At 49.7% G+C, this 57,671-nt stretch carries 52 protein-coding genes and 1 riboswitch (2 of these 53 cut by a window edge); all 52 genes read right to left on the bottom strand.

Annotated elements, in window-relative coordinates; translation table 11 throughout:
- Positions 1–822: the 5' portion of a methyl-accepting chemotaxis protein gene (locus O9H85_RS21295; RefSeq protein ID WP_269883436.1), read on the bottom strand. The gene continues 1,182 nt to the left of window position 1, outside the view; 822 of the gene's 2,004 nt are visible here — the first part of the coding sequence; it begins with the start codon at positions 820–822; its stop codon lies beyond the left edge, outside the window.
- A 42-nt stretch (positions 823–864) separates the two neighbouring features.
- Positions 865–2,067 (bottom strand): MFS transporter, encoded by a 1,203-nt coding sequence (locus O9H85_RS21290; RefSeq protein ID WP_269883435.1) that lies wholly within the window; start codon positions 2,065–2,067, stop codon positions 865–867.
- A 33-nt stretch (positions 2,068–2,100) separates the two neighbouring features.
- Positions 2,101–3,192, bottom strand: a complete 1,092-nt coding sequence (locus O9H85_RS21285; RefSeq protein WP_269883434.1) for a citrate synthase/methylcitrate synthase — start codon at positions 3,190–3,192, stop codon at positions 2,101–2,103.
- A 55-nt stretch (positions 3,193–3,247) separates the two neighbouring features.
- Positions 3,248–4,438 (bottom strand): acyl-CoA dehydrogenase family protein, encoded by a 1,191-nt coding sequence (locus tag O9H85_RS21280; RefSeq protein ID WP_269883433.1) that lies wholly within the window; start codon positions 4,436–4,438, stop codon positions 3,248–3,250.
- A 142-nt stretch (positions 4,439–4,580) separates the two neighbouring features.
- Positions 4,581–4,665, bottom strand: a riboswitch (cyclic di-GMP riboswitch).
- A 360-nt stretch (positions 4,666–5,025) separates the two neighbouring features.
- Positions 5,026–6,441, bottom strand: coding sequence for an argininosuccinate lyase (gene argH / locus O9H85_RS21275; protein WP_269883432.1), 1,416 nt, complete (start codon positions 6,439–6,441; stop codon positions 5,026–5,028).
- A gap of 121 nt (positions 6,442–6,562) precedes the next feature.
- Positions 6,563–7,801, bottom strand: coding sequence for an argininosuccinate synthase (locus O9H85_RS21270; protein ID WP_269883431.1), 1,239 nt, complete (start codon positions 7,799–7,801; stop codon positions 6,563–6,565).
- A gap of 57 nt (positions 7,802–7,858) precedes the next feature.
- A complete protein-coding gene (argF, locus tag O9H85_RS21265; protein WP_269883430.1) occupies positions 7,859–8,815 on the bottom strand; it encodes an ornithine carbamoyltransferase in 957 nt (318 codons plus the stop codon).
- A gap of 79 nt (positions 8,816–8,894) precedes the next feature.
- On the bottom strand, positions 8,895–10,085 hold the full coding sequence (locus O9H85_RS21260) for an acetylornithine transaminase (protein WP_269883512.1): 1,191 nt from the start codon (positions 10,083–10,085) through the stop codon (positions 8,895–8,897).
- 57 nt (positions 10,086–10,142) lie between these two features.
- Positions 10,143–10,931 (bottom strand): acetylglutamate kinase, encoded by a 789-nt coding sequence (gene argB, locus O9H85_RS21255; protein WP_269883429.1) that lies wholly within the window; start codon positions 10,929–10,931, stop codon positions 10,143–10,145.
- A gap of 277 nt (positions 10,932–11,208) precedes the next feature.
- Positions 11,209–12,438: a bifunctional glutamate N-acetyltransferase/amino-acid acetyltransferase ArgJ gene (gene argJ / locus O9H85_RS21250; RefSeq protein ID WP_269883428.1), complete on the bottom strand. Its 1,230-nt coding sequence runs from the start codon at positions 12,436–12,438 to the stop codon at positions 11,209–11,211.
- A gap of 27 nt (positions 12,439–12,465) precedes the next feature.
- Positions 12,466–13,515, bottom strand: a complete 1,050-nt coding sequence (gene argC / locus O9H85_RS21245) for an N-acetyl-gamma-glutamyl-phosphate reductase (protein ID WP_269883427.1) — start codon at positions 13,513–13,515, stop codon at positions 12,466–12,468.
- 185 nt (positions 13,516–13,700) lie between these two features.
- A complete protein-coding gene (locus O9H85_RS21240; protein WP_269883426.1) occupies positions 13,701–14,666 on the bottom strand; it encodes a YitT family protein in 966 nt (321 codons plus the stop codon).
- Positions 14,667–14,908: 242 nt separating this feature from the next.
- A protein-coding gene (gene prfB, locus O9H85_RS21235; RefSeq protein WP_269883425.1) for a peptide chain release factor 2 occupies positions 14,909–16,028 on the bottom strand; the annotation gives its coding sequence in 2 pieces (ribosomal slippage) (positions 14,909–15,955 and positions 15,957–16,028; 1,119 coding nt in all).
- A 112-nt stretch (positions 16,029–16,140) separates the two neighbouring features.
- A complete protein-coding gene (gene secA, locus O9H85_RS21230; RefSeq protein WP_269883424.1) occupies positions 16,141–18,645 on the bottom strand; it encodes a preprotein translocase subunit SecA in 2,505 nt (834 codons plus the stop codon).
- A gap of 208 nt (positions 18,646–18,853) precedes the next feature.
- Complete coding sequence (gene hpf, locus O9H85_RS21225; RefSeq protein ID WP_269883423.1) at positions 18,854–19,402, bottom strand: ribosome hibernation-promoting factor, HPF/YfiA family; 549 nt, start codon at positions 19,400–19,402, stop codon at positions 18,854–18,856.
- A 230-nt stretch (positions 19,403–19,632) separates the two neighbouring features.
- Positions 19,633–19,830, bottom strand: coding sequence for a cold shock domain-containing protein (locus O9H85_RS21220; protein ID WP_144847735.1), 198 nt, complete (start codon positions 19,828–19,830; stop codon positions 19,633–19,635).
- 344 nt (positions 19,831–20,174) lie between these two features.
- Positions 20,175–21,383, bottom strand: coding sequence for a UDP-4-amino-4,6-dideoxy-N-acetyl-beta-L-altrosamine transaminase (gene pseC, locus O9H85_RS21215; protein ID WP_269883422.1), 1,209 nt, complete (start codon positions 21,381–21,383; stop codon positions 20,175–20,177).
- Positions 21,384–21,451: 68 nt separating this feature from the next.
- Positions 21,452–22,390, bottom strand: coding sequence for an NAD-dependent epimerase/dehydratase family protein (locus O9H85_RS21210; protein WP_269883421.1), 939 nt, complete (start codon positions 22,388–22,390; stop codon positions 21,452–21,454).
- A gap of 31 nt (positions 22,391–22,421) precedes the next feature.
- Positions 22,422–23,483 (bottom strand): pseudaminic acid synthase, encoded by a 1,062-nt coding sequence (gene pseI, locus O9H85_RS21205; RefSeq protein ID WP_269883420.1) that lies wholly within the window; start codon positions 23,481–23,483, stop codon positions 22,422–22,424.
- A gap of 16 nt (positions 23,484–23,499) precedes the next feature.
- Positions 23,500–24,048, bottom strand: coding sequence for a UDP-4-amino-4,6-dideoxy-N-acetyl-beta-L-altrosamine N-acetyltransferase (gene pseH, locus O9H85_RS21200; RefSeq protein ID WP_269883419.1), 549 nt, complete (start codon positions 24,046–24,048; stop codon positions 23,500–23,502).
- 33 nt (positions 24,049–24,081) lie between these two features.
- Positions 24,082–25,194 carry a UDP-2,4-diacetamido-2,4,6-trideoxy-beta-L-altropyranose hydrolase gene (gene pseG, locus O9H85_RS21195; protein ID WP_269883417.1) on the bottom strand — a complete coding sequence of 371 codons (1,113 nt, stop codon included), beginning with the start codon at positions 25,192–25,194 and terminating at the stop codon, positions 24,082–24,084.
- A 57-nt stretch (positions 25,195–25,251) separates the two neighbouring features.
- Positions 25,252–25,590, bottom strand: coding sequence for a flagellar protein FlaG (locus tag O9H85_RS21190; RefSeq protein WP_269883416.1), 339 nt, complete (start codon positions 25,588–25,590; stop codon positions 25,252–25,254).
- 29 nt (positions 25,591–25,619) lie between these two features.
- Positions 25,620–25,979: a hypothetical protein gene (locus tag O9H85_RS21185; RefSeq protein ID WP_269883415.1), complete on the bottom strand. Its 360-nt coding sequence runs from the start codon at positions 25,977–25,979 to the stop codon at positions 25,620–25,622.
- A 9-nt stretch (positions 25,980–25,988) separates the two neighbouring features.
- Positions 25,989–26,369, bottom strand: a complete 381-nt coding sequence (fliS, locus tag O9H85_RS21180; RefSeq protein ID WP_269883414.1) for a flagellar export chaperone FliS — start codon at positions 26,367–26,369, stop codon at positions 25,989–25,991.
- Positions 26,370–26,381: 12 nt separating this feature from the next.
- Entirely contained in the window at positions 26,382–27,938 is a 1,557-nt protein-coding gene (gene fliD, locus O9H85_RS21175; protein WP_269883413.1) for a flagellar filament capping protein FliD, read from the bottom strand.
- A gap of 109 nt (positions 27,939–28,047) precedes the next feature.
- Positions 28,048–29,289, bottom strand: coding sequence for a flagellin lysine-N-methylase (gene fliB / locus O9H85_RS21170; protein WP_269883412.1), 1,242 nt, complete (start codon positions 29,287–29,289; stop codon positions 28,048–28,050).
- Positions 29,290–29,397: 108 nt separating this feature from the next.
- The gene (locus tag O9H85_RS21165; RefSeq protein WP_269883411.1) at positions 29,398–30,123 is read right to left on the bottom strand and encodes a glycosyltransferase family protein; all 726 of its coding nucleotides are present in this window, start codon (positions 30,121–30,123) and stop codon (positions 29,398–29,400) included.
- Between the two features lie 11 nt (positions 30,124–30,134).
- Positions 30,135–31,145 carry an SDR family NAD(P)-dependent oxidoreductase gene (locus tag O9H85_RS21160; protein WP_269883410.1) on the bottom strand — a complete coding sequence of 337 codons (1,011 nt, stop codon included), beginning with the start codon at positions 31,143–31,145 and terminating at the stop codon, positions 30,135–30,137.
- Between the two features lie 18 nt (positions 31,146–31,163).
- On the bottom strand, positions 31,164–32,546 hold the full coding sequence (locus O9H85_RS21155; RefSeq protein ID WP_269883409.1) for a motility associated factor glycosyltransferase family protein: 1,383 nt from the start codon (positions 32,544–32,546) through the stop codon (positions 31,164–31,166).
- Complete coding sequence (locus tag O9H85_RS21150; protein ID WP_269883408.1) at positions 32,543–32,899, bottom strand: hypothetical protein; 357 nt, start codon at positions 32,897–32,899, stop codon at positions 32,543–32,545. The genes O9H85_RS21155 and O9H85_RS21150 overlap by 4 nt, the downstream gene beginning before the upstream one ends.
- Positions 32,896–34,902 carry a motility associated factor glycosyltransferase family protein gene (locus O9H85_RS21145; RefSeq protein ID WP_269883407.1) on the bottom strand — a complete coding sequence of 669 codons (2,007 nt, stop codon included), beginning with the start codon at positions 34,900–34,902 and terminating at the stop codon, positions 32,896–32,898. The genes O9H85_RS21150 and O9H85_RS21145 overlap by 4 nt, the downstream gene beginning before the upstream one ends.
- Positions 34,903–34,913: 11 nt before the next feature.
- Positions 34,914–35,198 (bottom strand): hypothetical protein, encoded by a 285-nt coding sequence (locus tag O9H85_RS21140; protein WP_269883406.1) that lies wholly within the window; start codon positions 35,196–35,198, stop codon positions 34,914–34,916.
- An 82-nt stretch (positions 35,199–35,280) separates the two neighbouring features.
- A complete protein-coding gene (locus O9H85_RS21135; RefSeq protein WP_269883405.1) occupies positions 35,281–36,096 on the bottom strand; it encodes a flagellin N-terminal helical domain-containing protein in 816 nt (271 codons plus the stop codon).
- Positions 36,097–36,216: 120 nt separating this feature from the next.
- On the bottom strand, positions 36,217–36,447 hold the full coding sequence (csrA, locus tag O9H85_RS21130) for a carbon storage regulator CsrA (RefSeq protein WP_269883404.1): 231 nt from the start codon (positions 36,445–36,447) through the stop codon (positions 36,217–36,219).
- A gap of 2 nt (positions 36,448–36,449) precedes the next feature.
- Positions 36,450–36,872, bottom strand: a complete 423-nt coding sequence (gene fliW, locus O9H85_RS21125; RefSeq protein ID WP_269883403.1) for a flagellar assembly protein FliW — start codon at positions 36,870–36,872, stop codon at positions 36,450–36,452.
- Positions 36,873–36,965: 93 nt separating this feature from the next.
- Positions 36,966–37,532: a DUF6470 family protein gene (locus O9H85_RS21120; RefSeq protein ID WP_269883402.1), complete on the bottom strand. Its 567-nt coding sequence runs from the start codon at positions 37,530–37,532 to the stop codon at positions 36,966–36,968.
- A 12-nt stretch (positions 37,533–37,544) separates the two neighbouring features.
- Positions 37,545–38,441 carry a flagellar hook-associated protein FlgL gene (gene flgL / locus O9H85_RS21115; protein ID WP_269883401.1) on the bottom strand — a complete coding sequence of 299 codons (897 nt, stop codon included), beginning with the start codon at positions 38,439–38,441 and terminating at the stop codon, positions 37,545–37,547.
- Positions 38,442–38,476: 35 nt separating this feature from the next.
- On the bottom strand, positions 38,477–40,084 hold the full coding sequence (flgK, locus tag O9H85_RS21110) for a flagellar hook-associated protein FlgK (RefSeq protein WP_269883400.1): 1,608 nt from the start codon (positions 40,082–40,084) through the stop codon (positions 38,477–38,479).
- Positions 40,085–40,116: 32 nt separating this feature from the next.
- Entirely contained in the window at positions 40,117–40,617 is a 501-nt protein-coding gene (locus O9H85_RS21105; protein WP_269883399.1) for a flagellar protein FlgN, read from the bottom strand.
- Positions 40,618–40,638: 21 nt separating this feature from the next.
- Positions 40,639–40,896 (bottom strand): flagellar biosynthesis anti-sigma factor FlgM, encoded by a 258-nt coding sequence (flgM, locus tag O9H85_RS21100; protein WP_269883398.1) that lies wholly within the window; start codon positions 40,894–40,896, stop codon positions 40,639–40,641.
- Positions 40,897–40,997: 101 nt separating this feature from the next.
- The gene (locus O9H85_RS21095; RefSeq protein ID WP_269883397.1) at positions 40,998–41,423 is read right to left on the bottom strand and encodes a flagellar protein; all 426 of its coding nucleotides are present in this window, start codon (positions 41,421–41,423) and stop codon (positions 40,998–41,000) included.
- Between the two features lie 114 nt (positions 41,424–41,537).
- On the bottom strand, positions 41,538–42,302 hold the full coding sequence (locus O9H85_RS21090) for a ComF family protein (RefSeq protein WP_269883396.1): 765 nt from the start codon (positions 42,300–42,302) through the stop codon (positions 41,538–41,540).
- Positions 42,299–44,185: a DEAD/DEAH box helicase gene (locus tag O9H85_RS21085; protein WP_269883395.1), complete on the bottom strand. Its 1,887-nt coding sequence runs from the start codon at positions 44,183–44,185 to the stop codon at positions 42,299–42,301. The genes O9H85_RS21090 and O9H85_RS21085 overlap by 4 nt, the downstream gene beginning before the upstream one ends.
- A gap of 21 nt (positions 44,186–44,206) precedes the next feature.
- Positions 44,207–44,605: a hypothetical protein gene (locus tag O9H85_RS21080; RefSeq protein WP_269883394.1), complete on the bottom strand. Its 399-nt coding sequence runs from the start codon at positions 44,603–44,605 to the stop codon at positions 44,207–44,209.
- Positions 44,606–44,706: 101 nt separating this feature from the next.
- On the bottom strand, positions 44,707–45,432 hold the full coding sequence (locus O9H85_RS21075; protein ID WP_269883393.1) for a response regulator: 726 nt from the start codon (positions 45,430–45,432) through the stop codon (positions 44,707–44,709).
- Positions 45,433–45,435: 3 nt separating this feature from the next.
- Complete coding sequence (locus O9H85_RS21070; RefSeq protein WP_269883392.1) at positions 45,436–46,590, bottom strand: sensor histidine kinase; 1,155 nt, start codon at positions 46,588–46,590, stop codon at positions 45,436–45,438.
- 88 nt (positions 46,591–46,678) lie between these two features.
- Complete coding sequence (locus tag O9H85_RS21065; RefSeq protein ID WP_269883391.1) at positions 46,679–49,303, bottom strand: stalk domain-containing protein; 2,625 nt, start codon at positions 49,301–49,303, stop codon at positions 46,679–46,681.
- 175 nt (positions 49,304–49,478) lie between these two features.
- Positions 49,479–50,684 (bottom strand): methionine adenosyltransferase, encoded by a 1,206-nt coding sequence (gene metK / locus O9H85_RS21060; protein ID WP_269883390.1) that lies wholly within the window; start codon positions 50,682–50,684, stop codon positions 49,479–49,481.
- 181 nt (positions 50,685–50,865) lie between these two features.
- A complete protein-coding gene (locus O9H85_RS21055) occupies positions 50,866–51,138 on the bottom strand; it encodes an alpha/beta-type small acid-soluble spore protein (RefSeq protein ID WP_269883389.1) in 273 nt (90 codons plus the stop codon).
- A gap of 89 nt (positions 51,139–51,227) precedes the next feature.
- Positions 51,228–51,848: a hypothetical protein gene (locus O9H85_RS21050; protein WP_269883388.1), complete on the bottom strand. Its 621-nt coding sequence runs from the start codon at positions 51,846–51,848 to the stop codon at positions 51,228–51,230.
- Between the two features lie 191 nt (positions 51,849–52,039).
- Positions 52,040–55,525 carry an S-layer homology domain-containing protein gene (locus O9H85_RS21045; RefSeq protein ID WP_269883387.1) on the bottom strand — a complete coding sequence of 1,162 codons (3,486 nt, stop codon included), beginning with the start codon at positions 55,523–55,525 and terminating at the stop codon, positions 52,040–52,042.
- A gap of 470 nt (positions 55,526–55,995) precedes the next feature.
- On the bottom strand, positions 55,996–57,671 hold the 3' portion of the coding sequence (locus O9H85_RS21040) for an S-layer homology domain-containing protein (protein ID WP_269883386.1). Its footprint extends 2,161 nt past the window's final position; only the last 1,676 of its 3,837 coding nucleotides appear in the window; its start codon lies beyond the right edge, outside the window; it ends in the stop codon at positions 55,996–55,998.

The following is a 57,671-nucleotide window of genomic DNA, read 5'->3' as shown; positions in this document are numbered from 1 at the left end:
CATATTCCCTGCAATTTTCCAACCCGTGGCGGGATTTGTCGTATAAATCATTTTTTTCGGTTCGCCCTTAAAGATGTAATCGTACGAGCCCTTCTCTTGAACATACATCACTTCGTTATGCGGCTGGGTCGTCGTACCGATTTTAGTCGTAGGGTGCAGCAGAAACTGTTTATTCTTGGAATAAACGACAATGTACCCGGCCTGGCCGATATGGACGTCCTTAATCAGCCCCCTTAGCTCCTGCAAGTTCATATGAATCCCGACGACGCCTGAATGATCCGGGAGCGCCCTCGCCAGTGTTACCGTCATGTCCTTCAACATGGCATCTTGATACGGATCCGTCAAGATTATGGCGTCCTTACCCATCGCTTCCTTATACCATGGCGTTTCCTTCGGTTTATAGTCCTGCGGCGCTTTCAAATCGGACGAAGCCGTGAGAAACCGCCCGTTCTCCAGCGCCAGAAAGGGAGGATTCGTACCGGGATGCTCTTTCAAGAAATCGCTGAGCAGCTCCTCGTATCGGGGAGCCGTCTTGCCTGCCGACTTCGCCTCAGCGTCCAGCAGCTGCGCCAGAACGTTCAGCTCTTTTTCCTTGCCGATCACGAGATTATTGATATAGGTATTCGTTAAAGCCACATTCTCGGAAGCGCTGCTCATCAGCAGCTCTTCAATTTGCGATTTCGATTTGTTGAAGGTGATCCATCCGATCAAGAGTCCGGGAACAAGCAGAATCAGAAGGGAGGAGATGAACAGCCTTGCCTTCACGCTTCGGAAGATGAACCGGATTTGCTTTACTTTGCTCCATGAAATTTTTTTTAGCATTGTTTCGTTACCTGCCTATCCTCATTACTAAGATTAATGATGTTATAGTTTAAGCGCCCCTGGCCCTGGCCCTGGCCCTGCCCCTGCCCCTGATCCTGATCCTGCTTCTGCCCTTGCCTGCCCCGCCCCAGCGAGAACATAGTTGCTAATCAGCGCGAACACGATCGTAAGCACTGTCAGCGAGACGAGTCCGTGCCATGCGAACCGGCTCCACAGCAGCCCCGGAAGATAAGCGCCCAAGCTGCCTCCGACGTAGAAAAAGACAAGGTACAGGGACGAGGCCGCCCCCCTGGCACGGGTAGCGATATCGGCCACGTACGCCGTCGTTGCCGATTGGGAAGCGAAATTCCCGAGCGCGAGGACGGACGCGCCGGTGAGCAGCCCGGGCAGCGTAGGCCACAAGGTGAGCAGAATGCCCGCTGCGCCGATCAAATGGCCCATAGCCATGGTCGATCTCCGGCCGATGCGGTCCGATAAATACCCTGCCATGGGAGCGGACAAGATGCCGAATATGTAGGACACATAAAGAAAAGAGATTTGAGTCACGCTGAGCCGGAACGGTTCTCCCGCCGCATAAAAAGGCAAGTAGGTGAAGAAGCCGATAAATGCAAAAAATTGGGAGAAGCCGATCAAGAACGTGCCGATTAGTGCCCGGTTATGAAAAAGCTCCCTGAATCCGTTCCGATCCGTACGCTTCCGGGCTCGGGAAACCGGCAGCTGCCACCGGACAAGCAGGCAGACGAACAAGGAGTAGGCGGCGATGATGCCGAATACAGCGTGCCAGGACAAGTGCTCCGCGATCGGACCGGCCATCACCCTGCCTGCCAGTCCGCCGGCCACCGTGGCGCTCACGTACATGCCGAGCACCCGTCCTCTCTGCCGCTCGGGAAATTCCTCGGATGCATAAGCGACCAGCATCGCCGTGACGCCGGGAATACAGAGCCCGTGCATAACTCTCCAGAACAGAATCCAGGCAAAGGAATCCGTTACCGTCAGCATCACGCTGGGAATCACCAGCAGAAGACTTGATATCCATATCACGTTCTTTCGCTCCCACCGGTCAAAGAACGGAGCGAGGACAAAGGATGCGGCCGCCAGCGCAATAATCGTGAGCGAAACGGTGAGACTGGCCGTCGATATCGAGATGCCGAATTGTTCGGCAAACATCGGAAGCAGCGGCTGCGGCGCATACAATAAAATAAAGACGTTCATCGCAGCCAAAAAAATAACGAGCATGCGAGCCATAACCTTCCCCTTCCGTCTCTGGGCTTGCCGGCGTTACTCGGAGGGCAGCTGCCCGACATAAGCGGAGTCGGGATAAATCAACCGGCCGGCCGCCGCTTCCAAGATGTGCGCGCACCAGCCTACCGACCGCGTCACCACAAAGGTAGGGGTGAAGAGCTCCTCTTCGAAATCGATCGCGTTCATGACGGCTGCGGCATAAAATTCTACATTCGTATACAGCTTCTTCCCGGGCTTGTATTCCTCCAGAAGACGGATCGCCGTCTCCTCCACATGGACGGCAAGCTCCAGGCAAGGATCGCTGTCCGATAACCGGGAGGCAATCAGCCGAAGCGCTTCCGCACGCGGATCCTTGGTTTTATAGACGCGGTGTCCGAAGCCCATAATCCGGCCGTCATTCTCCAGCTTGCTTCGAATCCAGGCTTCCGCCCGGTCTTTGCTGCCGATGTCCCGCAGCATGTTCATGACAAGCGAAGGAGCGCCGCCGTGCAGCGGCCCCTTCAGGGCGCCGATCGCCCCGACGACCGCGGAAATCAAATCCGATCGCGTGGAAGCAATGACCCGTGCCGCGAAGGTCGAGCTATTCATCCCGTGCTCCATCATCAGGTTTAAGTACGCTTCCAGCGCTTGAACGTGAACGGGAGACGCTTCCTCGCCTTTTAACATATACAAATAGTTAGCCGTATGTCTGAGATCGGTCCTCGGCTCTACGGGAGCGAGGCCCTTGAGACGGCGGTAACAGTAGGCAACGATCGTCGGAAGCTTCATCGTAATGGAAGCCGCTTGCTCCAAGGTCGGCGGATAGCCGAACCCTTCCGTCTCCAGAGCGGATACGGCCGTACGCAGTACGCTCATCATGCCGACTTCCCGAGGGATCGCATCGATAACCGCCTTCACACCGGCGGAAATTTCGCGCTCACTCGCCCATTTCGCCGCGATGTCCGCCTTCTCTTCGCCGCTCGGCAGGCTCCCGTACCATAGCAAATGAGCCACCTCTTCGAAGCGGTGCGTATCGGATAAATCTTTGGCCCAGCGGCCGCGGAAGACCAGACGCCCTCTTTCGCCGTCAACGAAGCTGATCTCCGTCTCCGCTACTATCACTTGTTCCAAACCGTTTGCCACCGTCATGTTGTTCTTCCCCTCGTTAGTAATGATGAATTATGAATAACTGCCAAAGCATCCCTTATGTCGCTGCCGCTACCGGATGGCGGGTTTCCGCAGGCCGCCCGAGCATCGCGTCATAAACGTCTTTCCCCAGAATCTCGCGGCCGATCAGCGACTTCAGCGTATCCGTAGCGCCGTCCGCAATCATCAGCCCGCGCACGTCCCGAAGCTTTTGCTCCAAGCCGTATTCCTTGATATACCCGCGTGCGCCGTGAATTTGCAGCATATCGTCGATCGCTTTGTAAGCCGTCGTCGTCGCATACCATTTGGCCATGGAGCCTTCCATCGTGTTCGATTTGCCTTGATCCAGCACATGGAGCGCCTTCAGGCTGAGCAGGCTGGCCGTCTCCAGCGTCGTAGCGCTCTCGGCGATTTTGTGCATCACGGATTGGAAACGGGCGATCGGACCGCCGAAGGCCATCCGCTCCTTTGCATAGGTTACGGCCTGCTCCGTCGCTCTGCGCGCCGCACCGATGCAGATAATGCCCATCAGCACGCGCCAATAGCCGAAGTGCCGGTTAAAGATCTTGAACCCTTCGCCTTCCTCCCCCAGCCGATTGGCTGCCGGAACAACGACGTCGTGCAGCCGGAATCCGCCGTACGACCAGCCCTTCATGCCCATCGGCTCCAGCTCGTACTTTTCCACGCCCGGATCGTCCATGTCCACCAAAAAGGCCGTCAGACCTTTGGCGCCGGAGCCCTTCTTGGTCTGCGCGAACACGACGAAGACCCCCGCTTCTTCCACGCGGCTAACCCATTCCTTGCCTCCCGACAATATATAGTGATTGCCTTCCTTCCTCGCGAACGTTTCCGTCGCCGCCAAATCCGATCCGGTATTCGGTTCCGTCAGGCCGACGCCGACAAGCAAATCGCCGCTAAGCAAATCGGGCAAATATCGCAGTTTTTGTTCATGGGTCCCGAACTTGGCGATCATCCCGCCGTGGCCGGCCCCTACGACCTCCCTAGTATTCACGCCGAATTTCCCGATCTCTTCGTAAAGCAGCCCCATCGTGGCGGCGTTCAGTCCTTGGCCCCCATATGCTTGCGGTACATCAAGACCGATCAGATCATGGCTTCCGGCCGCTTGGCGAATGTGCCAGGGCAGCTGCTCGCTCTCGCTCTTCAACGCGTTCTCCACATCGTGACTCGTCATAAAATCGCGTACCTTTTGAATCCACATCATCTGTTCCTTCGTATGGTTAAAATCCATGTTTTTCCCTCCGTTTACTCGGTTTTATGGTTTCTCTATATATAAATGGATGTGGAACCGGAAAAAACGGAAACAAAAATAGGTTGTTCTTTATAAAGAACAACCGGTTGCCGGAATATCAACAGATGGAATTCCCATAAATTTCGGCAACCCGGCGATCATGGTTATACAACTTTAGACCCGTGGCTTTGCGTCCTTACCTTTCGGCAAGTTTGCTATTATCGATCTATGAACTTGATCTTAAAGACTTATCGTATTTCTGGAACTTTCGTTAGAACGATTGACTCCTAGTTATTTTAACTCATTATTGGGAAATTTTACAGGGGTTTATGAAAATATACTGAAAATTTACATTTCATTTTCAAAAATTAGTGACAAAATTCACACTTTGCTATTAGGCCAACGGACTCACACCCCAGGATAAACGGCTACGCCGTCCTTGTCTTACAAGGACCAGCGCGTTTATCAAGGTTGATGCAAAGCTATAAGCCCACGAAAACTTATATAGTCTTATCAACCAAAAAAAGGCGGAGCGCCTACTGTCGCCAGTCCGCACTCCGCCTCGCTATTCATCTGATGCCGTATTCTTAACGGCTTTTAACGAAATACTCTTCAAACCAGCCGTTCGTCCGGCCCACCGCTTCTTCGGCCCGGCCGATCGCCTCGCTTACCTGGTTGCCTGCCGTGCCGCCGTACACGTTGCGCGCATTGACGACGCGCTCCGGCTGCAGCACGTTATAGATATCCTGATCGAACAGCTTGGAGAATTGATGGAACTCCCCCAGCCCCAGATCGAGCAGGAACTTGCCGTTTTGAATACAGTACAGCACCGTCTTGCCGATGACTTCATGCGCTTGACGGAACGGCATCCCTTTGCCCACGAGGTAATCCGCGATATCCGTCGCATTGGAGAAGTCCTGATTGACCGCCTGACGCATCCGGTCCTTATTCACCTTCATCGTGCTGACCATCGGAGCGAACAGCTGCAGTGCGCCCTGCAGCGTGCGAACCGTGTCGAACATGCCTTCCTTGTCTTCCTGCATGTCTTTGTTATAAGCGAGCGGCAGCGACTTCAGAACGGTCAGCAGGCCGAACAGGTTGCCGTATACGCGCCCGGTCTTGCCGCGAACGAGCTCCGCCACGTCCGGGTTCTTCTTTTGCGGCATGATGCTGCTGCCCGTACAGAACGCATCGTCCAGCTCCACGAAATGAAACTCCGTGCTGGACCACAGCACGAACTCTTCGCACAGGCGAGACAAGTGCATCATGATCATCGACGCGTTGGAGAGGAACTCGAGAATGAAATCGCGGTCGCTTACCGCGTCGAGCGAATTCTCGTATACTGCGTCAAAGCCGAGCTGCTTCGCAACGAAGTGGCGGTCGATCGGGAACGTCGTTCCCGCCAGCGCCCCCGCTCCGAGCGGAAGCACGTTGATGCGCTTGTAGCTGTCCATGAGACGCTCCGCATCGCGCTGGAACATCGAGACGTACGCCATCAGATGATGGGCGAACAGGATCGGCTGCGCCCGCTGCAGATGCGTGTAGCCCGGCACGATCGTATCGAGGTTCGCCTTTGCTTGGCCGATCAGCGCTTTCTGGAGCTTCGCCAGAAGGCCGACGAACTCTATGACGCGCTTGCGCAGCCATAAGTGCATGTCCGTCGCCACCTGATCGTTGCGGCTCCGTCCGGTGTGCAGCTTTCCGCCGACCGGGCCGACCTCGTCGATCAGCGCTTTTTCGATGTTCATATGGATATCTTCATCGCTGATATTGAATTCCAGCTCGCCGCGGCGGATCATGCTCTGCACTTTAAGAAGGCCGTCCTTGATCTTGTCCACGTCGTCCGCAGGCAATATCCCGCATTTGCCGAGCATCGTGACATGCGCCAGACTGCCCTGGATATCCTCCTCGGCCAGCTCTTTATCGAACAGAATGGAAGCCGTATACCCCTCCACCAGCTGGTCCGTTTTCTTCGTAAATCGTCCACCCCAAAGCTTCGACACGTTATGTCTGCCCCCTTCATCCGAATCCAATAAAAACCATAATCCGATTATACACGAGCTTAGGGCTTCCCGCGAGCGGAAAACCCTAAGCGATTAGTCCTAAATTTCTACGCTTCCAGGCTTATTTGCCTGCATTCTCCCGCACGCCGGCCTGCACGCGAAGGCGCAGCGCGTTCAGACGGATAAAGCCGGTGGCATCGCCTTGGTCATACGCTTTGGTCGGGTCGGCCTCCATCGTGGCGATGTGCGGATTATACAAGCTGACCGGGCTCTTCACGCCTGCGGCGATGACATTGCCTTTGTACAGCTTGAGTCGCACCGTACCGGTAACGGTCTTCTGGCTCTCGGTCACGAGGGCCTGCATCGCCAGACGCTCCGGTGCGAACCAGAAGCCGTTGTACACGAGCGACGCGTACTTCGGAATGAGGCCGTCGCGCAGGTGCATCACTTCGCGGTCCATCGTGAGCGATTCGAGCTTGCGGTGCGCGGTGAACAGGATCGCGCCGCCCGGCGTTTCATACACGCCGCGGCTCTTCATGCCGACGAAGCGGTTCTCGACCATGTCGACGCGGCCTACGCCGTGCTTGCCACCGAGCTCGTTCAGCTTCTCCATGATATGCAGCGGGATCATCCGCTCGCCGTTGACGGCGACGCAGTTGCCCTGCTCGAATTCCAGTTCCATGTATTCCGCTTGGTCCGGAGCATCCTCCGGATCTACGCTGAGCAGGTACATGTCCTTGTTCTCCGGTGCGCTGGCATCGAACCAAGGATCCTCCAGCACGCCGCTCTCGTAGCTGATGTGCAGCAGGTTGCGGTCCATCGAGTACGGCTTGGAAGCCGACGCCGTGACAGGAATGCCGTGCTTCTCCGCATATGCGATCATCTCGGCGCGTCCCGGGAACTGCTCGCGGAACGACTCTAGACGCCAAGGCGCAATCACTTCGATATCCGGCGTCAGGGCAGCGGCCGTCAGCTCGAAGCGAATTTGGTCGTTGCCTTTGCCCGTCGCGCCATGAGCGATGGCTGTAGCGCCTTCCGCCCGCGCGATCTCAACCATACGCTTAGCGATCAACGGACGCGCGATGGACGTGCCGAGCAGGTACTGACCTTCATACAAGGCGCCTGCCTGGAACATCGGATAAATGAAATCCTTCGCGAACTCTTCGCGCAGGTCGTCGATGTAAACCTTGGAGGCGCCGGTGTTCAGCGCTTTTTCCTCCAGACCGTCCAGCTCTTCCTTCTGCCCGATGTCCGCCGTGAATGCAATAATCTCCGCGTCGTAGGTTTCCTTCAGCCATTTCAAAATAATCGACGTATCCAAGCCGCCCGAATAGGCCAGGACGATTTTTTGCTTTGCCATCTTGTCGTGCTCCCCTTCTCCTCTTAAGTTCCCTTGCTGGCGGGACGGATGCTGCCGTTACATGATTGCGGCCATGACCGCTTTTTGCGCGTGGAGACGGTTCTCCGCCTGATCGAAAATGACCGAATTCGGTCCGTCGATGACGCTTTCCGACACTTCTTCTCCCCGGTGCGCCGGCAGGCAGTGCATGAACAGATAATCCTTGTTCGCGTATTTCACGAGCTCGTCGTTCACCTGATAGTGCTGGAACGCCGCTTCCCGCTCCTTCTGCTCCGCCTCGAAGCCCATGCTCGCCCAGACGTCCGTGTACACCACGTCCGCGTCCGCGATGGCTTCCTTCGGATCCTTGCCTACATAGATGGACGCTCCGGTTCGGGACGCCACTTCCTTCGACGACTGGACCACGCTTTCGTCCGGATCATAGCCTTCCGGCGTAGCTACGGCGAAATTCACGCCCAACTTCGCCGCGCCCATCATGAGCGAGTGCACCATGTTGTTGCCGTCACCGATGTATGCGACCTTCAGTCCTTGGAGGCGGCCCTTCTTCTCCAGAATGGTCTGGTAGTCCGCCAGCGCCTGGCAAGGATGCGACAGATCGGTCAATCCGTTGATGACCGGCACCGTTGCGCCACGTGCTAAGTCAATCACGGTGCGGTGTGCAAACGTGCGGATCATGATCCCGTCCAAGTAGCGGGACATGGTTTGCGCGGTATCGTAGATCGATTCACCGCGGCCGATTTGCAGATCGTTCTTGCTGAGGAAAAGCGCATGCCCCCCCAGCTGATACATCCCTACCTCGAATGACACCCGCGTCCGCGTCGACGATTTCTCAAAAATCATGCCGAGCGTCTTGCCCTTCAGCGGCTGAAAAACCTCGCCTGCCTTATTCTTATTCTTCAGTTCAATCGCCAGATCGATCAAGTATCGAATTTCGGCCGGTTCATAATCGACCAACCCGATGAAATCGCGCCCTCTAAGCTCCAGCGCCAAATCCTGCTCTGCTGTACCTGCCATAGATGTCTCTCCTTTCAATGCTTGGCTGTTCTTATATCAACATCATACCCATCTTACTTACCCTTCGAGCGATACCCGCTTACACCGCCGCAGCCGCTTTCTGCTCCAGCACCTGAACGACCGCCGCGAGGCCCCGATCCAGATCCGCCTTGTCGATCACAAGGCTCGGAGCCAATCGGATCACGTTCGGCCCTGCGCTCACAACGAGCACGCCCTGCTGCTGGAGCGTGGCGATCAGCTCGGCGGAAGGTCCCGTCAGCTGAATGCCGATCAGCAGTCCCAGTCCGCGCACATCCTTTACCAGCGAATTGCCCGCCAGCTTCGTCTTCAGCTCGCTTACGGCGTAATCGCCGAGCTCAGCCGCCCGGTCGGACAGTTTCTCGCCGAGGATCGTCTCAAGTGTAGCCAGCCCTGCCGCCGCGGACAAAAAGTTGCCGCCGAACGTCGAGCCGTGGCTGCCTGCCGAGAACGCTTCGCGCAGCTTCTCCTTGCCCAGCATCGCGCCGATCGGAATGCCGCTGCCAAGCGCTTTGGCGAGCGTGAAGATGTCTGGCTCAATGCCGTAATGCTCATACGCGAACAGCTTGCCGGTGCGGCCCACGCCGGTTTGAATCTCGTCGACGATGAGCAGAAGACCGTGCTGCTTGCAGAGCTCGGCCGCCTTTTGCACAAAAGCTTTGTCTGCGGGATTCACGCCGCCCTCGCCCTGCACCATCTCGAGCATAATCGCGCATGTCTTCGGACCGATCGTTTGCTCCAGCGCAGCCGCATCGTTATAAGGCGCATAGACGAAGCCTTCCGGCAGCGGGGCGAAGCCTTCTTTGACCTTATCCTGCCCTGTCGCCGTCAGCGTAGCCAGCGTCCGGCCGTGGAACGACATGTGGAAGGTAATGATCTCGTAACGCTCCGGCTGCCCCAGCACCTTCTGATAATATCTCCGCGCCAGCTTGATCGCCGCTTCGTTCGCTTCCGCGCCGCTGTTACAAAAGAACACCGCATCCGCACAGCTGTTGTCCACGAGGAGCTGCGCCAGCTTCTCCTGGTCCGGAATGTGGAACAGGTTGCTCGTGTGCCACAGCGTATCTACCTGCGCCTTCAGGCGCTCCGTCACCTGCTTCGGGGCGTGCCCGAGGTTCGTTACGGCCAGGCCGCACATCAGATCGAGATATTCCTTGCCGTTCTCATCCCACAGCCGGCTGCCCTCCCCCTTCACGAAAGCCAGAGGATACCTTGCGTAGTTCGGAAACAATGCGTTTTGAGCCTCTCCCATGCCGATCACTCCTTTGTTCAAAATAGGTTGTATCCTTGCTTCAAGCGGATATCCGCTTTACTTCACGATGCGTGTACCGATTGTGCCTTCCTTCAGCGCCTTGCTGAGCACGCCCGGCTCCGAGCCGTTCACGATCACGACCTCGCGTACAGCCCCTTGGATGCACTGAACAGCCGCCTTCACCTTCGGGATCATCCCGCCGTAAATCTCGCCGCTGGCAATCATTTCGTCGATTTCATGCACCGTGACGGAAGGCAGCACCTGCTTCTCGCCGTTCACGGTCTTCAAAATACCCGGCACGTCCGTCACCACGATCATTCGTTCGACCCCGAGGTGCGAAGCTACGGCGCCCGCCGCCGTGTCGGCATTGATGTTGTAGCGTTGTCCGCCGTCCGCGTCGATGCCGACCGGAGCGATGACCGGCATGTAGCCCATGGCGACGATGCCTCGGATCAGCTCCGCGTTCACATGCGTCACATCGCCGACAAGGCCGACCTCCTGCGCGTTCGCCACCGGCTGCGCCTGGATGAGGTGGCCGTCCACGCCGGACAGCCCCAAGGCCTTGGCTCCGGACAGCTGGATTTTGCGGACGATCTCTTTGTTGATCTGCCCCGCCAGCACCATCTCGACGACGTCTAATACCGCTTCATTCGTCTTGCGCAGCCCGTTCACGAACTCCGTCTCGATGCCCAGCTTCTCCAGCGTGCCCGAGATCGCGGGCCCGCCGCCGTGCACGATGACAGGAATGATGCCCTCCGCCTGCAGCTGCTTCAGGTCCTCGAAGAACAGCTCCGGCAGCGCAGCAAGCGTGCTGCCGCCGCATTTCATTACAAAACAGTTGCTCATCCGTACGTTTCCCCTTTGTAATCGACGTTCCCTGCCCCAGACGCTCCTCTAGAAGCTGGTGATTAAGACGCCGCTTCGCGAGCGAATCATTCTTCCGATCGCTGCTCCAGATTGATTCCGCCCACTCCGCTGCTAATTCACCTGACTTCTAGGTCCTCTTGCTTCAATGGACCTGCAGAGATCTCGTTCTAGTCCCTTGTCTCTTCTCTATGTTGTTGATGCTTTGCCTGATCCGTTGGTGCAGCAGCAATGCGTCCAGCTGCTCTCCCGGCTCGCTTTACGTCCGGTAAGCGGCGTTAATGCGCACATAATCGTACGTCAGGTCGCAGCCCCATGCGGTAGCCAACGCCTGGCCCATGTTCAAATGGACGACGATTTGGACGAGCTCGCCCTTCAAATACGCTTCCGCCGCATCTTCGTCGAAGCGAACCGGCCTCGATTGCTCCAGCACGGAAATATCGCCGAGGCGGATGTCGACCGTGTCCACATTCACCGGATACCCGGCACGTCCTACGGCTGCAATGATCCGGCCCCAGTTCGCGTCGGCGCCGAAGCAAGCGGATTTCACGAGGCTCGAACCGATCACCGTCTTCGCGATAGCCCGGGCCGCCTCGCGGGAGTCCGCTCCGTTCACGGACACCTCGATCAGCTTCGTCGCGCCTTCGCCGTCGCGGGCAATCGCCTTCGCGAGGTATTCCCCGACATGACGGAAGCCTGCGGCAAACGCATCCCAGTCCCCGTGCCCCGGCGTCAAGCTTTCGTTCTCCGCCAGGCCGCTCGCCATCACAATGACCATGTCGTTCGTGCTCGTATCGCCGTCGACCGTGATCATGTTGAACGTGGAATCCGTCACCTCGTTCAGCAGCTTCTGCAGCATGGCGCTCTCGATCTTCGCGTCCGTTGTGATGAAACCGAGCATCGTCGCCATGTTCGGATGAATCATCCCCGAGCCTTTGGCCGCACCGGCAATATGCACTGTACGTCCGTCAACCGTGAGGCTTACGCAAATTTCCTTCTTCACCAGGTCCGTCGTCAGAATCGCCTGGCAAAAGTCGTCCCCGCCATCCGCTTTCACTTGGGACGGCAGCTTCTCAATCCCGCCGAGCACCTTCGGCATCGGCAGCAGCTCGCCGATCACGCCGGTCGACGTAACACCGACCAAGTGCTCCGCCAGGCCGAACGCCTTCGCGCAGGCTTCGCGCATCGAACGTGCGTCGTCCTCGCCCTGCTGACCCGTACAAGCGTTCGCGTTGCCGCTGTTCACCAGCATTGCCTGCAGCTTGCCGCCGGCCGCGATGCTCTCCTGCGTCACCTTCAGCGGCGCCGCCTGGAACTGGTTCAGCGTATACACGCCTGCGGCATTCGCCGGCACCTCGCACACAATCACGCCCAGGTCGTGGCGCTGCGTTTTTTTCAGTCCGCAATGCAGGCCTCCCGCCCGGAATCCTTTCGGCGTCGTTACCGAACCTTCCGGCACGACGGCGTATTCGTTCACCTTCGTCGTCATCGTTCTCCCCACCCGTTCCTTTCGCGCTTATGGGTATACCGGGGAGAACGCCAATCCGGTCGCTTCATCCCAGCCCATCATCAGATTCAAATTCTGCACCGCCTGACCGGCCGCGCCCTTCACGACGTTGTCGATAGCCGACAGCACCGTCAAGCGTCCTGTTCGCGGATCCAGCGACAAGCCGATATCGCAGTAATTGGAGCCCCAGACTTCCTTTGTTGCCGGGTATTTCCCTTTATCGCGAATCCGCACGAAGCGGCGGCCTGCATAATAGCTTCGGAACAGCTCGAAAATTTCTTCCTCGGAGTGCTGCTCCTTCAAATTCACGTAGATCGTGGCCAGAATGCCTCTTGTCATCGGCACGAGATGCGTCGTAAACGTGATTGCTGCTTCTTCGCCCGTAAGCCTTGCGAGCGTCTGCTCGATCTCCGGCGTATGCTGATGCTTATTTACTTTATAAGCGTAGAAGTTCTCATTGATTTCCGAATAATGCGTTGTCATACTGAGCCCGCGGCCCGCACCGGATACGCCGGATTTGGCGTCAACGATGATCGATTTCGGATCGATCCAGCCTTTGGCTGCCAGCGGAGCAAGCCCCAGCGTGGTAGCGGTAGGATAACAGCCCGGGTTGGAAATAAAGTTTGCTCCCCGTACCTCGTCCCCGAACACCTCGGACATGCCGTAAACGGCTTTATTCAAATAAGCGGCATCCGCCGGCTTATGCTTATACCACTGTTCATACACTTCGCCCGATTTCAAGCGAAAATCGCCCGAAATGTCGATTACCTTCAGTCCCGCCTCCAGCAGCTTCGGAGATAACTCCGTACTCACGCCATGCGGCGTCGCCAGAAAAACGACATCCGCTTTTTCCTTCAGCAAATCCGCATCCACCGCATCCAGCCGATCGGTTACGATCTGTTTCAAATGCGGGAATCCGTCCGACAACAGCGCCCCCGGATTCGAAGAGGAGACGACGGAGGTTACCGCCACATGGGGATGCATCAGCAAGAGGCGTACCACTTCCGCACCGCTGTAACCCGTCGCTCCGACGATTGCCGCTCTTAACATCGTAGACATATTCCGTTCCTCCCACTTGCAAACTATGTATTATTATACATTCAATAGTATAAAAATTCAATGCATTTTTATCCATCCTGCCGCGGAAAAAAGAGGCTCTCCTCCGTCCATCGTACCCCACAACTTGGCCCGGTGCAACGCCCTTTGTGCCATATGGTTCCAATAAAATTTAGATCCTCATTTCCTTAGCTCGTACCGGACAGCTTAAAGCCCTCGCCGAGCACTTCGTTCGTGTCGCTCAGAATGACGAAAGCATGCGGATCAATCCCCCGCACCAACGTTTTCAGCCGGGTCACTTCCGTCTGACTGACGACGACCATCAGGACGGCCCGCGTTTCGCCTGTATAGCCTCCCTTGGCGTCCAGCCTCGTGAACCCCCGGTCGAGCTCGTACAGGATCGCTTGCCGCAGCGCCGACTCCCGATCGGAGATAATAAAAGCGACCTTCGAATAGCTGAGGCCGAGCTGGACCACGTTGATCGTCTTGCTGGTCACGAACAATCCGATCAGCGCATAGAGCGCTTTCTCCGGCGACAGGACGATCCCCGCAGTCAATATGACCAAACCGTCCAGCATCGCCACGCACAATCCTAGCGCGATGCCGGTGTATTTATGAATCAGCTGCGCCGCCAAGTCGAGCCCGCCCGTTGATCCTCTTCCCCGGAATACGAGCCCGAGGCCAAGCCCTACGAGTATGCCTCCGTAAATACTGGCCAGCAGCAGGTTGTTCGTCAGTGCAGGCAGGTTCTTGGTCAGCAGCACCATCAGCGGCAGAACGACCGAGCCCACGGCGGTCTTCAAGCCGAAATGCCCGCCGAGAAGCCATAGCCCGAGCAGAAACAGCGGAATGTTCAGCGCCCATTGGGTGAGCGCCGGCTCCACGGCAAAAAGCTGCTTTACGATAATACTGATGCCCGATACGCCGCCCGAGGCAACCTGATTGGGGCTCAGAAACATATTGAAGCTGAGCGCGATCATCAGCGAACCCAGGAGCAGCAGCGTATACTCCTTGATCGCAGTCGCAGTGCGGTTGGCTTTCGTCCTCCTCTTTCGACGGTCTCTCCTCCTCCCGTTCTCCCCTCCTGCCTTGCTCCGGCTTCTCCGCAGCTCGCGTGCCTGCTGCCCAGGCTCTTGCCCTTGCTCCGCCTTCATGGCTGTTCCTCCTGCCCCGGAATTTCTTGCATCCACCGGTTAATCACTTCTGTAAGTTATCTGTAGGATGAGCCGCCGTATACCATTTTAACCAGGATAAACGGCTACGCCGTCCTTGTCTTACAAGGACCAGCGCGTTTATCAAGGTTGAAGCGAAGCTGTTAGCCCGCGAAAACTTATAAATTCTTATCAACTCAAATGAAACCGGTTGCTTCGGTCTACAAAAGAAAAAGAGGCTCGACTTAAGCCTCTTTCTCCGGTTTATTGATTTGCAGTCTCAGGTAAGCGTCGATAAAAGCATCCAAATCGCCATCCATGACCGCCCCGATATTGCCGGTTTCTTCCTGTGTCCGATGGTCCTTCACCATGCTGTAAGGATGGAATACGTAGGAGCGGATTTGGCTCCCCCAAGCGATATCGGATACTTCGCCGCGGATCTCCGCCAAATGCTTCTGCTGCTCTTCGATCTTCTTCTCGTAGAGCTTGGAGCGCAGCATCTTGAGACACCGCTCGCGGTTCTTGATCTGCGACCGTTCCGTCTGGCAGCTCACCACGACACCGGTAGGGATATGCGTCATCCGTACCGCCGAGTCCGTCGTATTGATATGCTGACCGCCGGCGCCGCTGGCCCGGTACACGTCGACCTTCAGATCCTCGGTCCGGATCTCGATTTCGCCGTCGTCCTCGATCTCCGGCATGACGTCGCACGAGACGAACGACGTATGGCGGCGGCCCGAAGCATCGAACGGAGAAATCCGCACGAGCCGGTGCACGCCTTTCTCGGCCTTCAAGTAACCGTAAGCATTGAAGCCCTTAATCAGCAGCGTGACGCTCTTCACGCCTGCTTCGTCGCCAGGCAAGTAGTCGAGCACCTCGACCTTGTAGTCCCGCTTCTCCGCCCAGCGGCGGTACATCCGGAGCAGCAGCTCCGCCCAGTCCTGGGATTCCGTACCACCTGCGCCGGGATGAAGCTCGAGAATCGCATTCAGCCTATCGTAAGGCTGATTCAGCAGCAGCTGCAGCTCGAACTCCTCCAGCTTCTTCACGAGCGCAGCGATGCCGGAGGCGATATCTCCGGCCATGCTCTCATCCTGCTCTTCCTGCATGAGCTGCGTCAGCACTTCCAGATCCTCAAATTCCGAGGCCATCCCCTGGAACCGCTCGACTACGCTCTTCACCACGTTGGCTTCGCCGATCAGCTTCTGCGCCCGCTCATTGTCGTCCCAAAAGTCCGGTGCCGACATCTTCTCCTCAAAATCCGCGATCTGCTCCAGCTTGAGATCTAAGTCAAAGAGACCCCCTAAGCTCAGCCAAGCGCTTGGCCGTTTCTTGTAAATCCCGTTTCACATCTGCATCCAACATACGCTACACCTCTATCGGTAATATTATATAAGATACGAAAACATATAATTTCTTATCAACTGAATAAAAGGAGACCGAGGCGACGCCCCGACCTCCCTGTTCTATGAATTGATTATGCGCCGTGGCACTGCTTATACTTCTTGCCGCTGCCGCAAGGGCACAGATCGTTGCGTCCGATTTGATCTCCGCTCGTTACCGGGCGTTTCGGAGCCGGTTCTCCGTTCGTCGCCATCTCATGCTCGTCGGCGACGGCTTCCCGTACCAAGTTCGTTTCTACATGTGCCTTCATGATGTAGGTGGCCACTTCTTCCTGGATGCTCTGGATCATCTCCTGGAACATCTCATAGCCCTCGAATTGGTACTCGCGAAGCGGATCGGTTCCGCCGTAAGCACGCAGATGGATACCTTGGCGAAGCTGATCCATCGCATCGATGTGATCCATCCACTTGCTGTCCACCGCGCGGAGAACGACAACCTTCTCGAATTCGCGCACGAATTCTTCGCCGATCGCTTGCTCGCGCTCCTCGTAGAGACGGAGAACAAGATCGCGGAGGTACTCGACCATTTCTTCCTTCTCTTTGCCCCACAGCTCATCCTTCGTCAGCTGGCCTTCCGTCAACACCGTACCGTTCAGATAGTCCACAATCGCCTGAAGATCCCACTCTTCCGGAACCTGAGCGTCGGAGCAGTGCGCTTCAACGATACGGTCCACGATCGGTAGCATCATGCCGAGCACGACATCGCGAATGTTCTCGGATTCGATTACTTCACGGCGCTGCTTGTAAATGATTTCGCGTTGCTGGTTCATAACGTCGTCATACTGCAGGACGATCTTCCGCACGTCGAAGTTGTTGCCTTCCACGCGCTTCTGCGCCGATTCGATGGCTCTGGAGATCAGCTTGCTCTCGATCGGCTGGTCCTCCTCGAAGCCGAGGCGGTCCATCATGCCCATGATGTTCTCCGCACCGAAGCGTTTCATCAGCTCGTCTTCGAGCGACAGATAGAACTGCGACGAGCCCGGGTCGCCCTGACGGCCTGCGCGTCCGCGCAGCTGGTTGTCGATCCGGCGGCTCTCGTGACGCTCCGTACCTATAATATGCAGTCCGCCGAGATCGGCTACTCCGTCGCCCAGCATGATGTCCGTACCGCGTCCGGCCATGTTCGTGGCGATCGTTACGGCGCCGTGCTGACCTGCGCGGGAGACGATTTCCGCCTCTTCCGCATGGTATTTGGCGTTAAGCACCTTATGCGGCACGCCCTTCTTCTTCAGCATCTCCGACAATATCTCGGAGTTCTCGATGGACACCGTGCCTACAAGCACCGGCTGGCCTTTCTTATGCCGTTCCACGATTTCATTGACTGCCGCACGGAACTTGCTGGCCACCGATTTATAGACGACATCCGGCACATCCTGACGGATCATCGGCTTGTTCGTCGGCACGACAATGACTTCGAGACCGTAAATTTTCTTCAATTCCTCTTCTTCCGTCTTCGCCGTACCGGTCATCCCGGCCAGCTTGCGGTACATCCGGAAGTAGTTCTGCAGCGTGATGGTCGCGAGCGTCATCGACTCGTTCTGCACCTGCAGCTTTTCTTTCGCCTCGATCGCCTGGTGCAAACCTTCGCTGTAGCGGCGGCCGACCATCAGGCGGCCCGTAAATTCGTCGACGATAATGATTTCATCTTCCTGTACGACGTAATCCACATCCCGGCGCATAATGACGTGCGCCTTCAAAGCTTGGGTAATATGATGGTTCAGCGTTACATTCTCATGATCGAATAAGTTCTCGATGCCAAAGGCCTTTTCCGCCTTCTCTACACCGGCTTCCGTCAGCACCACCGACTTCATCTTCTCGTCGATCACATAATCTTCCTCGGCCTGCAGCCGGCTGACGAAATGATCCGCCATATAATACAAATCGGTCGACTTCGCCGCTTGTCCGGAAATAATGAGCGGCGTCCGCGCTTCGTCGACGAGGATGGAATCCACTTCGTCGATGACGGCATAGTACAGCGGCCGCTGCACCATTTGCTCTTTGTAAACGACCATGTTGTCGCGCAAATAATCGAAGCCGAATTCGTTGTTCGTGCCGTAAGTGATATCGCAAGCATAAGCTTGCTGCTTCAGCTCATGGGAGAGCTGCGCCAGGTTAACGCCGACGGTCATGCCGAGGAATTCATAAATCTTCGACATCTCCGCGCTGTCACGCTGAGCCAGGTAATCGTTGACCGTGACCAAATGCACGCCTTTGCCCGCGAGGGCGTTCAAATAAACCGGCAACGTTCCGACGAGCGTCTTCCCTTCCCCGGTTCTCATCTCCGCGATATTGCCCTCGTGGAGCACCATGCCCCCGATCAGCTGTACATCATAATGACGTTTGCCCAGCACACGCTTGGAAGCTTCGCGCACAACGCCGAATGCTTCCGGCAGCAGGTCGTCCAGCGTCTCCCCGTGCTCCAAACGCTGTCTGAATTCTCCCGTCTTGGCCTTGAGGCCTTCATCGGAAAACGTGCTATATTGTTCTTCGAGCGAGTTAATATACTCGACGGTTTTCCACATGCGCTTCAGTTCGCGTTCATTCGAATCGCCAAAAATCTTCCTTACGAGACCTAGCATGCTGCTATTCCCCTTCCTATATCGAACGGTATGTCCTAACCTAAATTGTAACAGTTTGCGGCACTTACCGCAACAAACGACTGTATTTCCCATCTCAGGGCAGACTATGCAAAAAAGAGCCTGCCTGCTCCAAGCGCCTTCATCGTTTAAACGATGCATTCGCACGTTGGGTTGCAGACAAGCTCGGTTTTTCATTTGTTAAATTTGATTAAAGGGCAGGCTCGATTAATCCATACTTCCCGTCATTGCGTTTATAGACCACGTTTACTTGTGACGTATCCATATTCGCGAAGACGAAGAAGTTATGTCCTACCATATTCATTTGGAGGATCGCTTCCTCCACATCCATCGGCTTCAGCATGAACTGCTTCGTCCTTACCAGCTCGAAGTCCTCATCCTCCTCCTGCATGACTGATGCGCTCGGCTCGTACCGGAAATAATCCTTAATCCCGCCCTCCTGGCGGATCTTGCGGTTAGCCTTCGTCTTGGCTTTGCGGATCTGCCGTTCCAGCTTGTCTACCACCAGATCCGCCGACGCATACATGTCCGTATGCTTCTCCTCCGCGCGGAGCATGAAGCTCGGCAGCGGGATCGTCACCTCGACGGTTTGCATACCTTTGGCAACGCTTAATGTTACGTTTACTTCAGATGTAGGGGGAGCTTCGAAATACCGTTCCAATCTGCTCAGTTTCTTTTCCACATGATCCTTAAGCGCCTCGGTAACAGGAATATTCTCGCCTCGAATGTTAAATTTCATTGTGCAACTCCTCCTTTCATACCTACAGTATACTATATTCACCACAGGCCTTTAAAAATCCTTCATATTTCTTCGACAATTTTCAAAATATTTTGAAAATTTAGCGAACTTTGCAGGTGCAACAAAAAACACCCCGGGAGACGCATCTCCCAGGGTGTTATTCCGCTTGTTCTTCGCGCTAATTTGCTCAAACAATAACCATCTATCGGAGGCCGTTGCCGGCCGGATGATTACAACTTGATTACGTTAGCTGCTTGAGGACCGCGAGCGCCTTCTACGATGTCAAACTCTACGGATTGACCTTCTTCCAGCGTTTTGAAGCCTTCAGATTGGATCGCGGAGAAGTGAACGAATACGTCGCCTCCGTCTTCGCGCTCGATGAAACCGTAACCTTTTTCTGCGTTAAACCATTTAACTTTACCTTGCATGAAGAACATTCCCTTCGTTATCAAATAACTGTAGCCTAACGGCTAACAACTCGACTATAACACTCCCCGCTCCTCTGTGTCAATCAATGGAAACCGATGTTAGCAAAATATTTTGAAAATTCGCGTATTAACACGGGGTTAATAATTTATTCACAGCCAAAAAGCCCGTCCTGTCGCGATTTTTCGACATTTTTTGCAGAGTTATCAACAGAGTTATACACATTGTCCACAGGGGTGTGTGATTACACTTTTCCGCTTCCGTTGGCAAAAAAGAGGACACTCAGGCTTCCTTGAATGTCCTCTTGATAGTAAAATTTGCTGCATTGGATGAAGGCCCCAGCTGCTTATTTGGAGTAGTAACCCACCACTTTATCCACAGCATGGATGACATCCCGAATATCCGAGTCTGTCATGGCAGGGAATAGCGGGAGTGTAATAATTCCCTCATATAACTTTTCTGCAACCGGTGCAATTCCTTTTTCATAACCGAGCTTGCGGTAATACGGATTATAATGAACGGGTACATAGTGCACGTTAACCCCGATATTTTCTTTTCGCAGCGCCTCGAAAATTTCTTTTCGCCCCACCGCCAGCGACTTTAAATCCAGTTGAATGATATATAAATGCCAACTGGACTCGCGATCCTCACTTTGATACGGCGTGATGACCGCCCGGATATGGCGGAAAGCTTCCGAATATTGCCTCGCAATTTGTCTTCTTCTGTCGACGAAAGAGTCGAGCTTGCTCAGCTGTGAGAGGCCTAATGCAGCTTGGATGTCCGTGATCCGGTAATTATATCCTAAATCCTGCATTTCGTAATACCATTCACCCTCGTTTTGCCGCTCCAACAGCTCTTTATTGCGGGTAATGCCGTGGCTTCGGAATAAGAGCAGCTTTTCGTAGTACTCTTCCGAGTCTGTGACAATAACTCCGCCTTCTCCTGTGGTCACATGCTTCACCGGGTGAAAGCTGAACATCGTCATATCTGCGATGGAGCCGACTTTACGGTCTTTGTAGACTGCGCCTAGAGAATGTGCTGCATCTTCAATGACAACGAGGTTTCGTTCCCGGGCAATCTCCATAATATCATCCATGTCGGCAGGCTGCCCTGTAAAATCAACCGGTATGATCGCTTTGGTTTTTGGTGAAATTAAATCCCCGATCTTCGAGCAGTCGATGTTGTAGGTATCCGGGCGAATATCGGCAAAAACCACCTGGCCGCCGCAATAACGAACGCAATTTGCGCTGGCAGCGAAGGTCATGGGCGTTGTAATGACTTCATCCCCTTCACTGACTCCCGCCGCATAGCAAGCCCCGTGAAGCGCCGCAGTTCCATTGGAAAAAGCCACCGCGTATTTCGCTCCCGCATAACGGGCTACCGCTTCTTCAAACTCTTTAATTCTGGGACCTTGCGTCAAAAAAGGAGATTGCAGCGTCTCTACCACCGCTTCAATATCTGCCTGATCCACACACTGCCTGCCATAAGGCAGCATCGTTTCGCGAACCGGCTCCCCCTCCAGGATGGCCAGCTGTAAGCTGCTCGGTTTAACCATGGTGATGACCTCCATTTTTTAAAAAACAGGCTGAAATGCACCTTATGCCCGCATTTCAGCCTTTATTTTTATAGGATAGTTTTGATCCATTCTTCGGTTTGCTGCAATCCGTCCTCAAGCGATGTCTTCGGCTCCCATCCGAGCAATTGTTTTGCTTTGGAAGAGTTGCAAAGCAGCTTCTGGATCTCGCTCTGCGGATGAATATGCTCTACATGCTTGATTCGGCTTTCATCCCCTACGACCAGCTTGGCCAATTCGTTAATGGATATATCCCTTCCGAGGCCTGCATTCACAATATGTCCGTCTACTTTATCGGAGTAGCCGGCTTCTACGACGAACCTGGCGCAATCATCGACGTACAGCAGATCTCGAGTCTGTGTTCCTTCGCCGTAAATGTTCAGCGTTTCGCCGGTCAGTTTTTTCTTAATGAAGATAGCGACAACGCCACCTTCGCCGCCAAACTTTTGATAAGGACCATACGTGTTGAACGGGCGGACAACCACCGCAGGCAGGTCATAGGCGTAATAATAAGACAATACCATATTCTCCGCGGCGATTTTGGCTCCTGCATAAGGAGAAGCCGGCTTAATCGGATGCGTCTCGGAGATTCCTGTTTCATCCAGGCACCGATCATAGACCATGCAAGTGCTCATAAATACGATCTTCACTTGATGCTTGCGGCACTGCTCCAACACGAAGAAAGTACCTAATGTATCGTTATTAAATGTAGTCCGGGGATCATCGATGCTGTCTTGAACATTGATGCTTGCGCCCAGATGGTAGCAAATGTCGAAGCCGTTGTCGAATAATTGATTTAATGTATCTTCATTCTTAATATCGCCATGAACGAACTGCCGGAACCCTTGATGCGACTTAAACTCCGCAATATTCGTTTCTTCTCCATTGGATAAATCGTCAAGAATCCAAACTTGATGTCCGTCATCCAGCAATCGTTTGACGACCCAACGTCCGATAAATCCGGCGCCGCCTGTGACCAATACTTTCATTAATAATCTCCCTTTCTGCGTACGAGGACGATCAGTCCAATATAAGGTCTAATGTAACGGCAGTCCCCCGAGGAACATCCTTCTTAACCTGCTTCCCCATAAGCAAGTCCAAGTATTTCGGCGGAAGTCCGAATCCGGGCCGAATGACTCGTAAGTTGTCTGCGGTAAAGGTTTCACCGGCCTTCATATCTTTTACAACATAGAGGGAACGCCGGAATTGCAACGATTTTTTTTCGGACTCTCCCGCCCCATAAGCGATAGCGCCCAGTCCTTGCCATGCGCGTTCCGTTTCCTGAACAAGCCGGCTCATTTCTTCAGGCTCCAATGAAAAAGCCGAATCCACTCCGCCGTCTGCACGGGACAAAGTAAAATGCTTCTCAATCACCGTCGCGCCTAAGGCTACGCTCGCCACGGCGACGCCAACTCCTAGCGTATGGTCGGATAGACCTACTTGAACGTCAAACAGCTGCTGCAAGTGCGGAATTGTTCGAATATTGGAATTTTCCGGCGTAGCCGGGTAAGAGCTTGTACATTTTAAAAGCACTAGATCCTTGCAACCAGCGGCACGCACAGTTTTTACAAGCTCGTCCAGTTCGGCAATACTCGCCATGCCTGTCGAAACGATCATAGGTTTTCCAGTGGCGGCCACTTTGCGAAGCAGCGGTAAATCCGTATTTTCAAAGGAAGCGATCTTGTAGCAGGCTACACCCAAAGATTCCAGGAAGTCCACGGCTGTTTCATCGAATGGGGTACTGAAGCCGATCATCCCCAGCTCTTGGCATCGGTCAAAAATGGCCTTATGCCACTCCCACGGGGTATGGGCTTCCTCGTACAAATTGTACAACGATTGCCCCTTCCACAAGCTTTTATCATCATTGATGAAAAAATCGGGTTGATCCGATTCGATCGTCATCGTATCCGCCGTATAGGTTTGAATCTTCAAAGCATGAGCACCGGCCCAGGCTGCCGCTTCCACGATTTCAAGGGCCCGTTCGAGGGACTGGTTATGATTTCCCGACATCTCTGCGATAATAAAAGGAGGATGGTCCGGCCCGATCTTCCGGTTGCCTATCAAGAATTCATGCTTTTGCATGCTGCACCTCAGCCTCTTAATTGAATAATTCCGTTAAACGTTCTTTTATCCCGTTCCACTGTTCAGAGAAACAGGCGAAAAGTACAATATCTTCATAATGACCGTTTTTAAAAGCGTGCTTGGATAAATAACCTTCCTGGGTAAATCCAAGCCTTTTGTGAAATTTCAGGCTGGCTTCATTGAAAGCGAACACTTCTGCACATACTTTACGGATGGTTAAGTTCTCAAAAGCGACCATCAGCCCAAGAATCCCTAAGGCTGTTCCGCTTCCGCGAGGCACATCGGTTTCACCGAGATAAAATCCCCATTCACACGTATGATGCTTGGCGTTAATTTCAGTAAAATTCACTACCCCGATCGGCCTTTGGTGAAGTTCTACTATGAAATACTTCATTTGCATGTTTTCTTGCAATCGGTTAAACCAAGCACAGTGATTCTCCCACGTGATGATCTCATCAGAATACATATTCTTTCGAATGCGGTCTGAATTTCTCCATCGCAAAACCGTTGCCAAATCCGCTTCCGTCATCTCTCGAATGGTGTATTCGCCCAATTGTTGTTGCACGTTGAGTCCCTCATGATTCAGTGTTTTACGTGATTACTTCTGTCTCTGCGAGCCATAAATAGCTTCTACTACACCAGCAGCACTGTCGGATGGCTGTTTTTCCATTAAATCCATGCTTGCGGCACTCATTCTTGTTAGTAATTGTGGATTGGACAACATATGCTTAATAGCATCAGCTATGGTAATAGGAGTAATATTACGATAATGTCCTAAATATAAAACAGCTCCAGCTTTAGCAACGGCTTCCGTAACTTCCATTTGATTATCAGCTGTTGTAATGGTTATTGCCGGTAGTCCTAATACACATCTTTCCCAAGTTGTGGAACCTCCGGCTCCTATGGACAGATCAGCTTGAGTCATCAGTTTCGCAATATAATTGATTTGGCAGTAGTAGTTTACGTTCGGCAGCTTTGAACAGAGAATTTCAATATGTTCTCTGTTGACATTTGAATTGCCTACAACAACATCGAACGTTATGTATTTTTCGTCCAGCAACGTTATGGCTTGCAAAGCCTTTTCCGTTTCATTGGTCGGGTCGCTGCCGCCGAAAAAAACAAGAACTCTTTGAATCGCTTGATCTCTAATCTTCGCCTGCTTTTGAGCCGCTCTGAATTCTTCGCGCAGTAAAGCGTATCGAGGTCCCAATAATTGGAGGCAACGATCAGGCACTAACTCTTTGTATCGTTCATCCATATGTTCATACAGGTTCTGATCGAGCAAAATATCGCAGTCATGCCCACGATTGGCCAAGTCATCTATAACCATTATTTTATCTACATGCTGCCGAATCCGCTGTTCCCATTTTATATCGATTGCATAATGGTCAACAATCATCAAATCCATTGGAACATGAGTTTTGCGCAGGGCGGATAATGTTTGCTCGACGTCGAGCTCCCAAGATACACCTAACCACTGCTCGTATGAACTTTTTTTATCGTTCGTCTCATTCGGTTGCAAGGGTGGGGATAGTCGATGAACAATAAATCCCTGCTGTTCTATGTGATTACACAGGTGCCCCGGATGCTCGCGGCTAATAAACTGAACGAAAGCACCCTTCTGTCGCAATTTGTTGGCAAGAGTTAAGCATCTCATCACATGACCGGTTCCAATTTGAATAGATGCATCTGCCCGAATGACTACTTGCACTTCATCAAACCCTTTCTAAAAAGCAGAGAAAAGAAAAACCCCGTCTAACCGGGGTCTTTATATTTTTTTGTCGACGATTATACCCAGTTTCTCATATAAATTCGCTACCATATCCATGACCTTTTTAGAAGGAATCTCTCTAACCACTTCATTCGTTTTGTCATCGACGACCTGAACGTAATATTCGTTAAGCTTGTCATGCAGGACGAAATGCAGATGCGAACTGTTGGACTCCAGCCATTTATTGAGATGACCGAGCTCCTTGTTAATTTCATTCTTGGTGTACGTTCTCTCTTGTTGGATATCACCGCTCGGATTTTCCTGTGGGCCGGGTACTTTCTTCTCACCCGATTGTTCCCTAATCGTGGAATGTTCATTAACCGATTGGATCTCCATTTTATCCCCCTTTTGTTGTTTATAAATTACTATCTCTTTTTATCCAGAAACGCTCCGTAAGGCATTTGTCGTAAATAGGAATCGTATTGTTTGGAAACCGTTCGTGCATTTTGCGATTCCGTTATTTTTTTTTCTAAGTCTTTTAAAGCGGCTTCTATCAAATTCCTCAATTTCATTTCCCTCTCCTGCCATTTATCGTATAAAGACTGATAAATCGATATATCGGAGATATCTTGAAGAATTTTCCGAAGCTCTGCTAGAATCGATTCACGCTCTGCGAACAAATGATCAATTACTTGGATATCGAATTGCTTTGAGGATTCGAGTGTCCGCAGCATATCCTCTGTTTTTCCGGTTAAGTCATGAAAGAGGTCCTCCACTTTTATCATGAGTGCCTCCTACTGCTTTTGGCTGCGAGCAAGAACCATCGCTTGTTTCCATGTATCACGAAACTCTACGAAGAACCCTTCAACCTCTTCCAAAATAGCAACATCTTTTGAGATGTTAGCTTCAATAAGTCTTCTTTTCATGTAGTCATATAAAGCAAGTAGTTGTTCGGAAATCGGATATTTCCGGTCTAGTGTAATAATCAGTTCATCGACAATATCTTGCACACGGGTATTATAATGATGAGCTAGGCTCAAATCCTTAGACTCGATAGCTTGTTTCGTACGTTTTATGAATGTAATGGCCCCATTGTAAAGCATGAGTGTAAGACTTTCGGGCGGAGCAGTCTCTGCTTGATTTTGTTTATAACTGTTAGCTGATGATTGAATCATAGGGTCCTCCCGTTATTTTGACTGGAAAAGGCCTGAAAGATACGAACTTTGGGAGTTCATCTGATTTAAGGAAGTCTGCAAGCTGGCGAACTGACTGTAAAGTTGCTGCTCGTAGTCGTTCAAAGTGGAGTTCAATTGGCTGATATTATTCGCGTAATCATCAATTTGCTGATTTAAATAGCTTTTGTAAGGTACGGTTTGCGTCTTTTGTGTCAGTCCATTAACCATATTTTTAGCATTTTCGTACAAACGAGTACCAATACCTGCATCCGTCCATGTTGTCAAATTGCCGTTAGCATTACGAGCGCCATCCTTTGTAAATAGAGCTACCACTTGGTCAGGTGCATTCGTCAGCGCTGCGCGCAATTTGGTCTCATCAATGTAGATTTTACCGTTTTCTTGATAAGCAAGGTAGCTGCTAGAACCGTTAGAAGGTGCGGTAGTTATTCCAATATCCGCTAATGAACTAATTTGACCTGCGGCAATTCCTGAAACCGGGTTTGAAAGATTAAGACGCATGCTATCCAACCCGGAGCTTAGGATGTCATCACCCGCTAACAGACCAGATTGGGCCTTCGCATTCCAAAGAGTAATATCCGAATCTTTCATATTTGCCTTCTGGGCATCCGTAAGCGGCGGATAATCGCGATACTTGGGTTCGGTCAACTTGCTGTTCGTATTTGCAATAAATGTATTGTATTTGTCAAAGACACCTTTGATCGTCGAAACGATGGAGTCCACATCTAGAGTGTTGGTGCCACTAACCGTATAAGGACCACCGGAAGTGGCAGGGTCGGCCAACAGCGTAAAGTTTATGTTATTCAACGTAAAAGAGTTAGAACTTACGGTTACATTTCCTGTACCGTTCAAATTGACTATAGCGTCTTGTCCATTGGTTACAGCGGCTGTACTAGAAGGGTTAGGAGTAGTTGTATCCGAGATATTCAGTTTGCCAAGTAAAGTGTTGCCAGTAGTATCAGTTATTTTTAGTGCATTTCCCGCTGAACCCGTTGCGGCATTGACAATCGTTAACTTGTCGGAAAGCTGATCATACACCGCCTTGACACCAGTCGTCGAAGTTACCGCGTTAATTTTGGAGACAACTTGGCTGATATTATCGGTGGCTAAAATATTTACATTGGTTGCCGTACCTACACTTCCCGTTATCGTAAGCGTGCCGGCGGCATTAAGAGCCTGCGTCGGATTTGAAGAGAGCCCCAACGCACCACTGCTGGTGATAGAAGCGGACTTTGCAATCTGAGTTACTGCTAGGCTAAAATTCCCTGTAAATGCATTAGTCGTTGGCGTAACCTGTACTTTGGCCGCATCGGTTGCCGACATAGACGCTTTTTGTGCCATAAAGGTAGACTGAAGGGTTAATTTTTGTGCTTCATTCATAAAGGCCGACACATCGGTATTCATACTGCGATATGCGTCTCGCTGCCACGACAGATATGTCATTTTCTGTGTCATTTGATCAATCGGAATACGTTTAGCTTGCATCATTTGACTTACAAGGGAATCGATATCAAGTCCTGAAGAACCTAATCCATTAATTCGAATCGTCATTACGATCACCTCTCCATGTGATATTGGTTTACTCTTTATATCGGCACAAAACCCAAGTTTTATTTGCTATTTCTTTATAGTTTCATATAAATATGGTTCACCAAAGAAATTAATTTTTAATTAATAATGCCATATACGCCATTGAATTAACACCGCTACTGTGTAAAAGTTCAATGATCTGTTTCAAATATAGAGGGTTATGTTCAATAGTCTTAGAATAGGATTGAATCAGCTTTATCACATGCTCCGAACTAAATTGAACTTTATAAAAACCGGCCATTCCAATCAAATGCAATTTAATCATAGAGTAATGCACAATCAAGATCATATACTCATCGAATATTTTATTGCCTCGAGAAATAGGAATTAAGTTTTTATAAACATAATTGACTAAATAATGTTCCAAGATGTATTCATGCTCTTTCATGAAAGGCAGGTAATATTTTTCATGAGCTTCTTGATAATGAACTGAAATTTCTTCAATTTCTCTTTCATCAGAAAATTGTATTCCTTGCAGCGTTTCCGAGAAGCATTCCAAATAACGCTGGCTAGTAATGGACTGTTGAAAACGTTGTTCAGCTATTTCTTGGATTAATTTCAACTGAAACGTATTTTTTGTTGGCAAGTCATTTAAAGTTGATTTAAATGAATCTTCAGAAAAGATAGATTTATATAAGGAGATCAATTGCGGAATATCGCTAACCAGACCTTTATTCACATATTCGTCCAATTTTTGATAAAACATCCCAAGGGCAATTAATCTCTCCCACATTTGAAAATTACGGTTTTGTAAAACATCTATAGTAAATGAGCGTAGATCCCAAAAATATTTTATTATTTGATCAGTGGCATCCACTTTTGTGGATATTTGACTCATCATTTGATTACGAACGGTGATTGACTCTTCCAATAGATCAAATTCCATTTTATTAGGATTTAGCAAAGCAAGCCGCGCTATCTCAGGACAAGACATAGATGCAGATTTCTCAAGTACGTCGTCAACAAATTGCAAAGTCCTCGGATAGGTGGCACAGATGTTGGCAAGGTAATCCTCCCCTAATTTCAACTGAATTTTACATAACTTTTGTTCCGACAAAAACGGACAATTATGATTTGAATCCATTTCAATTCCTGCATAATTCTCTGAAGTTGCGTCCGAACGTGTCCGTTTAACTTTATTATTTATCATTGAGGATAATTCTTTATCACGTATCTTGCTGTATTTCTTATACGTCGCTTTATCAATATCAACTCGCCAACCCGAACAGCAACTATCTTCACAATCCGAACCGATGCAAGAAAATTTATTCAAATATTGTGGAATAAGAACATTGATTTTTGTTGTAATCAAAGATAGGACATCTCCTCTAAACTGCTGGCTATAATGTTTATAAGGCGATTTCAGCGTATTGAGCGTTGGGCGAGTCTATATATAAAATAGCGACAAGATTAGATTGTACTATTTTTTTTGTTCGATATGGGAATTAATCGATAGCCAGCTTGGATTTGCTTGCATAACGGCCGCTGCTTCCTTCCATGAAAACAATCGTCCAGGTTGGTATAACGCTTCATAAATTCGCCGAATTAACTCCCAATCCTCCGGTGTATCAAGGGTCCAGCGGTATTCGGGAATATCCTCCCTGCTTACTATTGAACGGCAGCGAAAACGTTCGGGGTTGTTGTAAATATATGGGGTTACATGTTCACGGTCATGAGTACTGCTAGTTTCGCGATGAGCCGTTTCTATCGACGCAAACGAAAAAACTTCCGTATCCAACCCGCGCGGATAGGTTCGTTCCAAAGTGTTGCTTATATAATCGTATTTCCCATCTTCCAAATACTCTCGGATCACAAGCGAGGAGACTTCCGGTTCGATTAGCGGACAATCTGAGGTAATCCGGATTACATGATCAGCTTGCAACTGTAAAGCAGCTTCATAATACCGGGATAAAACATCCGACTCGCTGCCGCGGCTAACCATGACACCCAGACGTTTGGCTTCTTCCACGATCGGATCGTCCTGGCTACCGCGCGTTGTAGCAACCACGATTTCCTGCACATTTTGAAAAGCCTGCGTCCTTTCAATGACGTGTGCAAGTACCGTTTTATCGATCAACGTTTTTAAAACTTTTCCCGGGAGTCTGGTTGATCCCATTCTTGCCTGAATAATGACTACGCTTTTCATGAAATGTCCCTCTATACCAGATTTTCTTCGAGAATCCAGCGCCTTAACGTATCACGGTCGATGGGCTGTTCATGATGGGAATTTACTGCACAAACCTGCATTTTTCGGGCGTTAGGATACGGATTTTCCCTCAATTTTTCTTTGAATGGAGAGGGAATAATGAACATGTCAGATGTTTCCCAGCTTTGGAGTTTTTCATCCTCTGTCATTAACTCCTCGTATCGTTTTTCACCTGTTCGCAGACCAATCTCTTTTCGAGCGATCTCGTCGGTTATATTATATTTTTTGCCGACTTCCTCGATGAGAACATCCACCAGATCGGCCAAAATAATCGTAGGCATTTTCAGCACGAAAATTTCTCCGCCCGTTGACATCTCATTTGCTTTCAGCATAAGCGTGATAGCCTGCGTAGCTGTCATCATATAGCGCGTCATGCTTAAATCTGTTACAGTTACCGAGCGACTCTCCTTAATCTGCTTGCTAAATAGCGGAATTACCGAACCCCGCGAACCCATTACATTACCGAAACGAACCGCCGCGAATACGGTTTGCTTCGGCCCTTTTTGGTACTCAGCCGCCGATATAAGCCGCTCTGCCATAAGCTTAGAGGCTCCGTAAGTATTTGTAGGTGAGATCGCTTTGTCTGATGAGGTGAATAACACTTTTTTCACGCCATTTTGGATGGCTGCCTGAATCATATTTTGAGTGCCTATGATGTTCGTCTGTACCGCCTCGAAAGGGTTATATTCACAAAACGGGACATGCTTCATTGCTGCCAAATGAAACACGAAGTCGATATCCTCCATAGCACGATTCAGCCTTTGTGCGTCCCGGATGTCGCCTATTAGAAAGCGCAGTTTGGACTTGTGTTCGTCAAACATCTGCTGCATCTCAAACTGTTTATATTCATCGCGGCTCAGAATCCGAATAACTTGCGGATTGTGGCGCAATAAATAGCGGGTTAAATGTTGTCCAAGCGTTCCGGTTCCACCTATAATCAATATTTTTTTTCCTTCATACATCTTGAGTTCCACTCCATGTCAGTTCTTTGATGAAGATCGGGCCATCCGTTGAAACATTTCTCGTGCTTTTGAGACATCAATCGTTTGTATTTTCGCCAAAAACTCTCTAAGCGTGACATGAGCAAACCCTTCGATGTAAGCGCCGCCTTCGGTTGCATTGTAAAACGTCTCGTTACAGCTGCGAGCTTGTTCCTCAAACCACTTTTTGTAAAGAAGCAAATTACGAGGAGCAACAACCGTTCCCTGGCCGTCGAACGCCATCACACGCTCCCCCGTTACTTGCCTCTCCAACTGCTGATAGAGCGGCGTACCCTCCACATGTGTCTTGTTACCGGTATAAGCAAGATCTTGGCCTACTAAGCATAACGGACGCAGCCCCAATATTCGGGCGAGAGAAAAAAGAGTTGTCGAAACGGATCCCCCGGTTTGAACGAGCATTTCTCTTCGGAGCGAAGCCATCCTCTCTGCAGCCGGGTATCCTTCCTGGAAAAGGATAAATTTAGGCCCCTTATACCGATCTACTACTTCCGAATAAAGGGTACTCAAAAAAAATAAAGGAATGCTCTCAGAATCCCAGCCATCCAATTGTTGAAGCATGTTTGGTTGCGGATCAGTCATGACTACAAAATCAGGACGAATACCTTGGCGAACCAACAATGGGACCGCTGTGCCTACGGACCCCAGCAAACAATGTTTAGCCGCATTCGGCAATAAAGCTAACGATTTTGAAAGTGACGGACCAGCGCTAATTACGATTGCGGGAACGGAGGGCAAACCATGGAATGCGGAAACAGAAGGCCATTCCTTGCGATTATTTCTAGCGAAATTATCGTGAAATAAATCACGGTGCACAATTACACTATTTTGATGCACTTGATAATCTTGCAAAACGCGTTTTAAAGACTCTAATTCTTCTGGAATAGCTCGTAGGGAAGGTTCATGAACAATAACGTGTACACGATTTTGTTCCCAAACATTCATACGTTCCGAAAAGACTTGCAAGTCATCCGAGACGATAAATATGAGTCTTGGTTCATCCATAATTTCTTTAAACATTCCTGCCCGCTCCATATCCAAAAAGGCCGAAACGTTCGTTTCCCAAACCTCGAAGGGAACACCAATATCCTCAGTTTGCTCCAAGAGGGCCTTCACGTGATGCCCGCACCCGGCCCCGTAAAGCACAATACGATCCGGTTTCTCCTCCCCGATGCTGCTTAGTTGAGCAGCCGCGAATCGATGCGCCTCGGTTGTCGGATCGTATCGGCTGTGAAGATAAAATGGCGGAATACCTTCCTTACGTACTGACGCCGTCCATAACCCGTTTTTTGTATGTTCAAGCGCCACTTGTGGCGCACGCGATCTACGGTTATGCGTTTGAATGCTATGATTCCAAGCACTCATTGAATCATACCCTGCAGCTTGTTTTCAAAGGATTTCAATATCGGCTGAAGCTCATACAGAAGCAGGTCACATAATGAAACAAAATCCTGTTGTTCCAGTGATCCATTTAGTTGTTCAACAACCGATGCCAGAGCATTAATATCCCAATCCGCCAAAATATTTTGATCTAATCGCGTTATGCCTTCAATGGCCATTGTCAGCCAAGAGATTCCTTCCAAGTAGGCAACCAAAACATTTGCCCAATTGCCTTCATGGGTTTGAATGTCGTGAACGATCGTTTCGGAAGCCATGACAAGTTTGGGTACGTAGCCCTTCATACTTTCCAAGGTTTCAATGATTATAGCTTGATTCACGATACGGCTTCCTCTCCTTCTAAGTTGGGCAATTCCCATTTCGGTTTCGCATCCAAATATAGTTCTTCGCTATCGTACCCAAGACTCAGAACCACATTGCGGATGCCCTTATCGTAAACGTCAAGCAATTGTTTTCCGCCCTCTATCAGCCTTTTCAAAAAATAACTTTGATGAATCAAAATTTGTTTAAGTCGCTCCACCGAAGAAACCCTGGAAATAGGATTTATTTTCACATGATAATTCGAGAGAAGCGGGCGGAAAAAGAAGAAAAGTAACTTATCATTCAATACTTCCTTCAGCAAATGTTCCACATTTCGCAAGATTCGGCTGGCCTTCATCTCCAAGAATTCAATCGAACCTTCATCTGAATTCGTCAGTTCTGTCTGTAATTGCTGGATTGCCTGCAAAATCTCTTCCGCGAACTGACTGACACGAAGCATCTCTCCCAACCGATCATTAAAGAAGGAGACCATATCTCCAAGCGTATCCTGCAAATTATCTTCGGTTGGTAATGGCGGCAATTCCCTAAACAACTCAGGGATGGATGGAACCGACTCTTGGCAATACAGATCGACTACTTCCCGGAAAGGCATTTTCCTAGTACCCTTGATGTCAGCCCCTCCTTCCGTGGCATTAATGACCAATGGAGAAGGCAGAACGCTTATCAAGTGCTCCATCCAAAACAAAAATTGCCTCCATAGTTCTCTTGACTTGACCTTTCCACCATAATATCCGTCCACATACACCGTTCTATTAATGAAACTCTCGTCATCTTGCAAGCTATCTTGTATTTGCTTGCGCTGCTCACTGGTCATCTCGACATCGGACTGATCTACATAAAAGCTGTCCTTACTATGAGTAACCCCTTCTTCTGAAAAAGCCAAATCCTGACCGATAAATACAATCGGATTCCCGCCTAAGTGATGGGCCAGCGAATAATTGAAATGAGCCACGGAACTTCCATTGTAAAGTGTTCCCCGGTCCCCGAGCGCTTCGTTCATAATACGGCTATGGGTGATGTTATCTTTAAATACGGGAATGACATGTTGATTCCATGCTCGTGGAATACGTTCATCCATGACGGTTAACCCAATCAATGCCGTCTCTTCCGGAATATCTATCCCTTTTACACTGAGATCATAGGAATTGGTTCCTCGCTCTAAAATGCATACCACATCAGGAGAGATGCCATTTTTCATTAGCACGCGAAACGCCGATTCAGCGCAAATGATCAGTGCCTTTCCTTTGATCTCCTTGAGCAAGGGTAGTTGCTTGTCCAAAGAAGGGCCGGAAGCGACGCACACAATCGGCTTCCCTTTATATTTATCTTGCAGATCCTTTATACGATGAGACTTCAGAGCGACAGGAACATTTTTCAGTTCGTTTGTTATCCCCATCAGAGTGTCTTCCAAAGAATTTCCCATTGCAGTCATATGGGTGCGCAAATGATTGGTAATCGCCTCTACTACACCTTCATAATACGCAGCATCTCGACGATAGCTGGAAAAGGTACGCAACAAATCGGTTTGCAAAAAATAATAACCGACCAAAGAAACCAGATACTCATTCAGAATTTCGTGCAAATCGTCCATGATATCGGTCAAAATGATGACCCTCTGCGGTTTGCCTGCAAGGTAAGGCGATAGATCCACCTCCTGCAAGAACTTCTTCACAAGCGCTGTATCTTTCTCTATGATTAAAACCCAGGCAGTCTCGGTTTTGTTTTCTAATATTTGTTTTATGATGGCACTCGAACCCATGCCCATCAATATATAGCCGGTGTTGTCAAAATTTACGCCATCCAGAAACTGTGTTGCTTCAAACACCGGATCGTAAATGCTTGCCGTATAAAATTCATTCCCATTTTCATCAGCCAACTTAAAAACAATGTCTTCTCCGATACGAGTAAATTCGATTTCATCAGCATCCACTGCTTCCATCTCACTTAGGAGCCATTGGTTATATTCCATTAAGAATTCTGCGTTGCTGTAAAAGTATGTCATAAAAATCTCCTTTAGGCAGGAAAGCTGCTTGGATGCATAATACGTACGCACAATTCATGTTTCAACAAATCCGCGGCAATCAAAAAATCTTTTTTTTCCACGGCCAATAATATTAATTCCAGCAGTTTATTCATATCCTGAAGTTGTTTTTCAGAATAATCATGATTTTCCAGTAACTCAGTAAACTGCTTTGTCATAGGTTCCATAAGGCTCAAGCCGCTCTGGATTTCGTAACGATAAAAAGCGTAACAAATTCGATGCACCATTTCCTGGAATGCTTCATAGCCTTCTTGCATAATTGCCTCCGTTCGTTTCTTTTTTTGAAAAAAAGCCAACCTGATATGGGGTTGGCTTTTTCTTTGAAATCTGAATCTAGGCTTAGCGGAGCAACTGAAGTACGCCTTGTGGCGCTTGGTTGGCTTGAGCCAGCATAGCTTGTGCTGCTTGCGTAAGGATGTTGCTCTTCGTGTAGTTCATCATTTCTTTTGCCATGTCAACGTCACGGATGCGGGACTCTGCTGCGGTCAGGTTTTCAGAAGATGTATTCAAGTTGTTGATTGTATGCTCCAAACGGTTTTGGTAAGCACCCATGTTGGCGCGTTCCTTCGATACTGTGTTAATACCGCTGTTGAGGTCTCTGATAACAGTACTAAAAGTAGCTGAGCTGAAGGTAGAGCCTACACCTTTGCTGTTAATCAATGCAGATACAACCATCTTATTGATAGAGAAAGCAATTGTTTGACCGGAGTTTGCACCAACTTGGAAACTAACTTTGAGACCACCAGTCAGCAACTTTTTGGTATTAAATTCAGTTTGGGATGCGATACGGTTGATTTCCTTTTGAAGCTGAACTACCTCAGAACCCAATTTCTGACGGTCAGAAGTGGTGTATGTACCGTTGCTCGCTTGAACAGCCAACTCGCGCATACGTTGCAGGATGGAATGAGTTTCGCTCAACGCACCTTCAGCAGTTTGAATCAGGGAGATGCCGTCTTGTGCGTTGCGGGAAGCTTGATCAAGACCGCGGATTTGGCCGCGCATTTTTTCGGAAATTGCGAGACCTGCAGCATCGTCGCCTGCGCGGTTAATACGCAGACCAGAGGAGAGTTTCTCCATGGATTTGCTTGCATTGTTGGTGTTCTCGCCCAGTCTGTTGTACGTGTTCAGAGCAGGAATGTTGTGGTTGATAATCATTTGTATTTCCTCCTTGAAATTTGGATTTCCACTTCCTTGTGGAGTAGGCTTTTGGCCTTACACTACATTTATCGGTTTTAGATACCCTGCAGTTTAGAGCTATACCAAAAATATTCGCTATTATTTTTCGGGATTCGGCAATTTTTTCAATGTATTTAAATCGATTTTGGGTTGGATGGCTTCTTTATTGCTTTGTTGAACCGCATCGTACACTTCCTTGCGCAAAATGTTTACATCTTGAGGCGCATTTATACCGATTTTGACTTGCTCTCCTTCAATTGCGGAGATCACAATCTCAATGTTATTGTTAATGATGATCGATTGTCCTTTTTTTCTTGTCAAAACCAGCACAATTACTCACCGCTTTCTTCAAAGACTTTTCTAAAGAGGGGTTCATTAGTTCCATAGTTTGATTTCGGGGGTAAGACGATTTGGCGACCTTGCCCGTTAGTTATATTGATCACTAAGGGAGCCAACAAATTTACGGTAGATTGGGTATACGGCTCTCTAATGGTTACCGTTGTAAAAACAGCCACTTCTTCTAACGTCTTCAATCCCAGTATAGTTTTGTGTTTATCATCAATTTCAAACGTATACTCAGGATGAAAAACAAAAGGAGTCACTACCAAAAAACCTATATTTTCATCCTGCAGACTTTGCAAATAAGCATACGGACTATCATCCTCTACAAGAGTAACAAGAAATTCATCGTAATTCTCGAAGCCTAATATGCTTCCATTAAACCGAATCACTTTCTCATGGATTAGCTGAACCATTGTTATCCTCCCCTAAATAGGTAATGCTATAGCAAACGCTATAGCATTAATATTATTATCGGTATTATTTTTTACAAGTTAATTATTGACTTACTAGCCCTTAGCATCAATTTGCGGGGGTATGATTTCTACTTTAGGATATTGCATCATATAAAAATCGAGCTTGCCGCGGGTATAATTGATCTCCGGAGGATTGGGATACGTATTAATATTCACTTTGCCTTCGTGAACCTGAATATCAAGCTTTCCCGGGACATAATGCATATCTACATTATTAACTGAAGCATCACCCATAAATTCAAACTCGAAAAATTCAGCGCCTTTCTCTTTTGCGATCTCCGCAATGGCATTGCCGCCCTCGTGAATTGCGGCAAGTCGGTTGCCTTCTTCAACAATTCTAGCTATCCCCTGCATTGCTACCTCATGAGCTCTTGAATAAATCTTGCTCATGGTCTCTAAAGCCGGACCATGTCCAAGCGCATCCCAAGCTTTGCTAGAGTCGACATAAAGTACGCCTTGTTCCGCATGAATGTCAAGCTTTGGGCGTTCGGTCGTGATCTCAAACGTCGCTTGCGGCTGTTTTATATCCAGCTTGCCTAATTCGGCATCAATGCCAAGCTGCCCATATTGCTGGCGGATCTGAATGTGGGGAATGGACATGATTTATTTCTCCTAACGAAGAAAATCAACCAGACTTGTGCTAATGATCTTGGACCCAACGGATAATGAGGCGTTATACACATTCTCATCTGTTTTTAAATTCGTAATCACTCCAGGAATATCCGCATCCTCTGCCTTAGATTGAAGCGTCTGGAGATTCGTGCTGATATCCTTAAGACGAGATTGAGCTAACTCAATTCGATTTTGTTTCGCCCCGACATCCGCTCTTGCTTGCAAAAAAGCATCGTTACGAGTGTCAAGTCTGCCAATACATGCTCCGATGGCTTGTTGATTTCCAGATGCCAAGGCAGCTGAAAGATCGTCCATGACACGAAAGATGTTGTCATTGGCTCCAGTGGCACCGAATATTTTATCCCCGGAAATATTAGCTGCTACCCGAACTCCAACACCAATATCAAATTGGATTTGACCTTGGTCAACTTTGTCGGTAGCGGCAGTAGCGCTAGTATAAGGCTGTTTATCGGTAAGCTGTCCATTAAAGACATACTTGCCGTTAAACTGGCTGTTCCCGATCGTAACCATCTGCTCCTTCAATTGGTCCACTTCTTTTTTGATTGCGTCAAGGGCCGATTGAGGGTTAGTTCCGTTTGAAGCATTTACGGCAAGCTCCCGAACACGCTGCATTACTGAATTTGCCTGATTCAACGTTGTATCCGTGTAATCCAGCCATGAAGTAGCTGCATCGACATTGCTAATATATTGATCATTCGCCGAGTTTTCACTCCGATATCGCAGCGAGAAACTAATTCCCACCGGATCGTCCGATGGCTTATTTATTTTCCGGCCGGTAGACAGCTGGTTCTGATGATTATTGATTCTCGACAAATTGGCATTAATGTTCCGGAGCAATTGATTGTTCATCATTCCCTGCGTAACTCGAGTATTCATAATCCAGGCTCACCCCGTTCCTGATTGATTAAACCTTACCTGCCAACCGTTCCCATGCTATTGATAATTTTATCGAGCATCTCATCATAAGTAGTCATAACGCGGGCTGCAGCAGCATAAGCCTTCTGAAATTTGATCATATTCGACATTTCCTCATCAAGCGAGACTCCGCTAACCGATTGACGATTGGAATCCACCTGGTCCACTAAAGTTTGCTGGTTTGTGGCCTGCCGTGTCGCTTCTTGGCTCTGAACACCCAACTGACCTACAATGGATCTGAAAAATTCGTCGAAGGTTCCGTCTTTCAGTATGGCTTTGCCCGTTGTAGACGGATCAAAATTTACTTTCTTGTCTCGAATGCCAGCTAGCAGCAATGCCATGTCATTGTTGCCCTTAACTACTTTGTCTACCCCGTCCGTATCCGTATAGCTTCTAGCTGAAGACGAAATATTGGAGGGGTCGTTAACGATGTCGGGATTGACCGTAACGCTTCCGGCCGTGAAATCCGTCGCACCTGGCTTTAATGTGAAGAAAGGCACTCCCGACTTTAACGGATCGGAGCCGGAGTATCCAAGTTGGTGCAAACCATTGAAGCCTTTGACCGTAACTTTTAAATCACTAGCTAGCGTCCTTTGCTGAATCGTCCCGCTAAAGACTTGCTGTGCTGTTGTACCGTCAGGATTCACAACAGTCAGAGTCGTTCCATCGGGCACAACCATACCTTGTGGCAGTGTGGTCTGGACATCGCCAGTGACTAATACTTTCAGCATGGAGTCCAACTGAAATTGATAATTGGCAACATAATTATCGCGGGATTGAATCATTCCGTATACTTCGCCGCTGTTCAGATCGCCTGAAGCCGCAGAAGCCTGAAGGGAAGCCGTCGTCAAGGATGTTCCCACTTGATTGCCGCTTACCAATTGTACATTACCCATCTTGATGTTGTACCCGTTACTGTCCTCGGTAAAGGTAATATTTACGATCTTGGATAAGTTATCGACCAGAAGGTCGCGTTGGTCTCTCAAATCATTTGCATCGTTTCCTAAGCCCTCTACGCGATAAATAGCCTCATTTAACTTTGCTATCTGATCGACGATCGTATTTGCTTCAGTCGCTTTGATCCCAATATTGGTCGTTAAATCCGTGGATAAATCTTGTAATTGCTTAGATGTTTGATTAAATGCATCCGTCATAGCAAGTGCTTTTTCCTTAACAAGCACACGTGCCGTAGTGTTCTCAGGGGACTTGCTTAACTCTTGCCAGGCATTCCAAAACCCTTCGATCGTTTGACGAATGCCTGTATCGGAAGGCTCATTAATAATTGCTTCCAGCTTGTCCAATGTATCCTTCCGTATCGACCAATCCCCTAGGTTTTTATTTTCGTTGTGAAATTGATCGTCCAAAAACTTCTCGCGAATTCTATTAATATGATCGAACTCCACCCCTTGTCCCATCTGGCCTGGAACATTGCTTCGCATCATCCCCGGGTACTCAAGGGGCTTAGCAGCCACCATGTTAACCACTTGCCGGGAATAACCTTGAGTGTTGGCGTTTGCAATGTTATGTCCAGTCGTATTTAGAGCAGCTTGCTGTGCAAATAAGGCTCTCTTAGATATTTCAAGACCCATGAATGTAGAACGCATAACAGCTATTTCCCTCCTTATTACATATATGGTTATGCTCTCGAGTCAAACATGCTTGATCTTTTCAGTCCATTCGGACTCTGCTGCGGATTCTGGTAAATCACTTCATCCTCCGGAGGCCCGACGATCAAATCCAAGGAATAATTAATAAATGCGAGCGAATGCTCGATCAACTGCTGGTTAAGCCGATTCTGTTCCCGAAGCTTTTGGATCGTGGATTTCAGCTCGCGCTGCTTGTCCATGAGCGCTTTCTTATCCTCGACATTGAAAATGATCTTCGTCAAATCGCTTACGGTCACGCGGGGATTGGGCTTATACCCCTTCTCCATCATGAAAGCGCCGATCGCTTCGATCCGGGCCTTGTCCAGCTCGCCGATCTGCTTCAGCAGCTTGTTCTCGCGGGTCACGATTTGTGTCAGCTGCTCCACCTGATTGTGAATGAGCACGTCCTTCTTCTGCTCCGCCAGCTCCAGTAACGTATCGTGAATTTCATTCAAAGAAGTCATTGTCTGCATCAGGGCGTCAAAGGACATGGCATTCACACCTCATTCGTCTTATTTCAAGAAAGGGAAAATCTTCTCCGCGAGCGTACGCGAATCGATATGGTAAGTGCCTGTAGATACCGATTCCTTCAGTGCGGCCAACTTCTCCGGCGATGCGCCCTGCGTTTCCAGCAGCTCCTTCGCTTCGCTGGAGATTTCCACCTGGTCTTTCTTCTTGCTTGGTTTTCCTGCGGAGGCGGCTTGATGCGCTTCTTGATTCTTCTTGTATTGGTTGACGGCTCCGACCCGATTCGTTCCATTAATTTTCATAAAACTCACCTCTTTAAACGGCAATAACAAACCCACCGATTTGCTTTACTACATTTATCGGTGGGCCGTCTTTGAAATTTTAGATGTAAAATGAGTTTACTTCATTTATTCCTGTTCTGCAAACGATCCTTGATCTTAAAGGACACATGGTTCTCCTGCTCTGCCTGATCTTTCCGTCGCTGCTCATCCTCTTGCATATTCGCTTTGTCTTTCATTAATCGCGTCCTGCACGATTCGCAGATGGCATGCTCCTTGATGGGCGTACCGCAAATCTCGCAATCATAAGACATATTGGCGTGATTTTTAATGGAAATTCGGCCTTCGCGTATAAACTTGATGATCTGCTTCACTTCCACACCCGTCGCTTCGCTAAGATCATAAATATTGCATTGGCGATTCTCTCGCAAATAATTCAGACATTTCTCATACTGAGCTTCGATGTCCTTAATACAATTCGGGCACATCCCGTGCAGATTCTTAAGATATACTTTGCCGCAACGGTGACAGTTGTCGACATTTAAACTCATAAGCGGTCCCCCTTTCCTAACTATAAGACAGTATTCCGCGAACGCAGTCCTACATTTTTTATCGGATACCCCAGGGCTATTGTTAATATTTCATTGATCAAGTTTTAACAAAAGTTAGCGAGCCCAGCTCAGCCCGTACACCTCGATATCTCCTGCTCCTCTCAAGGTTCTCGCGCATTCGTTTAAGGTACTTCCCGTTGTGTATACGTCGTCTATGATGTAAACGCACAGGCGCTGGCTGCCGGCAGCTGCGCTTAGCTTCCCTCCGTTCACCGGATCCAGCACGAAGGCGCCGCGCAAATCGTCCAGCCGCTCAGCCCGCGCTTTAAAGCTCTGCTTGTCCGTATGCCGGGCCCGCCGGAGCAGGGGGATTACAGGCAGTCCTGCCAGCTTGCCCAGCTCGGCGGCCATTTGCTCCGCCTGGTTGAAGCCCCGCTCCATATATCGTTCTTCGCTTAGAGGCACATAGGTAACAATCTCGGTCAACGCCTTAATGCCTTGAGCCGACCGATGCAAATGATATGCATGCAGCAGCATTCGCCCGAATAGCCCCCTAAGACGCTCCTGCCCGCGATATTTGTATTGAGCCAGCCATTCCTTCATTTGTTCATCATAACGAACGACGCTTCGGTTCCGGACAAACCAGGTTTCCTGCCTGCGGCCGCAATCCGGACAAGATTCGTATCGCCCGCATACGGGACAGTCCACTTGCAGGATCCAAGGGATGACCTCCCAGCAGCGCCGGCACAAGGGCAGCAGCGCCTTATGGCGATGCTCGGAACCGCAGCATAAGCAGATCTCGCCCTTCGGAGCAAGCGCTCGTTCCAGCCTATCCATGGCTTGTCTAAGCAGGTCTAACCCATGCTGAAGACTTATCATAGAAAACCTCCTTCTTCCGGGGTTTGCAAATAGCCTTTTTTCATCGCAATCCGGTTCATCTCCTTGATTTGCCGGATTGCCTTCACTTGCGCATCGTTCTTCTCTTTCCCCGCAAAAACGACCCGCCCCTTCGGATCCTGCGCCGAACGTCCCGCCCTTCCGGCCATCTGCACCAGCGCCGCAGCATCAAAGATGGGGGCATCCGCATCCCAGATGAACACATCCGACTTCGGAATCGTTACGCCCCGCTCCAGGATCGTCGTCGTCACGAGTACCCGGATCTCCCTATCCCGGAAACGCATGACCCTCCCGGCACGATGCTCATCCTTGGAAGAGGTGCCTTCCACAACCGTATCCGGAAACTCCCTGCGCAAGAGCTGTACAGCCGGCTCCACCATCGCGATCTTCGGTACGAACACGAAGACCTGAGCTTCCCGTTGCAGCGAGGCAGCCAGCCTTTTCTTCAGCTCCTGCCCAATCAAGCCTCTCGTGACCATTTGCCATAAGGGCATGGACGAGATCAGCTCGGGAACGGGCAGCGGGTGACGATGGTAGCGGGCCGGTACTCTGGCATGGGCCAGCCCCCCGCTTCGGGCTTCGCGTTGGAGCGCCTCCGGCGGCGTAGCCGAGAGAAGGATATAAGCTCCGGCCGGCTTGCTGGTATGGTTCACGGCATACTGCAGCAGAGGATTATTATGATAAGGAAACGCATCGATCTCATCCACGATGACCAGATCGAACGCTTCCCGGAAGCGCATCAGCTGATGCGTCGTTGCGATCGTGATTTCTCCGCGCTCCCAGCGCTGCTCGCTGCCGCCGTACAGCGTCACCACCTTCACATCCGGAAAAGCCCGTTCTATGCGCGGCTTCAGCTCCAGCACGACGTCTCTTCGAGGCGTAGCAATGGCTGCACGCCCTCCTTGGTCAAGTGTGTAGCGTACTAAAGGAAAGATCATTTCCGTCTTGCCCGCCCCCGTTACCGCCCAGATCAGGAAACGAGGCTTATCAGTCGTTTTGTACGATTCCTTCCTCGAATGGAATTCATTTGCTTTCAAAAATTTCAATGCTTCTGCCGCCGCTTCCGTCTGCAGCTCGCTTAACCCCCAAGACGACGTATATTTCACCGTGTCCAACCGTCTCTCCGCCGTCTCAAGCCCTCCGACGCCCGGACCGGCAGGAACATAAACCAATGGAGTACAAAACCGTGACCGACCCATCGTAACGCAGTCTTCGCAATAAGGGCAGGGCCCGCCACAGCTTGGACAATTCGTCCAGCGGAGCTGACCGGGATCACTGTTACCGCATCGCATACATTGGGCCTCCTTCGACCCGCCACGGGTAAACCTTGAGAACCACGAGCGCTTCTCTGGCTTAAGCGTAACACCGGCAACAAGCTCGACCCGTTGCTCCAACCATGCTCTCTGCAGCAGATACAATTTCGATTCGACGGGCAGGCCCGCTCCCTCTTGTTCCAGCAAGCCGGTCAGCTCCTCCATGAACAAGAATCGTCCCTGAAGCTTCGCCGCTAGCAGCTCTAGTCCCTTCCTTACCTCCATCTCCGGCAGTACCGGTTCCCGCAGCGCTTCTCCTTTACCCGGTATCGGGGCCCGCCATTTCCATAGGTTCATTCGTTCCTCGGACAGTCCCAGCATTCTCCCTGTCTTTCTCATCGCTTCAATCGGGTTATCCTTGCCTGGCCTTGCACTCTGAAGCGCCTCCCGAAGCAGCATCGCTTGTCCAAATGACAAAGACGGCTCCATTACACGCATTCTGGCCCCTTCCCCGTACTGCCGAACCCAATGGTCCCGGTCAGCACGAATGTCCAGAGTCACGTGCCATGCACAGCCGCTTGGGAGCTCAAGTGAATACAGCAGCGTTTTCATCCGTCACCTTCAGACCTGTAATTATAAAAACTTGTAAGCGGTTTCCAAACTACCTTGTTGGCTAAGCCGGACCACCATCATCTGCTCATCCTCATGTTCGCTAACCCAGTCATCCCAGTCCAAGGCTGCTTCCATGCAAATGTTCAAATGATGCTCCTGGCTTAACCTGTAGGCGATCGCCAGCGTATCGTCACTGGAGCCTTCATCGATAATGGTTATGGTAATGGCTCTCCCTTTGAGCCAAGAAAAGAAATGCAGCGAACGAATGAACCACTCGACCGTATTTTGATCGTCCCGTGTCATCAGCGCATAGTGAACCGTTCCAGCTTGTTCCCGCCGCGTCCACCGTGAATGCAGGATGTGGATCAGGGCGATTCCCGCAGCATAGCAGCCGACTATCCAAACCAAGCCTATAAGCATAACCGCTCCCTCCCTTAACAGCATTATATGCTGGCGGGAAATGGTTGGTTCCAGAATAATCGTACTGCACGCCAAGTCGATAAGCGGAAAGCTCTACCGGGCTAGAGCGTAACCCAACCGTTCTTGATCGCGACAATTACCGCTTGGGTTCGGTCATCAACTTCCATTTTCTGCAAAATACTGCTGACATGGTTCTTAACCGTCTTCTCGCTGATGTACAGGAATTCGCCGATCATCTTATTGCTCTTGCCTTCGGCCATCAGACGCAGCACTTCCGCTTCACGCCGCGTGAGCGGGCTGTTATCCATATGAACGTACTTTACGCCGGCTTCCTTTGCTGTGGTACCCGAGCCCGCTACGCCCGCTTCATCCAAATAGGTCATCCGGCGAAGCTGGTTGATCAGCTTACCTGTAACTTTCGGATGAATATAGGCATGTCCCGCGACAACGGAACGAATCGCATTGATCAGAGATTCCGCTTCCATATCTTTCAGCAGATAACCGGAAGCCCCCTTACGAAGCGTCTCGAATACATAGCTTTCATCGTCGTGAATAGAGAGAATAATCACCTTGATATCCGGAAAAATATCCTTCAGCTTCTCGGTCGCCACAACCCCGTTCTCGATGGGCATGTTGATGTCCATAAGAACAATATCCGGATGAAGCGTATTGCAGAGCTCCAGGACTTGAATGCCGTCGCCGCACTCCCCAACCACCTCAAGGTCGTTTTCCATGTTCAGTATGCGCTTGACCCCTTCTCGAAACAATTGGTGGTCATCGGCAAGCACCAGTTTGATTGGGCGTTTCGTGTTGTTCACAATCTCCATCAGCTACTCCTCCTTAGCGTCCGACTTAATGGGTATGACCATTGATATTTTTGTCCCAGCCCCTATATCCGATTGAATATCGAGTCGTCCCTCGAGCAGCTCGACCCTCTCGCGCATTCCGATGAGCCCGTAATGGCTGCCCTTCGTAATTTTGCGATCGATATTGTCCGCGGCAAAACCAACACCGTTATCGGTGACCGTAATCTTCACCATTTGCTGCTGATAAGTCATTTCCAGAGCAACATGGGAGGCTTGGGCGTGCTTCAATACGTTGGAGAAGGCTTCTTGAACGAGGCGAAATATAGCCACTTCCATTCCGGAGGGAAGACGGGTTTCCTTGCCCGCCATTTCGAAGCGGGTGCGAATTTTGTGCTTCTCTTCATAATCCTGAATGAATTTACGTAAAGTCGGCACAAGACCCAGATCATCCAGAGCCATAGGCCGGAGGTTGAAAATAATTTTGCGAACCTCTTCAATGCCGCCTCTGACTTGGCCTTTCAAATCGACAAGCTCGTCCTTCACGGCGTTAAAAGCCTGCTTCATCATCATTCGTTCGGCAATTTCCGTACGCAGGACGATGTTGGCCAGGTTCTGCGCCAGGCCGTCATGAATTTCCCTTGCAATGCGCTTGCGTTCTTCCTCCTGGGCGAGGATGATTTTCAGTCCCAGTAATTGTCTGTTCTTGGCGGATTCCAGCAGACGCGTCACCTGGTTCAAGTCGCCGGATAAATATTCCAGCACGACATTCAGCTGGGAGACGAGCCCTTCGGCCCGCTCCAGCTGCTTGTCGACACTCTTCAGCCTTTTCTGCAGATCGTCTCTGCGGGCTTTCAGATGCAGTTCCTTTTCCCTATAAATAGCAAGCTGCGCTTGCAGCTGTGTAGCCGCCTCATAGGCTGCCCGAATATCCTCTTCATTGAACCGCTTGAAGTCCCGGCTTACCTCGGTAAGTCGAATTCTGGACCTCCGGTATTCGGACTCCGTCCGATCGACCATGTCGATGGTCTTGGTCGTCTCTTCAATGACTTGCTGGAGCTCGTTATTCAGCGCTTCGCGTTCTGCCCTGACACTCTCACAGATCTCAAATACCTGGTACTTGCTGTTCTCCATGACATCGATGGCATTCTTGATGACGCGGTCTAAGGCATCCACTTGCATCCGGAAAAAGCCCCTTCGCCTATTTACTTTAATGTTCTAGCAATATAGTACCATATTTAGCTGAGATTGTGAGAGCAAATAGAACTAATTATTGGAGAGTAATTTGCTGGGTCTTACCGTCCCAGGTCACTTTCCAGCCCAAATTCTCGGATAAAATACGCAGCGGAACGACCGTCAGATTGTTCATGATCCTAGGGGCGACTTCCGCCGTGACTCTTTGGCCATTCGCCACCATGTCCTTATTATCGATCCAGAGATCGATCATCTTGCCAGCCCGGATCACGGTTACCTTGCGTTCGTTATCGTCCCAACGAACCGTTCCGCCGAGCGCATCCGTTACGAATCGAATCGGAATGAGTGTATTGCCGTCCACAATGACGGGAGCCTGCTCCAACGTCATGCTTTTGCCATTAACCGATACGTCCTTCTTGTTGATGGTCAGCTTCACGGAGTTGTTCGACGGTGTTTCCATGGCACCCCTGTATGTGAACGTGATGTCATCGATACCGATCTTCCCTTTGGCTGCCTTCTCGTCGCGTCCGATGTCTTCGTTTACGACATAGATACTCTTCACTCTGATCGGATAAGTGATCTTATAGTCGCTTAGATCCGCCGTGAGGAGCTTCCAGCCTTTCCAATTGATATTCCGCGCCAAATCGATATAGACGCTGCTGCCGGTATTATCGACCAGTTCGGCGCGAAGCCAGTTCAAGCTCTCGTCACCGTTCACCTTCAGCTTCAAATACTGAGGCTTGCCTTCAATGAGCACGCCGGTATCCATCGTTGCGTAAGCCCACCGGTTGCCCTTCTCTTGAGAAGTGCTGAAATCGTAATTCAGCTCCAGGTACTTGTTGCCAGTCTCGGATGTTCTGATATATACCGCCGAGGTAACATCCTGCGGTTTCTGGGCGGACAAGGTCATCACCGCTTTGTTGTCCAGATCGTACCACACTTTATCGATGCCGACCGGAACCGATGCTATCGCGCTGAAGCCATCGTAGCGCGCAATCAGCTGCGCACCCGAGCTGCCTGCGAGACTTTTGACCGTAATCGCGCCATTCGCCACTTCGCTTTGGATACCAAGGACTTCCCACTGAACCAACTCCGGCGGAATTTGTCTTGTCTTTCCGGACTTGGTTGTAGCTATGACCGGAATTTTGTAGGTTTCCCCTTCCGACAGGGCTAAGTTATCGGCAGAAATCTTCAGGCTGCTGAGCTGGTCACGGCCTGCGACTTCGATGTCCGCAGACTGGGTTCCTGTCCCCGAGACCGCCGTCACTTTAGCCGTTCCGGCCTTCGTCGGCGTAAACACATTATCCTTGAACGACCCCATATCGCCGGCTACGGACCATTGTGCCGTAACCTTGCCTGAATCGATAGGATTGTAAAATTGATCGTAGCCTTTAAACTTCAATGGCGCCTGTTCATTTACGAACAGGAAGCTGGGCGCCTGAATGAACAGCGCGGATACTTGACCCGGAGGTGCCGTCGAGAAGACGCCGACTCCGTTGACGACCTTCCGCTGAATACCGGTTTCGGTCTTGTTCACAAGCACCGGATCGGTTTCGCCCAGTGGACGGGCCACCATCTGGGTGGAGCCGCCGCCATCCAGGTTCATCCCTTTCCAGACGCCGACCTTTACCATAAACTGCTGCAGCTCGGTCATACTGAGCCCCTTGCTGTCCCCGCTGTTGTCGACGGCAATCACATAAGCCGTCTTCTGATCTTTGGAATAGCCGAGCGCCGTACGCGAGCGGTAGCAGCACAGATCATCGACATTGCGGGAGAACTCCGCCGGCTTGCCTTCGTCGACAAGAATCGTGCTCGCGCCGATCATCATTTTGAACGAATTCACATCATAATTTTTACTCGGGTCCGCAGCCGTCACCTTGTAATCGGCAACAATCGGATCTCCCACTTTCATGTGCGCCCGGACAAAATCGGATGCTTTCCCGGCCGCGCGCAAAATATAACCGTCCTTCGGCGCGATCATATTGATTATGCCGTTATCGGCGATTTGGGTGATGACATTGTTTTGCACGAGCACTTCCGTCGGATACGTTACGCCGTCATTGGAGCGATCAATCTGTCCCCATGCGTTGGTATACATGAACAGGCCGTCTATGTGGCTATGGGTTCCATCATCGTACCAATAGTACGTTTTGTTGATCCCGCCTAGCGTATAGCTGGCATTGTCCTTAGTAATAATTTTCCCTTGAAAAGAAAACATATCCACAATCGGCTTGTTGTCCTTATCAATGGCAAAGGAATACAAGCCCGGGATGAACGGCGGTGTCGCCATCAGCTGCCCGTTGGCGATCTGAGGCCCTTCCGGCACCCCCTCGGCCTGGGTATTGTAGAAATCCCCGTTGACTCCGGCTACCGCCTTCGTTTCTTTGGCCATGCCGAGCACCGTTTGCTTGCGGGTAAATTGATTCTCGGTACCTGTCATGACATCCAGCTTCACATACGGATTCGTAAGATCCACTTCAATCACATTGGCATTTGTCGAATAAGGTTTATTATTGCGGGTAGACTGCCATACATATTTTTTCAACACAGCACCGGTCGTCAAAATATCCTGTCCCACCAAAGAAACCGTCGAATCCGCCGCATATACCTTCGAAGCTTCAAATGCGGGGACCGACGATAGGAGCAAAGCAGCCGCCAGGACGGCATACGACAGCTTTCGCCATTTTTTCTGTAAAATCACTTACCTGTCTCCTCTCTTATTTTCCCACTCTCCCATATATAGACTCTATGAACCGCTTAAAAGTTACGATAGCGTCCCTTGAAATTATTCGACATGAACGCAAAAAGACGGTCCGTTGGATTCGGACCGTCTTGCTTAGACAGATCTATGGAAGACAATAGCGATTATTGGCTTTTTAAGCTAAAGCTTCTGCTTTCAGCTGCTCCGCTTTGTCCGTACGTTCCCAAGGCAAGTCCACATCGGTACGGCCGAAGTGACCGTATGCTGCAGTTTGCTTGTAGATTGGACGACGCAGGTCGAGCATCTTGATAATCCCTGCGGGGCGAAGGTCGAAGTTTTTACGGATGACTTCAACCAGCTTTTCTTCGCTTACTTTGCCTGTGCCGAATGTATCTACGGCAATCGACACCGGCTTCGCTACGCCAATGGCATAAGCCAATTGAATTTCGCATTTTTCGGCAAGACCTGCAGCAACGATGTTCTTGGCAACATAACGAGCCGCATAAGCACCGGAACGGTCAACCTTTGTCGGATCCTTACCGGAGAATGCACCGCCGCCGTGGCGAGCGTATCCGCCATACGTATCGACGATGATTTTACGGCCCGTAAGACCTGCATCGCCTTGAGGACCGCCAATAACGAATCGGCCTGTCGGATTGATGAAATAGTTCGTATTGGAGTCCAGGAATTTCTCCGGAACGACCGGCTTGATAACGTGCTCTTTAATGTCTCTTTGGATTTGCTCCAAAGAAACTTCTTCGCTGTGCTGGGTGGATATTACGATCGCATCGATGCGAACCGGCGTATTGCCTTCGTATTCAACGGTGACTTGCGTTTTACCGTCCGGACGGAGGTAATCGAGCGTACCGTTCTTCCGAACTTCGGTCAGACGGCGTGCCAGCTGCTGCGCGATGGAAATCGGAAGCGGCATCAGTTCAGGCGTTTCATTCACGGCGAAACCGAACATCAATCCTTGGTCGCCGGCACCGATCGCTTCGATTTCGTCGTCGGTCATGGTTCCTTCGCGAGCTTCGAGCGCTTTGTTAACGCCTTGCGCAATGTCAGGAGACTGCTCGTTGAGCGAGGTCAGTACGGCGCAGGTTTTCGAGTCAAAGCCATATTTCGCACGAGTGTAGCCGATTTCCTTAATCGTTTGGCGAGCAATCGACTGAATATCAATAAACTCGGATTGGCTTGTAATTTCACCAATAACAAGAACCAAGCCTGTGGCTACGGAAACTTCGCAAGCTACACGAGCGTTAGGATCATTCGTTAGAAAAGCATCCAGGACTGCGTCCGAGATTTGGTCACAAATCTTATCCGGGTGACCTTCGGTAACCGATTCCGACGTAAACAAACGACGTGCGATCGTATTGGACATAAGAACAACCTCCTACTGCTAGTATTCATAAACGGATGAGTCTACATACAAAAAATCAACCTTTTCCGACTGGAAAAGGTTAGGTTTATACATTACCTTCAATATAATATCATACTGGATTTGTCCATTAGTGTCAATAATATACGGATAAGATCAGAAAATATTTAGATTCACTTAACACTTACAAGCTGAGCATCATTTCTTCCGCTTTTTTGATTAGTCTTGACGTAATATGTCCCCCAACGGCTCCGGCATCACGCGAAGCAATATGTCCCCAATAATCTTCCTTCACTGAACCTGATGAAATCGAGCCAAGCTCTGTAGCGAATTCTACATTCATGCTTGCCACGTTTTTACCGACAGGAAGGCCTAATTCCGCAGCAATTTCATACTTCAATTGGTTCAATGCTTTACTACTTTCGGGCACCACTTTCTTGTTGTTATTCCGGGCCATATGGATAACCTCCTTGGTTGGAATGTATCCATAGTATTTTCCCTCTGGTGATCGGCAACACGTATGAACTACTGGTGCAATGGGTAAAATTATGATGTCACTTTCGTACCGTCCGCATTCATGAGCAGGTAATTTCCGCGGACCATTATGTAAATGTCGTCTTTCTGTTTCGCTACCGGCTTAAGGCCGCGGCCTTCACGCGGTACGATCAGCAGATGGTTAAGCTCGGCCGTCTGACCAGCTGCAATATCTTTACCCGATGTCACATCGGCTACTCCGTTGTCGTCGGTGCTAAAGACCTGTGCTTTGCCGGTACGTACGATAAACTCGGTACCTTGTCCTCCGTAAAGGGTTTGACCTTGCTCGAGCTTGAGTATGGTGAGATTCGACGGAGAAACAGCTGGCGTTGTGCTTGGTGAAGACGTACCTGTATTGCCGCTAGAGCCGGAGCTGCTTGGCGTGCCGCCTCCTGACGGTTGCTTGGCCAGTTCCGCAGCAATAAGCTGCTTCACTTTATCCTCGGTAATGCTTTGCTTGCCAAGCTCGTCCGCAACTTTTTGTTTAATATTTTGATCAAAGTAGCTTTTGGTGATGACAGGGTCGTCGACTGAACCGGGTTGGGATGAAGTAGTGTTAGTGTCGGCGTGGACAACAAACGGTATGCTTACAAGCCCTACAGCTAGGCAAAAAGTTAGCTTCCTTTTATTCATTAATTTAATTCTCCTTAATGAAAATAACAAGGTTGGTCTACTCTTAATAGCTTAAACGAAATCTTAAGTTATGTATAGGTATTGCAGCAGTTATTCTGTTTACATAGGTTGGTCTCATCTTAGTCCTGCACTTATGTAGGAAATAAAAAGAGGACCACGAGGGCCCTCTTTTTATTTAAAGCTTTGATAAATTAGTTCGTAGGGTTAACGTCTACGAATACCGACTTACCGTTTGCAGTGCTGATGTTCAGCTTGAAGGACTTGATGGCAGGTGCGCCGTCAGTACCTGTAAGTTTTGCATTAGTAAACATGATGTTCTTCGTAGCAGGGTCAAGGCTCAGGTCAGAAGCTTGAACACCAGTAGCTGTTGGGTTTACTACTACATCTGTGATGTAGAAGTTAACGCCCAGGGTACCAGCCATTCTAGCAAGCGCAGCATTCTTCACTTCGTTGCCGAATTGATCCTTGAACTTCACGTCGCCAAATGTTACATTGCCAGCAATGTAGTCATTAAATTGCGACAAGCCACCGGATACAGTCAATGCGGACAATGGAATGTTAGTTTTCAGCTTACCGTTCTCTTGAGCAGTCAGGGAAGCAGCATTCAGACCGTCTTCAACGATGTTGATGTTGTCCAGGGTCAACTGCTTCGTGATGCCTGCGAATGGAGTTACAGTAACGGTTACGCTTGTTGTACCTGCTTTAAGACCGCGCAGACCGATGGAATCGATGAACCCTTGGTTAGCAGAAGAAACTGGTACTGTAACAGGAACATTGTATACTGCGCCAGTTACATCAGGATTCATGAAGCTCGTTGTACCGCCGGATCCTGGCTTGAAGCCAACTGTTGCTACAGATTGGTTAGATACACTTACGTTTGTAATGATTGCCTTCTGAGAAGGAAGAGCAACGGTTTTGGAACCATCCTTAGCTGTAATATCGAGCTTGCCGTAGAACAATGCTTCTGCTTCGGATTGTTTTGCAGGTATAGAGTCAAAGCTTTCATAGAACTTTCTGATAGCAGCAACGCCATTTGCAAATGGAGTGATGCTGTAAGTCAAGTCCGTGTCAGCTTTGCTTGCTTTGATTCTGTCGATGCTGGTTACCGTGCTGATTTGCGTACCGTTGGTTACAGGAGTGCCATCCAAATTTCTAACCTTAGTCAGAGTTGCTTTAGCTTGGAACGTACCCTCAGTAGTCAAGTCAGCTGCGCTAGCAGCAAAGAGCTTCGTCGAGAACTTGATGTCCTTGTTAATGATATATTTCTTCAGGTCTGCGCCGTTAACCGTAGCAGCTGCACCGCCAACGTTTGTGTTAATCGCGCTGTTCTTATCAAGAACAAGATATACGGCATTGGCAACAGTTGTAGGATCTACGCTACCAGTATAAGTCATACCGAGTGTCAGATCATACATGCTCAGGTTTTTAGCCAGATCAAGGAACTCGCCGTATTGGTCTTTGAACTTGATTTGGAATGCGGAATCAGCGTTCGGCAGGAGTTCATCCTTCGCCTTGGACGTTACAACAACTTGGTTCGGATAACGGTACTCGTTCACTTGACTGCTGAAAGTAGCCGATTTACCGGACTTCGATACCAGAACGTTGATGTTCAAGCTGCCGGACTTTCTTGTCGAAGCATCGGCAGGATTCAGACCGTTAATTTTGATCGAACCTTTACGGGAACCCGTCGTTTCGATCGCAGTGTTAACGGAAGCACCGGAGCTGCCATAGTAGTAAATGGACAGGTCGTTCGGGTGCTTCGCATAGTAGGAAGCAAGCTCATCGTTAGTCAATGTCGTACCGAACTTATCCTTTGCAATTACCGGCAGGTATTGATCATCGTCGCCCCAAGCCAGCGTTTGGTTGAACGCGCCGAAGGAAACTTCGTAAGGAATCTTAGTAGCTGCAATCTTAGTAGTCTTCGTAGCTACTTGACCGCTTTGGTTAGCAACAACGGACAGTGTCACATCTTGATCAAGCTGGTAGCTGGAAGAATCGCTGTCTGCAGCAATAACTTTCAGAGAAGGCTTGTTCTCGCCAGTCTCGTCGTCAACGAAGCGGAAGCCATGGTTCACGTTGAAGTGACGAGCTGTACCTGTAACCGGATCGTTCAGGTCGAAGGAATCCGTACCGTTAGCAATCGTACCTGCACCGGAAGTGTAAGTGGAAGTGCCAGTCAGCAGTGTGTACAGATCAGTTACTTCAAAGCCGTACTGGTCAAACGCTTTGTATGCAACGTAAGCTGTGTCGCCAGCTTCGATTTGAGTTTTGCCGGAAGCATACTTAACATCGCCCAGTTCAACTTTAGCAACGGATTGTACGTCGCCGACTTTGAACGTTTTGCTTGCTTGAGCAGTGTTGTCAGGAGCGATGATCGTAACAGCAAACAATTGGTCTCTTACCAATGTACCGTATACGGAACCGCCAACCGTTCTGCTCATGGAGCCAGCAATGTTAAGGTCAACTGCCTGTTGGTCACCCTTAGCTTCTTTAGCCAGATCCGGGCTAGTTACAATGTTGAAGCGGGAAGCAGACAGATCGGATACTTCATTGTATTGGTTGTAAGCTTTGAAGCCGATGCGAACTTTAGGACCTTGAGCAACCGTGTCGCTAGCGTTCGTGAACTCGATCTTCGTGATCTTCTCGTCTTGAACCGACAGAGTTGCAGTACCTTTGTCTACAGTCAAGCCGCCATCTTTAACAGCTGCGATGGTAGCAGTGTAGTCGCCTTGAGTCAGCTTAGTGGACAGCGTCAGAACAACTTGGTTCTTAGCGTCGTTCCACTTAGCAGTTGCATCAAGAGGAGTTGTGGAAGAACCACGGGAAACCGATGCAGTCAGCTTGGAAGTATCAGCGATGGAACCGTTCAATGTGATTGTAACAGTTTTAGCGCCAGTAGCTTCTGCTTTAGCGATGGAAACGTTCGTTACAACCGGACCAACCGGTGGAACGTATTGTTTCTTAGCTTCGTAGGAGCCCAGTACCAGCAGGTCGCGAGTTGCTGCGGAAGCACCGCCGAAAGTACCGTCAGCGCCGTTGCTCAGCAATTTCAATTGAAGAGCCAGTGCAACGTAGCCTTTAGCCCAGTCGGAAACGGTTTTGTCGCTTACGCCTGGAGTTGCTTTTGCAGCGGAGTCTTTGTTAAGACCGCGGAGCAAGAAAGCAGCCAGTTGTTCTTTCGTTACGTCGCCAGCAGGGTTGAATTGGCCTGGTGCATAGCCGTCAGTGATGCCTGCTTTAACGAGTGCTTCGATGTAAGGAAGAGCGTAGCCGTTAGCCGGATCGTCAGCTTTCACATCGGAGAAAGTGGAAGTTTTCAGGGAAGTGTCCACTTTCAATTGGAAGACCAGCGCTGCAACTTTTGCAAATTGCGCACGGTTCATTTTTTCTTTGACGCCGAATACGCCGTCTTTAACGCCGTCGAAAATGCCGGCTTTGATCATTTCGTCGAACTTGGCTTTAGTAGCCGCGTCGAGGTCTTTCAGATCGCTGAAGCTGGAAGAGTCTTTTGGAGCGTCAGCTTGGTCAGCCATTGCTACGGATGCAAACATGGAGAATGCCATAGCAAGGGACAAGATTGCAGATAAACTTTTCTTCATAACCTTTTTTTCTCCTCCTCGAATATCTTTCGGTTGTTGAGAGTTTTGTTTAATAGAATTTAAGCTCTTTTCCCTCATTAGCCGATTCACCCCCTTCCCAGAGTTGAGCGAATTTTAACTTTATTAGTTATGTCTGCAATGTATTAAATTGCAGAAACTTGTAAACAATAAATAAATGCATAGAGACTCGCATGCCATTTAACATTATACACTGACATGCTAACAAGGTAAAGAGCATATTTTGAGAAAATTATCCAAGTTGCTTCCGCTCTGTCCCGGCTTATTGTGTTTTCAATGTATTAAACGCGGCGGTCTCTAAAAAGTTGCGCTCTTTGAAAAAAACTTTTACGTTTTTTTCGAGGAGGTGTTGGAGGCGCAGCGTATATCATTTTCATCTATCATTTTATGTAATATCGCTGCCCACGAAGCTTAGTATACAACGATCAATATCCACCGTCATTACTAATAATTTTCCATATCCACGCTCACTTTGTATAAATTTGAAACAAGCCAGAATGGGAAGAAAGATCCCATTCTGGCTTGTGGTTTTAAGAAAGGTTCGTCGGAAGAGCTTTAAGGTATTTCTGAAGCAGCCGAACGGCTACTTGCGCTGCTTCCGCGCGAGTCATATTCGACGTCGGATTGAAATTAATCAGCGGCTTGGCCTTCGTGGGAATCGCAGATTGTACGGGACTGCCCACCATAATGCCACTGGAATTCAAGGCATCTACCGCCGGGCGAGCATAATAGTTGATTGTACCGCTATCCGCAAACGCCTTATCCAGCTTTGCCTGCAGCTTCGAATCGTTTACAGCCAATTTCAAACTCAGAGCGCGGGCAATCATAACCGACGCATCTTGCCTGGTCACCGCTTTATCCGGGGCAAAAATCAAATTGCTTAAGCCCTGAACTATTCCCGCTCGAGCCGCCGTTTCAATCTCGTCGTAGCTCCAGGTTGCCGACTGACTTCCGGGAACGATATCGATGAACGTATTGTTATTATCGGAATTCATTCTCAGACCAAGAGAACGAACCAGCAGAGCAGCGAATTCCCCTCTGGTTACATAGTCCGATGCACCGAATTGATCGCTGTAAATGGCAGGCATATATCCTTTTGCAAATAACGATTGCAGGATATCACGGGCCCAATCATGGTTGGTGATATCATCGTAACTGTACCTTAGCTTCTCTACCACATAATATCCAAACTTATCGAACGGAACGGTAACGGTTTTATTAGCCGAATCGACGGTTCCTCCAATGTTTCTCCAAATGCCGTCGTTGCCTAAATAAAATACGGCGATTTCGGACCCGACTTGGTTAACCACGTCATCATTATACTTCAGGGTTAGTGTACCCCGTTCACTCGGAACAACTTCTCTTCTTTGATCATAATGTGTAAAAGTTCCTTGTACCGAATATGGGGCTAAGCCGCCGGTTGCCACTTGATAATCGCTTGCGCCTACTTTAGAAAGCTCCCCCATACCGGCAGATACCCAATAATATGAGGAAACCCTTGTAAAATGATTACGGCCGAGCTGTTTAGAAAACTGTGTAGCTAAAGTCGCATCGATCGGAATCACCGTTTGTGATCCGCTATTCGGTTTGGTGGTTCTAAAGTCGATATCTGTCCCTAGAATTTGTCCATAATCATTGACAAGTTCCGTATTTCCGTTATTGGGATCGGCAATCCCAAACAATAAATTCGGTTGTGGCTGGATCTTCCCGTCGATTGTTCTGCGCAATACCGTATTTTTGGGGAAAGTCATTTGAAGCTGTTTATTAAAAACGCTATGCTTTGAGCTCATTTGCTCCATATACATGGAGCCGACATCCGGATCCGTGACATATTTTACAACAACGCTAGCCTTTACATCTCCGCCTGACTTTTTAATAACCAAACTAATCGTGTTATCTGTGTCTCCCTTTAAGCCCGTTAATGTATACATATAACGGTTTGGAATATCCGTCCTAGGTGTCGCGGAATTTCCGTTAATCTGTACATCCGTAGCTCCGACAGCCTCAACGTCGAACAAAACAAAGTTTTTGTTCACGACGATTTTGTTCCCCGTATTCGGAACTGGGGAAAGAATTCGATATGGGATATTCTCGCTGTGAACCTCCAGGGTTTGAGTTACTTTGGCTCCGTTATTATTGTCGAACTCAATTGTATAGACATGTGTACCGACCGGTATGAGAACATCATTTAGCCTTAGCTTGAAAC

Source organism: Paenibacillus gyeongsangnamensis, from assembly GCF_027533625.1.
Taxonomy (GTDB): domain Bacteria; phylum Bacillota; class Bacilli; order Paenibacillales; family NBRC-103111; genus Paenibacillus_G; species Paenibacillus_G gyeongsangnamensis.
The sequence above is the reverse complement of the archived record's forward strand: the minus strand, read 5'-3'. Positions and strand labels throughout refer to the sequence as shown.

What these genes read in the sequence shown, in the direction of transcription:
- O9H85_RS21085 (WP_269883395.1), bottom strand. Translation starts at nt 44,185, where the DNA reads ATGAAAACGCTGCTGTATTCACTTGAGCTCCCAAGCGGCTGTGCATGG.
- argJ (WP_269883428.1), bottom strand. Translation starts at nt 12,438, where the DNA reads ATGACGACGAAGGTGAACGAATACGCCGTCGTGCCGGAAGGTTCGGTA.
- O9H85_RS21090 (WP_269883396.1), bottom strand. Translation starts at nt 42,302, where the DNA reads ATGATAAGTCTTCAGCATGGGTTAGACCTGCTTAGACAAGCCATGGAT.
- metK (WP_269883390.1), bottom strand. Translation starts at nt 50,684, where the DNA reads ATGTCCAATACGATCGCACGTCGTTTGTTTACGTCGGAATCGGTTACC.
- argC (WP_269883427.1), bottom strand. Translation starts at nt 13,515, where the DNA reads ATGTCTACGATGTTAAGAGCGGCAATCGTCGGAGCGACGGGTTACAGC.
- O9H85_RS21120 (WP_269883402.1), bottom strand. Translation starts at nt 37,532, where the DNA reads ATGTCCATTCCCCACATTCAGATCCGCCAGCAATATGGGCAGCTTGGC.
- fliD (WP_269883413.1), bottom strand. Translation starts at nt 27,938, where the DNA reads ATGACGATTCGAATTAATGGATTAGGTTCTTCAGGACTTGATATCGAT.
- O9H85_RS21280 (WP_269883433.1), bottom strand. Translation starts at nt 4,438, where the DNA reads ATGGATTTTAACCATACGAAGGAACAGATGATGTGGATTCAAAAGGTA.
- O9H85_RS21160 (WP_269883410.1), bottom strand. Translation starts at nt 31,145, where the DNA reads ATGTATGAAGGAAAAAAAATATTGATTATAGGTGGAACCGGAACGCTT.
- O9H85_RS21050 (WP_269883388.1), bottom strand. Translation starts at nt 51,848, where the DNA reads ATGAATAAAAGGAAGCTAACTTTTTGCCTAGCTGTAGGGCTTGTAAGC.
- O9H85_RS21080 (WP_269883394.1), bottom strand. Translation starts at nt 44,605, where the DNA reads ATGCTTATAGGCTTGGTTTGGATAGTCGGCTGCTATGCTGCGGGAATC.
- O9H85_RS21055 (WP_269883389.1), bottom strand. Translation starts at nt 51,138, where the DNA reads ATGGCCCGGAATAACAACAAGAAAGTGGTGCCCGAAAGTAGTAAAGCA.
- secA (WP_269883424.1), bottom strand. Translation starts at nt 18,645, where the DNA reads ATGCTAGGTCTCGTAAGGAAGATTTTTGGCGATTCGAATGAACGCGAA.
- O9H85_RS21155 (WP_269883409.1), bottom strand. Translation starts at nt 32,546, where the DNA reads ATGAGTGCTTGGAATCATAGCATTCAAACGCATAACCGTAGATCGCGT.
- O9H85_RS21075 (WP_269883393.1), bottom strand. Translation starts at nt 45,432, where the DNA reads ATGGAGATTGTGAACAACACGAAACGCCCAATCAAACTGGTGCTTGCC.
- flgK (WP_269883400.1), bottom strand. Translation starts at nt 40,084, where the DNA reads ATGCGTTCTACATTCATGGGTCTTGAAATATCTAAGAGAGCCTTATTT.
- fliW (WP_269883403.1), bottom strand. Translation starts at nt 36,872, where the DNA reads ATGGTTCAGCTAATCCATGAGAAAGTGATTCGGTTTAATGGAAGCATA.
- O9H85_RS21260 (WP_269883512.1), bottom strand. Translation starts at nt 10,085, where the DNA reads ATGGGAGAGGCTCAAAACGCATTGTTTCCGAACTACGCAAGGTATCCT.
- pseI (WP_269883420.1), bottom strand. Translation starts at nt 23,483, where the DNA reads ATGCAAAAGCATGAATTCTTGATAGGCAACCGGAAGATCGGGCCGGAC.
- O9H85_RS21190 (WP_269883416.1), bottom strand. Translation starts at nt 25,590, where the DNA reads ATGGAGATCCAATCGGTTAATGAACATTCCACGATTAGGGAACAATCG.
- O9H85_RS21290 (WP_269883435.1), bottom strand. Translation starts at nt 2,067, where the DNA reads ATGGCTCGCATGCTCGTTATTTTTTTGGCTGCGATGAACGTCTTTATT.
- O9H85_RS21145 (WP_269883407.1), bottom strand. Translation starts at nt 34,902, where the DNA reads ATGACATACTTTTACAGCAACGCAGAATTCTTAATGGAATATAACCAA.
- O9H85_RS21270 (WP_269883431.1), bottom strand. Translation starts at nt 7,801, where the DNA reads ATGGCAAAGCAAAAAATCGTCCTGGCCTATTCGGGCGGCTTGGATACG.
- flgM (WP_269883398.1), bottom strand. Translation starts at nt 40,896, where the DNA reads ATGAAAATTAATGGAACGAATCGGGTCGGAGCCGTCAACCAATACAAG.
- pseC (WP_269883422.1), bottom strand. Translation starts at nt 21,383, where the DNA reads ATGGTTAAACCGAGCAGCTTACAGCTGGCCATCCTGGAGGGGGAGCCG.
- flgL (WP_269883401.1), bottom strand. Translation starts at nt 38,441, where the DNA reads ATGAATACTCGAGTTACGCAGGGAATGATGAACAATCAATTGCTCCGG.
- O9H85_RS21220 (WP_144847735.1), bottom strand. Translation starts at nt 19,830, where the DNA reads ATGCAAGGTAAAGTTAAATGGTTTAACGCAGAAAAAGGTTACGGTTTC.
- O9H85_RS21140 (WP_269883406.1), bottom strand. Translation starts at nt 35,198, where the DNA reads ATGCAAGAAGGCTATGAAGCATTCCAGGAAATGGTGCATCGAATTTGT.
- O9H85_RS21285 (WP_269883434.1), bottom strand. Translation starts at nt 3,192, where the DNA reads ATGACGGTGGCAAACGGTTTGGAACAAGTGATAGTAGCGGAGACGGAG.
- argF (WP_269883430.1), bottom strand. Translation starts at nt 8,815, where the DNA reads ATGGCAGGTACAGCAGAGCAGGATTTGGCGCTGGAGCTTAGAGGGCGC.
- O9H85_RS21240 (WP_269883426.1), bottom strand. Translation starts at nt 14,666, where the DNA reads ATGAAGGCGGAGCAAGGGCAAGAGCCTGGGCAGCAGGCACGCGAGCTG.
- O9H85_RS21165 (WP_269883411.1), bottom strand. Translation starts at nt 30,123, where the DNA reads ATGAAAAGCGTAGTCATTATTCAGGCAAGAATGGGATCAACCAGACTC.
- O9H85_RS21045 (WP_269883387.1), bottom strand. Translation starts at nt 55,525, where the DNA reads ATGAGGGAAAAGAGCTTAAATTCTATTAAACAAAACTCTCAACAACCG.
- fliS (WP_269883414.1), bottom strand. Translation starts at nt 26,369, where the DNA reads ATGATTCAATCATCAGCTAACAGTTATAAACAAAATCAAGCAGAGACT.
- O9H85_RS21105 (WP_269883399.1), bottom strand. Translation starts at nt 40,617, where the DNA reads ATGTCCTTTGACGCCCTGATGCAGACAATGACTTCTTTGAATGAAATT.
- O9H85_RS21135 (WP_269883405.1), bottom strand. Translation starts at nt 36,096, where the DNA reads ATGATTATCAACCACAACATTCCTGCTCTGAACACGTACAACAGACTG.
- O9H85_RS21095 (WP_269883397.1), bottom strand. Translation starts at nt 41,423, where the DNA reads ATGAGTTTAAATGTCGACAACTGTCACCGTTGCGGCAAAGTATATCTT.
- argB (WP_269883429.1), bottom strand. Translation starts at nt 10,931, where the DNA reads ATGAGCAACTGTTTTGTAATGAAATGCGGCGGCAGCACGCTTGCTGCG.
- hpf (WP_269883423.1), bottom strand. Translation starts at nt 19,402, where the DNA reads ATGAAATTTAACATTCGAGGCGAGAATATTCCTGTTACCGAGGCGCTT.
- O9H85_RS21210 (WP_269883421.1), bottom strand. Translation starts at nt 22,390, where the DNA reads ATGAAAGTATTGGTCACAGGCGGCGCCGGATTTATCGGACGTTGGGTC.
- O9H85_RS21185 (WP_269883415.1), bottom strand. Translation starts at nt 25,979, where the DNA reads ATGATAAAAGTGGAGGACCTCTTTCATGACTTAACCGGAAAAACAGAG.
- O9H85_RS21070 (WP_269883392.1), bottom strand. Translation starts at nt 46,590, where the DNA reads ATGCAAGTGGATGCCTTAGACCGCGTCATCAAGAATGCCATCGATGTC.